This window comes from Pseudoalteromonas sp. PB2-1, from assembly GCF_045040605.1.
GTDB lineage: Bacteria > Pseudomonadota > Gammaproteobacteria > Enterobacterales > Alteromonadaceae > Pseudoalteromonas > Pseudoalteromonas arabiensis.
The window spans coordinates 3,554,078-3,611,748 of the sequence record NZ_CP090667.1; the positions used below are offsets into that span (position 1 = coordinate 3,554,078).

Consider the following 57,671-nt stretch of genomic DNA (forward strand, 5'->3'; position numbering starts at 1 on the left):
GTCAATTGCCCCTGCGATACCACGCTCAATTTGATCTGCCGAGCGCGTTTTATAAACAGTGACGCCTGATAAAAGGCTTGCTGGAATATCTTGTAGTGAAACATCACGACCCGCACCAGTAAAGATGGCACGACCATTTATAGTTGTATTAACATCGGTTAAGCCACGAATTGAAACTGCACTTACTTCACCAGCACCACGACCCGTTGTTTGTACCCCCGTTACACGCTGTAATGCTTCAACCACGTTATTATCAGGAAACTTACCAATATCTTCTGCAACAATGGCATCGACTATCTGAACGCTTGCACGCTTTTCATCTAATGCTTTGTTTAAGCTGCCGCGAATACCAGATACCTGAATCACTTCCATTTCATCAGCGCTATTCTCAGGAGTGGTTGGCGTTTCCTCTTGAGCAAAAGCAAATTGACAAGTAAATGCCATAACTACAGCACTGGCTATGTGTGTTCTTTTAAACATAAGCGGTGTTCTCCAAATTATAGTTATATCGGCCCGCTGAACTTTCCCCATTCAGTTACCGAAGCGAGACCACTGTATTGTGCATCGTATGTTGTCAAAACGGTGCGCAAGTGAATCTACATTTTTTATGTTAATACTTTGCTGCCTGAACTTTAATCATATTGTATGACTATTTAACAGTCAACTCAAAATTAATAAATTAAAATAAGTGTCGCTATGTTTACAAAAACACTTTGATTATAGCATGTTACAAACATATGAAAGGCTATTTTAAATATAAAAAACCATGAAAAGGCTATAATAATCATTAAGATAAAGATGAGTAACAGATCATCTAAACTCTCTTTTAATTTATAAGAAACAACAAGAAAGGACTAACAAGTTATTTACCTTGCACATTTTAATGCTACTATTAATATTGAAATACAATAATACAATATAAGTTTACTTTTAACTGCACTGACTAAATCGTTGCGATGTAAACAATCAGTTACCCAGTATAATTTAACGTACAGTGCTTATTACTTGGGCTGTTTAAGTTAGATCTAAGTGTGGACAAAGTAATAGCTCGAACAACAATTATTAGTCAAAGAGGACACTCATGAAGAAACTCAAAGCCTTAACACTGCCTTTACTCTTCTCAAGCAGTTTAGCCGTTGCACAAAATCCACTGTTTACCGATGTATTTACTGCTGACCCAGCTGCACTTGTACACAACGACACCGTATACCTTTATACAGGCCATGATGAAGCCCCTAATAATGATGTCTTCTTTGAAATGCATGATTGGCTGGCTTTTTCTTCTACCGATATGGTGAACTGGAAAAAACACGGCCCAATTATGAAAGCCACTGACTTTAAATGGGCTAAGGGCCAAGCGTGGGCTTCACACATGATTGAGCGTGATGGTACTTTCTATTTTTTTACCACAGTGCGCCACAATGACACAAAACCCGGTTTTGCAATTGGTGTTGCCACCTCTAAATCACCAACAGGTCCATTTAAAGATGCCATTGGTCATGCGCTTGTAACCGATGACATGACCAAACATACGCCAAATGATTGGGACGACATCGACCCTGCTATTTTCACTGAAGAAAACGGCGATACTTACATGTTCTTTGGTAACTTAATGCCTAAATATGTAAAGCTCAGCGACGACTTACTGTCTCTTGATGGTGAAATTAAAACGCTGGACTTGCCTAACTTTACCGAAGCGTTATGGGTTCACAAGAAAAACGACAACTACTATGTATCTTATGCCTGTGAGTTCCCAGAGAAGATCTGTTATGCCATGAGTAAAAGCATTCACGGGCCTTGGGAATATAAAGGCATCTTGAATGAAATAGCGGGTAACAGCGAAACCAACCACCAATCAATTATCGAATATAAAGGTAAAGACTACTTTATTTACCATACTGGTGCAGTGCCACCGATTGATGGCAAACCAAGTGGCGGGCGTTTTCGTCGTTCGGTCGCTATTGAGCCACTTTACTACAACGAAGATGGCACGCTTAAGCGCATTATTATGACCACTGAAGGCCTCAGTAAACAAGACAAATAATTTCAAGAAGGGCTCTTTAAGAGCCCTTTTTATTGCCTATATATAATACAAATAAACACTTTCCTCGCCTTCTTCTAGTCTAAAATTAAATTAAAAAGCTAAATATGGCTCAGCAAACATCAAAATCGGCCTCTCAAAAAAATTAAAAATACGCCTATACACATTGTAAAATATGAAACCTTGCGTTTACACCTTAATTACATTTGCAAAAGTATTTGCACATTTCAAATAGTACTATAAAATTACAATACTACGTTCTTATTAGTTTGATATAGGCACGCGGCAATTTTATTGACAACAATCGAATAAAAAAATGAATCCCAGTTTCAAGAGGACACATAAAATGAAATTAAATAAATTAGCCATGATCATAGCTTGCTCTTTGGCTGTTACAGGTTGTGGTAAAGAAGAGGGTACTAAGCTTGACTCATCACCTGCGGTTGCCGACCCGCAAAGTGCAAAACCAAGTGTAAGCAGCAGTGTTCAATACACTGAATCAGGTAGTGTCATGATGACTAATGTAAGCGTGCACGATCCTTCTGTGGTTAAAGTTGACGACACCTATTATATTTTTGGCTCTCATCTTGCTGCCGCTAAATCAACTGATCTCTTAAACTGGGAAATAATTTCGAGCCTCTCAGCTAACGCAGCTGTTAACGAAAGTCCACTATTTGACTACAACTACACAGCTGAAATTGCCGAAGGTATTGAGTGGACAGATGGCTTCACAGGAAACTGGGCAGCAGATGTAATCAAAGCGCCAAATGGCAAATTTTGGTTTTACTATAACCACTGCGCACAAGATAACCCAGATACCGCAGATGTGGTTGATGAAGTGTGCTGGAATCGCTCTTACCTTGGCTTAGCCGAAGCTGACAACATTGAAGGCCCTTATAAAAACAAAGGTATTTTCTTACGCAGCGGTTATCGCTCTGATGCTGAATTTTCAGCATACCCACTTGATAACGGTCAAACGACATGGAATGGTGCCGTTGATCCAAACGCCATTGATCCTGCAGCCTTCTATGATGCAAACGGCAAACTTTGGCTGGTTTACGGCTCCTATTCTGGCGGTATTTTCGTGCTAGCTATGAATGAAGAGACCGGTATGCCAGAAGCAGGTCAAGGCTATGGTAAAAAGCTGGTAGGCGGTGACTTTCGAGCAATGGAAGGTGCATTTGTGATGTACAGCCCCGAAAGTGAATACTACTACCTATTCTACTCAGTCGCTGGTTTTGCGCTAAACGATGGTTACAACATCCGTGTTGCTCGCTCAAAAACACCTGACGGCCCTTACCTAGATAACGCTGGTAACGACATTGCTGCAATGGGCGGACTTGAAGTGGGCGAAAAGTTAATGGGTGGTTTTGAGTACACGCAAGAACTTGGTGAAACAGCACCAGCATGGGGCTACCAATCACCAGGTCATAACTCTGCTTACTACGATGAAGCGACAGGTCGTCATATTTTAGTAACGCATACACGTTTCCCGCAAACATCGACTGAGTTCCCAACAACTTCAGAAGCGCACCAAGTGCGTGTTCACGAAATGTTTATCAACTCATTAGGCTGGCCAGTGGCTTCACCACAACGCTATGTGCCGCTTGAAGGCGACAACATGGTTGTGGCAGATGAACTTTACGGTTATTACAAGTTTATCAACCACGGTAATGAGGTAAACACCGACGCTATTCGTTCAATGCATATTGCTCTTAACGAAGATCATTCTGTTACCGGTGATGAGCAGGGTATCTGGTACATGGTTGATGACTCAAATATCAAACTAGAGCTTGATTCAGGGACTTATTACGGGGTCGCAAAATGGCAATGGGATGACAATAAACAAGATCTAGTCGTTACTTTTTCGGCCTCATCTTTAGATAATGCGACAGTATGGGGCACAAAAGTTGCGCAAATTAATGAGTCTGAGACAATTCTAGCAACAATACAAGATGCGTTAAATATAAAAACTGAGCTTACAATCGCTGACGATGGTTACTCACTTCCAACGAAAGGCAAAGCAGGTACAAAAATTACTTGGCAGTCTAGCAATGAGTATTATATTGATACAGATGGTTCTATTTTTATCCCAACGCCGGATCGAGGTGATCAAGCAGTCACTTTAACTGCAACGCTAGAGCTTAATGGTGAAGTTGCAACAAAAACATTCAATGTAAACCTAAAAGCACGACCTGAATTTAGAAATGCAATTGCCCATTATCAATTTGAAGATTCACTACGCGACGCCTTAGGTAATCTAGATGATGCTGGTGTAACTGACAACAATCTATTAAATGTAGGTGTAGGCACAACCGCTTTCACTGATGGTCAAACAGGTAAAGCCTTTAACTTTGACGGTGCAACGGGTGTTCGTTTACCTGATAATTTAATTACAACCTCAGAATTCACCGTTTCTTATTGGATTAATCCTGAGAAAATCACAGACTTTTCTCCAACTTTCTTTGCCGCAGCATCCGTTGATAACTGGATAAGTGTCGTACCAGCAAATTCTCCTTCATTCCTTTGGAGCCATTATTTTGATGAAAATAATAAAGATGTTTGGGGTGATGTAAACCAAACTACACCAGCCCCATTAGCTTGGTCGCATATTGCAATTACTTATGTAGACCAAACAGCTACTCTTTATAAAGATGGCAAAAGAATTGGTTCAATACAAAGACCCGACATGTTTAATACACAAACAGGTAACTTTGCATTAGGTGTAAACTATGGCTGGGATTTACCGTTCCAAGGCCAAATTGATGAGTTCATTGTGTATGACTACGCACTCAATAGCCTAGATATTAACGGTGCAGCGATTAACAACTTAACTGATCCAACTCAGTTTGAAGGCTTTATCACAAATGCCCTTGATTTAGGTGATATATCTGCAGTACGTGAGAACTTCGAATTACCTCGCGTTGGTCCATTTGTATCAGGGATCAGCTGGACATCCAACAACGAACAATATTTAAAACCCGTCAATGGCACAGCTATTGTCACTCAGCCAAGTGCGACAGCTGGCGACCAAGTCGTGACATTAACGGCTACTATTCGATACAAAGACTTCACAGATACCAAGTCATTCGATGTAACCTTAAAATCACTTGCCCCTGCTGAGTACAGCTTTGAAGGTGACTTAAGTGCTTTAAACGGTGCCTACGCAGCGGGTAAACCAACTGGCGGTTTAATTAATAATACTGGCGGCAATGTTACTTATGTAGATGGCATTATAGGCCAAGCCGTATTTCTTGACGGTTCGGGGGTTCGTTTACCGGATAACCTAATTACCACCAATGACTACTCTGTATCTATGTGGTTGAAACCCGAAAGCTTCACAGATTACACAACCGCATTCTTCGCGGGTGCGAGTGCGGACACTTGGTTAAGTTATGTTCCATCAATGTCTGGAACGGCGCTTACCCGCTTATGGGCAAATAACGGTGCATTCTTCGATAATGCTGAGCTAGATAGTCGTATTCCTCTCAAAGAGTGGACTCACCTTGCCTTTACGGTTGATGGCACCAACGGCGACACGATAAAAATGTACGTGAACGGTGAACTACAGCTAGAAACGGGCGATTTCCCTCGCGTATTCACAGTCCCTGGTGAAACCAACGAGTTTGCCCTAGGTGTTAACTACTGGGATACCCCCTACAACGGGGCTATTGATGAACTGAAAATTTTCAACGGTGCGATTAGTGCTGAAGAAATAAAAGCACTCTTTGACGCAGCTTCTGCACAAGAAGAGTAATAAGTAAGGTGAGCTGTCTCACCTTACTTATGTGTTGTCAGGAAAGGCCGAGTGAAAACTCGGCTTTTTTCTTACCTAAAACAAAATAATCATTCATTATTAAGCTGATCTGCCGATAAGTAGATTACCAATACATTGGCATTTTATGAGTTAATAACTAACTTATACACAATGCTACTATTTAAAGGGCGTACTATGAACTTTCGGAACTGGCCTATAGCAAAACAAATTGGTGCACTCGCATTTATATTATCCTTATGTGTATTCTCCATCGTTGGTGCCTCATCTTATTTCAGTGCTAAAACAATTTTAACTAATAAAAGTGAACATACGATCAAGGCTAACCTTAACCAAATATCATCTCTCCTCGAACTTCAATATAACAGCTTACTTGCCATTGCACGGCGAAATGCAAATGTATTTAGCGATATGTACTCTGGTTCAATTACGTTAAGTGAACAAAAAACACAAGTCGGTCAATATCAGGTTCCATCATTAGCGCATAACGGCGAGTTAATTAATAACAATATGAATATGGTCGATCGTTATGCAGATCTGACAAAAGGCAATGCAACAGTTTTTGTAAGAGATGGTGATGACTTTTTCCGTATTGCCACGTCATTAAAAAAAGACAATGGCGAACGAGCTGTAGGTACTTACCTAGGAAACAAGCACCCAGGTTACGAAAAGCTCATTGCGGGAGAAGAATATGAAGGGTACGCTAAACTCTTCGGAAATGAATACATGACTGTGTATAAGCCTATTAAAAATAGTACTAACCGGGTCATAGGTATACTTTATATTGGCTTTAATATAAACGACTCTCTTAATGCCCTCAGAGAGTCTGTTGCAAATCTAACAATAGAAGAATCAGGGAAGCTGTTACTATTCAATAATGCCAATAACACAATTATTGTAGGTCCGCATAGTCAATCAGGAGAACAGTTAACAAAGCAAACCTTGCAAGGATTGCCGATTGAGCAAACCGACTCAAACGAACATGTCTATTACACCGACCAACACAATGAAGCGATGTTTGCACTTGCAAAAAAAGTAAAAGGCTGGAATTGGACACTACTCGCCCGTGTAAAAGCACATGAGCTAAATGACGAAAGCTGGCAATTAATGCGTGTGAATGCACTGGCCTCTATCGCCGGCGTTATCATGATTAGCCTTTTACTGTTTTGGGGACTAGTAAGGACACTCGCACCACTTAAAAGACTGACCAAAACAGTTGATGCTCTAGGTAAAGGTGACTTATTGCAGCACATCGAAGCCACTAACCAGCCCAGTGACAACGAAGTAATAACGATTACAGCAAGTGTAAGTAAAATGTCTGTGGAGCTTAAAAAGCTAATACTGGCTTTACAAACATCAATAGTACAACTTGAAACACAAGCATCAGCGGCTCACCACTTAGCACAACAAAATGGCCAAGAAGCCCATGAAATGATGGCACAAACCGCGCAAATTGCAACGGCAATAGAGCAAATGTCGTGCTCGATAAAAGATGTTGCACATAATGCCACTGAAGGCGCGAACCAGACACTTCAAGTTGATAAAGATGCCCAATCAGGACAAAGCCAATTAACGCAAGTCATCAATGATTTAATGCTGCTTAGTCAGCAACTTAATAATAGCCATGATGCGGTAGAAAAGGTGAATGATGCTAGCAATGAAATAAGTAAAGTGACTGAGGTTATTAATGCCATTGCTGAGCAAACCAATTTATTAGCCCTAAATGCAGCAATTGAAGCGGCCAGAGCAGGTGAACAAGGACGAGGCTTCGCAGTTGTTGCCGATGAGGTCAGAACTTTAGCTCAGCGCACACAAAAATCGATTGTCGAAATAAGCCAAACTATCGAGCAACTACAAAGCCAAGTTACCATGGCGGCAGAAAAGATGAAACAAAGCCAGCAGCTAGGGCTTAAGTCTTCAGAAGAAGGCAAAAAAACAGGAGAGCAATTAGAGTCTATTACCATCAGTATTGGGGAATTAACCCGCTCCTCAAGTAACATTGCTGAAGCGACCGATCAGCAGAGCACAGTCGCACAAGAAATAACACAAAACCTTCATCAAATAAGTCAACTTGCAAAAGACAGTGAAGCGCGCACCCAAGGCACAATAAGCTCTGCTGACGACTTAAAAACCCTTGCCGAAGGGCTCAAACGGCAAATTAGTTTCTTTAAAGCAGATTAATCAAAACCTCGATACCAGTTTGTCGGTATCGAGGTAACAGCTCCAGTGCCACATTAAATAAAAGCTAAAGAAATAGTCCCCATTGCCGATACTAACTTATTCTTCACTTATACTTAACCGCGATGAATATTAACTCGTTAGCGCATGCCCTGAACATAGATAACCAAAAATCGACGGCAAAAGACGATACTACATCCGACTATCGTTTCTCTATTGCTGAGAGAGCAACACTTTCTGGACAACAAACAGCAGAAACAAAAGCGCAAGAAAAAAAGAGTGAACTGCCAGCTGCAATTCAAAAAATGCTCGCCCAGTTAGAACTTTTAAAAGAACAACTTGAGCAAGCAAAAGAGCAACTTGCAAAACTACAAGCCTCAGAAAACCAACAAGATGATGCAGTTAAAACACAAATCGAAATACAACTTGAAATAGTCATGGGGTTACAAAACCAAGTTATGTCACTAAGCCAAGCTATCGCAGATGCAATGAAAGAGGCCGGTATCAGCGATCCAGGGGTATTAATTAGTGCGCTGGTATGAAAATGAGCGCAAAAAAGCCACTCATAAATGAAGTGGCTTTGGTTGAGTCGATTTTTTACTTATAACTTAATTTGGTTCACGCAGATGGAACACTTGGCACTTGTTACCTAAATCAGGTTGTTGTGCGAAGTTAGTGTTTTCAGCTAAACCACAGTTACTTAAACCAAGCGCTTGTTTTGTGTAGCGGTTGATCAGCATAACACCACCGCCTTCTACCGGAGCAATACGCCACTGTGCTGTTTTCGCTGCACAAGAAGCCATCTCGACGTTGGCACCTGGTACTAAGGCATTATCAGCTACCGCAGCACAGAACTCGCTATCAGCACTTTGTTTAAGGCTTACATAGCCTGTATCTGTTGGTGTGAAGAACCATTGCTGTGCATCTTTATGCGTAAAAGCCTGTTGCTCAACATTGGTACCCGCTTTAACCGTACCAGCCACGCTAAGTGCTTTACCACTTTGTTGGCTTAATACGACAACACTGCCCATAGGGCGTAATTGCCAGTCGCCACACGCTGTTGCGTCGCTTTGCTGTAAAACCGCTTGGTTTTGTGCGGCAGAACAACCAGCAACCGCTAATGGCTTGCCTGTGTAACGGTTAGTAATAGAGACATTACCATCTGTACTTGGTGCTACTTTCCATTGCTGGCAGAAATTATTGCGCCATGCTGCAGATTGTACTTTAGCGTTATCGGCATCATTACAGTTTTCAAGCTCTAAGAACTTACTGTCTTCACGGTTAGCTAAACGAACAAAACCATCTGTTGTCGCATCAATAACCCATTGACCATTGGTGCTTGCACACTGACGTTGCACAGCACGTGCATCTTGTGGATCAGCTGCGATGTCTAAACATAAGCCGCTTGTTGCATTCACTAATTGGTAACGTTGACCTTGCACTCGCGTTACCAGTGGACCGTATTCACCTGATGGCGGTGCGACTTCAACGCCTGGTGTTAATGGTTTACCAAAGCTTGGCGTGCCATCGTCATTCCAAGTAAATTTTTGTGCGCGTAATGAGCGAGTCGCACTACAACCGTGCTCTACCGAATCATTACCGTGATAAACTAACCAATCTTCTGTGCCGTCTGGCGACGTGAAAAAGCCGTTATGACCAGGGCCAAACACTTCTTCTGTACGCTCAAATACTGGCTTGTCGTATTTTTTCCAGCTGCTCGCTTTAAGCGGATCGTCACCAACAAGCTCAAGCATACCTAGTTTGTAATCTGGCGTATTACAGAAGCTCGCTGAGTACGTCATAAACGTACGGCCATTGTGCTGTAATATTTCAGCACCTTCAGTGACTTTACGGCCACTGATTTCCCAATCTAGCTCAGGGCGCGTGATCACCGTATGCGGTGAGTTCTCTTTCAGTGTCCACGGGTTTTCCATTTCAGCAATAATATTTAATTGCTGATCGCCCTGCCATTGAGAGTAAATCACATACAGCTTGTCTTTGTATGTTAGGTAGTTACCGTCGATGTTCCATACGTTAGGCATTAATGCGCCCTTATATTCGTATGGACCCATAGGATCATTACCGGCACTTTCTAATACATTTAAGTGTTGGTTATCTAAAGTGCCATCAGTACCAGCTGTGTACATCATGTACCAACGGTAGCCGTTTGGCCCTTTTAGACGATGGAATTCAAACGCCCAGAAGTTACAACAACGTTCAGGGTTTGAATCAGACCAAACATTGATAGGTGTTGCATCAGCAAGGCCCGCTAATGTTGGTGATTTACGCATCACTAACTCAGATGTCCATGTTGTTGTGGTTAGGTAATAGTTACCATCCCAATACTCAAGCCATGGATCGGCACCATTAGGAAAAAGTGGGTTGGTAAAAATACCATCATCTTGAATTGGCGCTTTTGCTGTGGCTGCGACATCTGCTTTGGCTGTGTTGTCTTCAGCCGTAGTCTGACAGCCCGTCAGAGCGCTAAACGACAAGGCAAATAGGCTAGCTAAACCAGCCTTTTGCATTGCGTTTTTAAGCTTTGTTGTTTTCACGTTTGTGTTCCTTTATTTTGTACCAAATTCGTACACAATGCGTGTTGAATACACGTCACCCGGCAGTAAAGTTGTGCTTGGGAACGTTGGCTGGTTGGGTGCATCAGGGAAATGCTGTGGCTCTAAACAAAAACCACTTCTAAAATTATGCACTAAGCCAGACGCTTGCTTGGTACTACCGTCTAAGAAGTTACCTGAATAAAACTGTACCGCAGGCTCTTCTGTGTAAACTGTTAACGTACGGCCAGAGTTTGCTTCGTAAACCGTCGCTGCTTCAATAAGCTCATTGCTTGGCGTGTCTTTAAGCACAAAGTTATGGTCATACCCTTTGCCAAGTTTGAGCTGTTCGTTGCTTGCTTTGATATCTTGACCAATTGCTTTAGCTGTACGGAAGTCAAACGGTGTGCCTGCCACATCCATCAACTCACCCGTTGGGATCAAGCCGCCATCGACAGGGGTAATTGCTTTTGCGTTAATTTGCATTTGGTGATCAAGAATGTCGCCTTTACCCGCTAGGTTAAAGTAGCTGTGTTGCGTCATATTGATAATGGTAGGCTTGCTTGTTGTGGCAATAAACTGCATATCTAGCGTGTTGTTGTTCGTTAGCGTGTAAGTCACTTCAGTGGTTACTTCACCTGGATAACCTTGGTCACCATCTGGGCTCACTAAGCTTAAGGTAACACCTGCGCTATTTTGTGTCGTGAACGGTGTCATGTTCCACACTTTTTTATCGAAACCTTGCACACCACCATGTAAATGGTTGTCACCATCGTTGGTTGCTAATTGGTATTCAGTGCCATTTAACGTGAATTTACCGTTTGCGATACGGTTACCAAAGCGACCGATGATGGCACCGTAGTAAGTCGTTGCTTTTGTGTACGCTTCTAGGTTATCTAAACCCAGTACAATATTACCCATTTCGCCTTTTGCATCAGGTGTTTCAATACGCGTGATAATACCGCCGTAGTTGATCACATCAACGCTAATACCATTGCTGTTAGTCAGCGTTACTTGATTAACTGGCGTTTGATCAGCAAGTACGCCATAAGCCGTCATTGATGCTGAAGGGGAAGTCGTCATGTTATCTCCTTGATGAGCACACGCTGGTGTAAGGGCAATCCCGCATGTCACCAACAATGCATAAAGCCCGCGCGACTTTTTCGTGTTCGAACTGGCTGTTTGATGAGTTGTTTTTAAACCTTGGAAAACACATTGCAATGACATATGAATAACCTTTTTGTAATTGTATTTATAGTTTTATAATACAAATAAGGGTGTCATTGCAACTTTAATCGCTAAAGTTGGATTTTTCCGTCTTTCACCATGATGCAATCCATTCCCGCACTTTTCGCGGCTTGATAGCCAATTTGCGTGTCTTCAAAGACCACACAGGCTTGGCTTAACACCTAATTGCTCTGCCACTTTTAAGAATGTTTCTGGGTTTGGCTTGCCTTTACTTACATCACTGGCAGTCACTAAGGCACCAATTTTATTTATTAAATTGGTATCAGTTAGGTGATCAATTGCATGTTCGCGATCAGCACCTGTACCAACCCCAATCGGTAATACACCATGGTACTTTTCAAGTACTGCGACGGTTTCGTCAATCACTAGCGGTTGGTGCTGTAAATCGACCCAAAACTGATGTTTATCTTTTGCCACAACTAGAGGGTCATGATCTAAGCCAAATTTTTCATTAAGCATTTCAATTGTTTTAACGGTCGGAATGCCGCCCAAGCTGTACATGTAGTCGTAATCGAATGGATACCCATAGGCTTCGCAAGCTTTCTGCCATGCCTGTAAGTGACTGCCCATTGAGTCAATTAAGGTGCCATCCATATCAAAAATAATGCCTTGGTAGGCGCTTAAATCGATCATATCTACTCCTAAAAAGTTTCGCTTCACAATAGCATAAGCCAGCGAAGAGCATGGCTCATCACTGGCTTAATCGACAACAAAATTTGGGGGGAACGTGCTCACACAGCACGTTCTAGTACATAAAGTACTAATTCTTACAGGCCACGTTTAAGCATGTAGTAAGCTGCGTTATGACGAAGCTCTGTTTTGAAACCACGGATCGTCGTATCGTTATCGATGATCATCGTTTCAACGCCAGCCATTTCAGCAAAATCGATAATCATATCGGTTGTTACTGCTTGGCTGTATGCAGTGTGGTGTGCACCACCGGCGTGGATCCATGCAGCTGATGCTACAGATAGATTTGGTTTTGGTTCCCAAAGCGCTGAAGCAACAGGTAAGTGAGGTAAATCAGCTGGCGGAGCCACTGTGTCTACTTCGTTGATTAAGATACGGAAACGGTTACCCATATCAATTGGTGATACGTTGATTGCAGCACCCGGTTTTGCAGTAAACAATAAACGACCTACATCACATTTCACACCGATCGTGTGTTGGTGAACTTCAAGACGTGGTTTTTGTGCTGCAATTGAAGGACACACTTCTAACATGTGCGCGCCAAGTACTTGGTCAGTCTCACCCATGTTGTAAGTGTAATCTTCCATGAATGAACAACCACCGTCACGGCCTTCACCCATTACTTTCATAATGCGAACCATAGCAGCTGTTTTCCAGTCACCCTCACCACCGTAACCATAGCCTTTCGACATTAGGCGTTGTGTAGCAAGACCTGGAAGACCAGAAAGACCTGATAAGTCTTCAAAACAGTTTGTGAATGCTTTAAAGCCGCCTTTCTCTAAGAAACGCTCCATACCAAGCTCTAAGCGTGCTTCGTTGCGTAGCATTTTCACTGCGTAATCGTCTTGTAGCGTTTCGTCAGCAATTACGTAGTCTTGCTTATAAAGCTCTAATTGCGCATCAACTTCTTCTTCAGTGATAGTATCAACCACTTTTACAAGCTCAGCGACACCAAACGCATGTACTTCATAACCAAAGGTAATTTGTGCTGAAACTTTGTTACCTTCAGTCACCGCAACTTGACGCATGTTGTCGCCAAAACGCGCAACTTTAAGTGTTTGGCTTTCTGCCCAACCTTTCGCCGCACGACACCAGTCATCTAACTGCTGTTGTACATCAGCACGTTGCCAGTGACCCGCAACAACTTTACGCTCTTTACGCATGACAGTACCGATGAAACCGAACTCACGGTCACCGTGTGCACTTTGGTGCGTATTCATGTAATTCATGTTGATGTCAAACCAAGGAAGGGCTGCATTGAACTGAGTATGAAGGTGTAACCAAGGCTTACGTAATTCGCTTAGGCCAGCAATCCACATTTTCGCAGGAGAGAAAGTGTGCATCCATAATACTAAACCAACACAGTTAGGATCCGTATTTGCCGCTTGGCAAACAGCGTGAATTTCTTCAGGTGACTTAACGGTAGGCTTACATACCAAGTTTACTGGTAGGTTCGCTTCGCTGTTTAAGCCCGCTACAATTGCTTCGCTGTCTTTGGCAACCGTTTCTAACACCTTAGGACCATAAAGATGTTGTGAGCCGGTAACAAACCAGACTTCTTTCGTCATCGTCGTCATGTTAATAATCCTCTAAATTCTTGCTATTTGCTCTGACCGTAATACGCGTTTTTACCGTGCTTACGTAGATAATGTTTATCCATCACTGCTTTTTTAAGTTCAGCTGCGTGTGGATCTAAAGTGCGTGTTAAATACGCCATGCGTGCAATCTCTTCGAGTAGTGCGGCATGGTATACAGACTGAGCGGCATCTTTACCCCACGTGAAAGGCGCATGACCCGCAACAATCACCATAGGTGCAGCTTTCGGATCGCGGTCTTGATACGCATCAGTAATTTGAATACCGGTTTCTAATTCATAATCGCCATTCACTTGCTCATCGGTTAGCTCACGCGTACAGGTGATGTCACCGTGTACATAGTCAGCGTGAGTTGTGCCAAGGCAAGGAATGCTTTGTTTTGCTTGCGCCCATGCAGTTGCATAGGTCGAATGCGTGTGTGTTACACCACCAATTGCATCGAAGTGGCGATATAAATGAACATGCGTTTTAGTGTCAGAAGACGGACGCATAGACCCTTCAACAATGTTGTTTTCAAGGTCGACGATTACCATGTCATCGGCTTTCATTTGGTCGTACGATACACCACTTGGTTTAATCGCAATCACGCCTTTGTCGCGGTCGATTTGCGATACGTTACCAAAGGTATAAATCACTAAGCCACGACGCTGAAGCTCCATGTTCGCTTCATAAACTTCACGTTTTAGTTCTGTAAAACTCATGCTTTGTCTCCGTTTACATAGCTTGCAAGTGCTTGGTAGTTGGCATAAAGCTCGTCATACACAGCAACGCGCTCAGGGTTTGGTAAGTACTGATGACATACAGACGACGCCATCACTTTTTGAGCATCTGCCACTGTTGCGTGCTCACCCGCAGCAACCGCAGCCATAATTGCCGCACCCAATGCACAGCTTTGCTCACTTTCTAAAACGTCGATTGGACAGTTCCAAACATCAGCACAGGTTTGCATTACGTAGTCTGATTTTTTAGAAATACCGCCGATAACAACCACTGACTCGATTGGTACACCTTCGCTACGAAAGCGCTCAGTGATAGCACGTGCGCCAAAGGCAGTTGCTTCAACAAGCGCTTTGAAGAACTTAGGTGCATCAGTGCCCATCTTTAAGCCTGTTAATGCCATGGCAACGCTTTGGTCAGCATCTGGCGTACGACGACCATTTACCCAATCAAGCGCAGTTACGTCGCTGCTTGATACAGGCAGTGCTGCCGCAGCTTTTGATAAATCAACTAAGATTGAGTCTTCTAGCTTGTTAACGAACGCTTGCTCAGCGTCAGATAGATTTGTAAGTTGGCGAGTTGGCCAAAGTACTAAGTTCTTGAACCATGCGTATAAATCACCAAATGCAGATTGACCCGCTTCTAAGCCAATTAACCCAGGGATCACTGAGCCATCAACTTGACCACAAATACCCTTAACGCAAGTATCACCTAGCTGCTCTTGAGACGTTACTGTGATGTCACACGTTGAGGTACCCATTACTTTGGTTAGCATACCAGGGCGAACATTGGCTGCTACTGCCCCCATGTGACAATCAAATGCACCGTAACCAACAACAATGCCTTGTGGTAAACCAAGCTTCTCGGCCCACTCAGCAGTTAAGTTGCCCGCAACTTGGTCGCTTGGCTCTGTGGTTGCATTTAGCGTATCAACAACACCATCTAATAGTGGATCGATATTGCTGAAAAAGCTGTTTGGTGGGAAACCGCCCCACTGCTCGTTCCACATTTGTTTGTGGCCCGTTGCACAACGCCCTAGCTTTAATGCTTCAGGGTGTGTTGTGCCGCACATGAGCGCGGTCATCCAATCGCAATGCTCAACCCATGAATAAGTGGCTGCTTTAACACTGCTATCAACGCGGAAAATATGTAATGCTTTGGCCCAGTACCACTCAGAAGAGTAGATACCGCCCATGTGTGACAGGTAGTTCACATCGTTGTTAGTTGCAGCGCACGTGATTTCATTTGCTTCTTTAATAGACGTATGGTCTTTCCACAGAATGAACATTGCATTTGGGTTTTCTGCAAATTCTTCAGTCAATGCCAGTGGTGTACCTTGACTATTAATCGCCACAGGCGTTGAGCCTGTCGTATCAAAGCTCATACCCACTACGTTGTCTGCGGTACCTGCTGGAACTTGTGACCAAAGACCATTCACTACTTCTATAAGGCTATCAATATAGTCTTGTGGATGCTGACGAAACTGATCCTTACTTGGGTCACAATATAAACCTTGTGCCCAGCGCGGGTAGTTTACTAAATGGCTGGCAAGTTCTTCACCAGTCGCAACATCAACGAGTAATGCTCTTACCGAGTCTGACCCGTAGTCTAATCCCAACGTATAACGAGACATAATTACCTTTCACTAATTGCTTACTAACATTGTTAGTCATTATCTTCATTTGTATGATAATATCAACAATACCAGATTGTAAAGGTATTATAAAAATATTATTAACAGGATTATTTGCTGCTGGCGGGCGATTTATTGCGCAGTTTTTCTGGAAGATTAGATTGTTTTTTCAGCACAAATAATAGGTTAAAGCCATAACATTAACTTTTGTATGATAAGAATGGGATAATTATGTCTAACCAACTAGAACAACTTAAAGCAGTGACAACCGTTGTTGCTGACACGGGTGATTTTGAAGCCATCAACGAATATAAACCGCAAGATGCAACAACAAACCCATCACTCATCTTAAATGCGATTCAAATTGAGAAATATCGCCCACTTGCTGTAGAAGCCGTATCATGGGCAAAAGCACAAAGCAGTGACGCAGCTGAAGTTGTAACAAAAGCAGCTGACAAACTAGCGGTATTAATTGGCTCTAAATTAATGGAGCAAGTACCAGGTTTAGTGTCTACTGAAGTTGATGCGCGTTTATCATTTGATACCCAAGCAACCATTGATAAAGCACTTGATCTTGTTGCTTTATATAAAGAGCAAGGCATCGACACATCGCGCGTATTAATTAAAATTGCTTCAACATGGGAAGGTATTCAAGCGGCTAAAGTACTTGAAGCACAAGGTATTCGTTGTAACCTAACACTGGTATTTGCATTTGCTCAAGCACGTGCTTGTGCCGAAGTGGGTGCCTACCTTATCTCACCATTCGTTGGCCGTATTCTTGATTGGTACAAAGCACAAGATGCAAGCGCTGATTTCGACGGTGCTAACGATCCGGGCGTTAAGTCAGTCACGCATATCTACAACTACTTCAAAAAGCACGGCTACGACACGATTGTAATGGGCGCGAGCTTCCGTAACATCGGTGAAATCCAAGAATTAGCAGGGTGTGACCGCTTAACTATCAGCCCGAAGCTACTTGCTGAACTCGCTGCAACTGACGCACCATTAACTCAAAAACTATTACCAGCAACAGAAAAAGCAGACGCGCCAGCAGCAATGACTGAGCAGGCTTTCCGCTGGGAAATGAATGAAGATGCCATGGCAACTGAAAAACTAAGCCAAGGTATTCGTCAGTTCGCCATTGACCAAGAGAAACTAGAGTCAATCTTAAGCGAATTAGTTTAAACCAATTGTTTAAGCAGCAAAAAGCCCGCAAACTTTGGTTTGCGGGCTTTTTTATTGCCTACCTTTTAGTAAAAGCAGGCTTATCGTGTTGCGATTACGATAATTTTTTGCACCTTACATTATTCAGCAAGTAATGCGTTTGCTTTTGCAACTAGGTTTGCCACTGTGAAACCAAAGTGCTCAAGCAATACTGCGCCTGGCGCTGATTCACCAAATGTCTCCATACCGAGTACATCACCATCTTGGCCAACATACTTGAACCAGAAGTCACGGTGTGCAGCTTCAACAGCAATCTTTGGTGTACCCGTTGGTAGCACGCTTTGACGATATGCTTTGTCTTGGCTATCAAACTGATTCGTTGATGGCATAGATACCACGCGAACTTGCTTGCCTTGTGCTGCTAATTCAGCAGCGGCATTCACTGCGAGCTCAACCTCAGAACCCGTTGCAATTAGAATAAGCTCTGCAGCTTGTTCGCTATCAACAAGTACATAACCCCCTTTTGCAATGTCAGCAACTTGCTGTGCATCGCGCGCCATCGCTTTCGTGCCTTGGCGGCTGAAAATGAGTGAGCTTGGGCCTGTTTCTTTTAATAACGCTTGACGCCAAGCTACCGCTGTTTCGGTTTCATCACACGGACGCCATGCAGTCATATTCGGTGTCATACGAAGGTTAGCAATTTGCTCGATTGGTTGGTGAGTTGGACCATCTTCACCTTGACCGATTGAGTCATGGGTATACACAAAGATGCTTTGCGCTTTCATTAATGCGGCCATACGTACTGCATTACGTGCGTATTCCATAAACATCAAGAAGGTTGCGCCAAATGGAATAAAGCCACCATGTAATGCAATACCATTCATGATTGCGCTCATACCAAACTCACGTACGCCATAAAATACGTAGTTACCATCAGCAGCATCTTGTAAACCTTTTGCTTCTGGCCATAAGGTTAAGTTAGAACCGGCAAGGTCGGCAGAGCCACCCATTAGTTCAGGGAGCTGCTTTGCAAAGAAAGTGATCGCATTTTGAGATGCTTTACGCGTCGCAATGTTTTGCATGTCAGCTTGGCATTTAGCAATGTACTCATCAGCTAATTCTGCGAAGTTAGCTGGTAATGCTTTTTCAAGAACACGGCGTGTATATTCTTTTGCAAGTTCAGGGTGTGCTTTGCTATAAGCGGCAAACGTTTGCTGCCATGCACCTTCAAGCTCTTGCCCTTTCGCTTGGGTATTCCACTCATTATAAACCTCTTGTGGAACTTCAAATGCTGGGTGTGGCCAGTTTAGCTGCTCACGTACTGCGGCAATTTCGTCGTGACCCAGTGGTGCGCCGTGACAGTCGTGGCTACCTGATTTATTTGGCGAACCAAAACCAATCACTGTTTTACAGCAGATGAGTGTTGGTTGCGTAGTGTTGCCTTGTGCTGCTTCGATTGCACCTGCAATTGCATTCATATCGTGACCATCAACATCACGGATAACTTGCCAACCGTAAGATTCAAAACGTGCAGGTGTATCGTCGGTGAACCAACCTTCTACTTCACCATCGATCGAGATGCCATTGTCATCCCAAAATACGATTAGCTTGCCTAGGCCTAACGTACCTGCCAGCGAACATGCTTCGTGCGAGATACCTTCCATTAAGCAGCCGTCACCCATAAAGCAGTAAGTGAAGTGATCAACAATATCAAACTTTGGCTTATTGAATTGCGCTGCTAAAGTTTTTTCAGCGATGGCCATACCTACTGCGTTAGCAATCCCCGAACCTAGTGGGCCTGTCGTTGTTTCAACACCCGGTGTGTAACCATATTCTGGGTGACCTGGTGTTTTAGAGTGAAGCTGACGGAATTGCTTAATATCTTCGATGCTTACGTCGTAACCACTTAGGTGTAACAATGCATATTGAAGCATTGAACCATGGCCATTTGATAACACAAAGCGATCACGGTTAGACCAGTCTGGGTTTAATGGGTTATGGCGGTGAAAGTTTTGCCACAATACCGCTGCAATATCAGCCATACCCATAGGCGCACCTGGATGGCCAGAGTTGGCTTGTTGAACGGCATCGACAGCAAGTATGCGAATAGCATTTGCAGATTGAGAACTAGGCAGAGTCATCTTTTAGCTTCCTGTTAATATTATATTATAAATAATATCGCAAAAAGTGACTGATAAGGCAACTTAATAAACGCTTTATTGTATAAGTGAATACTAAATAGGCTGGTACAAACCAGCCTATTGAATCGATCAGTAAGCTTTAAGTTTTAACGACCATCTTCAAAAGAAGCTGTCGCTGACACTTTGCTCCAACGGCCATCTGCATACAGAATTGTCGCTTCCGCTTTGCTTGGTCGAAACGCTCGGATTTGGTATGAACAAGACGTACCTGATGTTCCACACGATGATGCACCATTAGACCAAATTACACTATCAATCGCTGAACCATCTCCTACTACACGAAACACTGCTGTTGCATATGTTTGACCATACACGAGTGCAAAACAACGATTTGGTGTGTATTGATCATATGCTTGCGTATCGACATAACATTCCATTGTATCTGCGCTTGCATGAACTGAAAAAACACTAGCGGCGAGTAATCCTATTGATGTTAATACTTTTTTCATTTTACTATCCTTATTTTTCTACCAAAAGTGGTACAAATAACATACAGTAGTGAAGAAGTATTAAAAATACGAATTTAATATTAATTTAACTATAATTTTACCTTAAAGCAACCTTTTGGCAACCTTTACCTTGAACAGTTTTAATCGGCGGTTCCTAAAAAATGCCGACACGCATAGGCAGTCGGCATTTCTAAAGCTTATAAATACTTAAGCCAAGGTTTGTTAGCCTTACGCTTATATTCACTAAACTTCTTAGTTGGCCAATAAAGCCCAACGGCTAATACGATAGTGATCAACCAAATACCTGAAATATCACTGACACCTAAATACTGCCCTTGGTTTGCCCCCCACACCTGCATGCCTAATTGGTACATCACTAGTAATACATAGAGGTGTAAAATATAAAAGAACATGGGTACAGAACCATACACACGTAGCGCATTAGTAAAGCGATTAAGCGGTCTTTCAAATAACCATAAACCAACAAACATGCCAGCTAAAGTGATAAGCAAAAAGCTCAGTGATGGAGGGTATTTAGTGACATTAAATACCGACATCATAGTTTCTGTTGTCGTGCTAAAGGCTTGCCAAGGTAAGGTTTCACCATAAATATTCAAACCACGCAACACAGCAAATAAGCCTACACATAATAGTGCTAACAGCAGCAGTGCTCGTTTACGCGACTGCGCTGTTTGCGTACGTGCATATAGTGGCCCTGCGCAATAACCCAGTAAAATCACACCAATCCACGGCAATACAGGGTAGCTAATTTTTACGTCGATTAAACCACCTTGTGATAGATAGCCCCGGTCATGCAAAATCGTCCACAGCGAGTAGCCAAACTCATCAGGTGTAAAACTGATTGGGGTGAGTAAGTTATGACCAAACACAATAGCCAAACCAAGTACTAACAATACATTGCGCGGCAGTTTTATCAATAACGCTAAAACCAACATGCATAAACCAATGGCCCACATCACTTGCAACCAAATAGTGTGGTAGTAACCCATCCACGAAAAACAAATGAGAGTCACTTCTAGGGCGATTAAAAACAACCCTCGCTTAACCAAAAAGCTTTGCGCTGAGCGGGCTACACCACTTGCAGGGTGACTGTAAAGCCACGCCGACAAACCGGTTAAAAAGATAAAGGTTGGCGCACAAAAATGTGCGGCAAAGCGGCTCCAAAAGAGCCCTGGCGAAGTGGTATCAACCACCATAGGATCGGTCACCTGCATATGCAAGAAAAACCGCTCTCGCACATGATCAAGTAACATCAGCAGAATAACGACGCCACGCATGATGTCGATACTATGAATACGGCTTTTAATTTGCTCAGAAGTCATAGCTCACAGCCAATTTAAATTGCGTCGGTGCACCAGGATATGCCCACAATGCATTGTATGAGCTTGCAATATATTCTTCATCAAACACGTTATCAACATTCAGTGATACCGTAGTACGTTCAGTCGCTCGCCATTTAGCGAATAACCCAACAGTTTGATAACTCGGCAAACGGAAGGTTAAATCAGCAGGGTCGCCTAAACGGTCAGACACATATTGATAATGACCACCAATCTTTATTGCTTGTGCAAATACGTTTAAGTCATGATTTAAACCAATCGAAAGATTATTCTTTGGTACGTTCACAAGTGGGCTGCCTTTAGGAATTGGCACGAGCCAATCAACATTTAGGCTGTCTGTTGCAGTCTCGGCATCAACATACGCATAAGATAGGTTGTACTCAGTGTTATCGCCCAGTGAGCCTGTTAGGTCTAACTCAAAACCTGTGCTATTTGCTTTACCAACAGGCGTTGAATAACCTACATTGACAGGGTCCGCCACCAGCATGTTGCTCTTACTTGCATCAAAGTAAGCAAGGGTACCGCTGATATTGGCATAACTAAACTTAACACCTACTTCAAACGAGTCACTTTCTTCAAAACCAAATGGCTTACCTTCGGCGTCAGTACCGCTTAGTGGTAAGAACCCTTCGGAGTAGCTTGAGTAAACATTAATATCGTCATTAATTGTATATACAACCCCAAAGCGAGGACTAATGCGGTTCTCTTTACTGTTTGATGCAACACCTGACTTAGTTTCAAAAATATCTTGCTCAATTTCATCAAAACGCAGGCCTAACATCACTTTCAAGTAATCGGTTAGATCAAGTTGATCTTGCACATAGATACCATACGCATTTTGCTTTTCGTTATTCTCGTATTGCATACTCATTTCAGGACCTTCACCTGTGCTGTAATCAGGTTCATGAATATCAATCGTGTAAGTGCCATAGCCACCACGGTAACGATATAACCCCGTACGTAGCTCATAATCATACGCATCAGCACCTATGAGTACGTGATTAGTAATACCTGCAATATCAAAGTGACCGCTTAATTCAAAACGTACAGAGATATCTTCAGACTCATAATCACGGTAACGATGTTGACGAGTTAAGGTTCTGCCATCATCAAACAATGACTGACGAGATGGTGATAGTTCCGCATCTGAAGACTGCCCTGTTAGCGTTGCAGCACGATAGTTAGCCCCTGCCAGCAATGACCACTGACGATTAAAATCGTAGTTATAGTTAATTTGATGACCTCGAGAGTGTACCTTTGTAGGTGCATCATTAGGATTTCCTAAGAATCGCGACTCTGGCACGGTATCAAAGTCATCATTTAACACCACAATACCACGGTCATACATTTGCTGCTGATCAACATATTCAAATTCATACGTCAGCGATGACTTGTCATTAATTTGATAATAAAGCGAAGGTGTAATCACGAGTTTGTCGTGATGCACATGATCTCTAAAGCTATCGCTGTCTTGCCAAGCACCATTGATGCGAAACGCTAAATCATCAGTCAGGCCATTGGTGTAATCACCTTGAATACGTTTGTGGTCATCACTACCCAACTCTGCTTGAATTTGACCTTGTTGATAAAACTGTGGCTTCTTAGTAATAATGTTTACTGTACCACCGGGCTCTGAGCGACCATACAACGCAGAGCCAGGCCCTTTTAATACTTCAATATATTCAATGTTTGATACATCACGAGGGCCAGCAAATCCTTTACCACCACTAAAGCCATTGATTAAGTAGCCTGATGGCATATTCTCATTACCCGACAAACCACGGATTGAATAGCTATCCCACAGCGCCCCACCATTATTTTTACGGCTAATACTGGCAGAAAAATCCAGTGCATCACGAAATTTAGTGATGCCGTTATCAATCATCATATCTTTGCTTAAAGTAGTGATTGACTGTGGTAAATCTTTCGTTGGAATGTCGCCACGAAAAGCTTGCTTGTGCTCAATCGTGATTGTTTCGATATCGCTATTAGTAGCATGTGTATTCGCAGCAAACGCCGCTGCTAAGGCAAGAAAAAGAGTTGAGTACTTCATAAATTGATTGGCTGAAAATATTGATTAAAATGATTTGTTATAAAATAACACAATATGCATGTTTGATATAGTATAACAAATCATTAAATTTCTATTTTATGGCTACTTATTTTAGTGTAGCTACCGCAAAAGTATTGAGTTTTGAAAGAATGCTGCGAATTAAAATACACTCAATAACAACACTATCGTAGGTTCAAACCTCAGCACAAAACAAATTTGCACTGTTCTTACTTGAGCCCATGCTTGGTATTGCCTACAATGGCGCACAATTTATTCAATACAGTATTGCAATCATGACAGATACAAATAAACCTGAGTTACCAAATCAATTATCGATTAACCCTCGTAGCAAGTTCTACGTAGAAGAAGTATTCGAGCATGAAATTGGTGTAAAACTTAACGGCAAAGAGCGTTTTGACGTTGAAGAATATAATATCAGCGAAGGTTGGATCAAAATCGCTTCTCCAAAAGCGCTTGATCGCCGCGGCCAACCTTTACTATTAAAAGTAAAAGGGACTGTAGAAGTTTTCTACAAATAAGCGAAACCAATACCGGTCAAAAGACATGTGGCCGGTATCACCTCTTACTCAAACAGTCTGCTGGCATGATTGATGTTTACCGTCTATTGTTTTGCATGAACGAAAGTTAAGCCAGTGACCTAAAATAATAAAACTTGATCCTAATATTGTTAAAGCCGTTTCACCAACTTCTCCTAGTCTTCCTGCACCAAAATAAACGGCTATCACGAGCAGTAAGAGCCCAACCACACCAAACATAAAAAACCGATACTTTTTATGCTTTTTGCAACCCAGAACTAATGCAAGTAAGCTACTAGGAAGTACCGCGACAAGCATCCAAAAATGAAATTGTTCGTTACCTAAACCAAGCACAGCAGTGCTCGGTAATAACACGAGTAACACAGGCACAGCTAAGCAGTGAATAGCACACATAGCTGATAACCCGATAGCAAACTTATCCGTCATTAATTGTAATTTCACTGAATAATTCCTACAAAATAGAACACATGAATAATAAAAACGTATCAAGCAATTTTTGCTTGGCACTCATTGCATACTCCCAGCATTTCAAATTGCGTTGTTTGTGAGGTAAAACCCACCTCAGCAAAATGAGGGAATAGCGTTGCAACATCGCTCTGTGAAACAGCAAGTGTTTGAACCTTTTGGCAATGGCGACAAATTAAAAACAAAGAAAGATCATCTTTGCAACGCTCACTGCTAACATCGTAAGCGATGTATTTATTAGCACTATTAAGCCTGCGAACAAGGTTTACCGATTCTAAAAAGCGCAAGATGCGATAAACAGACATAACAGAGACACTCGAGCTTGTGCGCAGCTTGTAGCAACTGACCAGTTCATAGGCTGATAGCGGCACGTCAGTGGTTAGCAATATTTGCAGTATCTGCTTGCGTTGAATGGTGAATTTTCTGCCATGTTCAAGACATACCTGCTTTGCTTTATTAAGTGTGCTGGTTAATCGCTGCTTATTCATAGCAGCCACTCAATATAAGGTTTAGTTGCCGTCAGCTCTTCAATTCCTTGTGCTTGTTTTGTGATCCACTGTGCTTCAATAACAGATATCGTTTTGGCCCAGCCAAATAAAGTGACTGTGACTTTAGAGACCGGTTTATCACAGCTAAACGAGTACTCAACTTCAAGATCGTTATGTGAATGATGTGTGCGTTGTGCAAATGGGTTTTCAAAATTTGCATGAATAAGCTTACATTCGCCGTTAAATGTCACTAACTGCTCTGAATTTGCTAACTGGGCTAATGTTTGTTTGATAATTTGCTTTTGCTCAGCGGTTTCGGGCTGATGCTCAAAGCCAAAAATATCTCCAGCCGGCAAAATGAACTTAACTTGCCACTTACCTTGGTCATGAACCACAAAAAGCACTCCCTCACCATGTGAATGATGATGGTGTTGATGCCCTTGAGCTGAAAAAATACATCCAACCATCAAGCATATCACTGCTAATTTTGCTGCTTTGATCACCCCAACCACTTCATTACCTCGCTATCAACATACTGTTACAAAAAAGAATAAAACTCATTCGTCGATTCATACTTGATACATTATAACAATTAAAGCACAATTGATACATTATAACATACCAAAGAGTGATGCATAATGAATAACATCTCAAGAGTCGCTGTCGTCATAGCAGCGTTATTACCAGCCAGTGTCTTGGCGCAATCAATCAAAGGCGTTGTGTTAAATAGCCAAGGTAAAGCGGTTGCTAATGCCACTGTTGACCTTGAAGGGTCTGATCAAAAAGTAACAACTAACGACAAAGGCGAGTTTGAAATCAGCGGGTTAAATAACGGCTTAAAAGAGCTACATATTTCAGCCCCAGGTTACGCTCACTTGCACCGAGATATCACACTTGCCAATGACCAAGACCACAGCGCAACGTTTAATCTAAAACGTTCACCCATTGAAGTTATTGATATTGAAGCAACACCGATTCATATGTCGGCAATGGAATCTGCTTCACCAGTTAGTGTGTTATCTGGCGAGCAATTAAGACGCCAACAAGCATCAACGCTTGGTGATAGCCTTGAAAAACTACCCGGCGTTAACACAAACTTCCATGCCAAAGTTGCCAGTACCCCTGTGATCCGTGGTTTAAGCGGCCCACGTGTTTTAATCACACAAAATGGCCTAGATGTAAGTGATGTATCACGCGTCGGTCCTGATCACTCAGTTGCATCTGAAGCATCAACGGCGCAGCAAATTGAAGTATTACGTGGTCCTGCCACGCTTTTTTATGGCAGCGGCGCAATTGGTGGTGTGGTCAACGTGGTTGATAGCAGAGTGCCAACTGACAGCACAACCCGTGGTGAATGGAATTTAGAACACAACTCAATTGATGAACAAAAAACAGCTTCATTTAATGCCACTACTGGTACTGACTCATTTGCCTTTTATGCTGATGCTTTTTGGCGAGAGTCTGATGACTACCGTGTACCTGTCGCTGCAAATATTGAAGATATTGAGCACAATGATGATGATATCGTAGCTAACAGTAACGAAGACTCTGACGGCTTCACGCTTGGTACCAGCTACTTATTCGAACAAGGCTACATTGGCGTTGCGGTTGAGCAATTTAACCGCCAATACGGTATTCCAGGCCATACTCATGGTGAAGAAGAGCATGACCACGAAGAGGAACACAGCGAAGAAGAAGCCGTATTTGCTGATCTTGACCAAACCAAAGTGCAATTACTTGGCGAATACAATATCGACAGTGAATGGCTAAGCAAAATTAACTTACGTGCAGGCCACACAGACTACGAACACGCTGAAATCGAACACGGTGCAGTCGGTACAACCTTCAAAAACGAAACCAATGAGCTGCGCGTTGACATTCTGCATAGTCAATTTGATGAGTGGAATGGTGGCATCAGCTTTCATTATAAAAAAAGTGATGTAGAAGCACAGGGCTCTGAAGCCTTCACCCCTCCTTCTGTTACTGAAAGTATTGCTTTTGCAATGATGGAAGAAAAGCACTTTGGTGATTTTTTAGTGCAATTAGGTGGCCGTGTTGAACGAGTCACTATTGATGCTAACAATGTGCTTTTACCAGAAATCGACGCCCATGCTCATGATGAAGACGGCGATGAGCACGAGCACGGCCATGACCACGAAGAATCAAACTACACACGTGTATTTGATGTCGCCCAAGAGTTTACACCGGTCAGCTTATCAACAGGTGTAGTATGGGATTTTACCCCGGGTTATAACCTTGGTTTATCGGTATCGCGTTCTGAGCGTGCTCCCTCTGCTTCTGAGCTTTTATCTTTCGGTCCACACATAGGTACAGAAACCTATGAAGTTGGCGCACTATTCGATACTCATGATGGTCATTTTGAACTTTCAAACAAAGCTATCGATTTAGAAACTGCAAATAATATCGACCTTACATTTCGTAAAACCGAGGGCGATATTGGCTTTATCTTCAATGCTTTCTATAACCAAGTAGATAACTATTATTACCAGATCAACACAGGCCTATACGCTGAAAGCGGTCATGATCACGACCATGGTGACGAACACAACCACGAAGATGAGCACGATCATTCATCTGAACTACCTGTTTATTTATTTAAAACAGACGACGTGGTTTTACATGGTTTTGAAGCGCAAGTTGCTTGGCAGCTAACCGACGAATTTAAAGTCGATTTATTCTCAGATTATGTACGCGCGCGTCTAAAAGACGGCGGAGATTTACCGCGCACTCCTCCACTGCGTCTTGGTACTGAGTTTAGCTATCAAACCGAAAACCTAACAGCAAATATTCACGTAACTCGCTACCAAGAACAAGACCGCATAGCGCAACAAGAAACCACAACCGATGGCTACACCCTCGTTGATGCCAGCATTTCTTATGACTTATCGGTACTGAACCAAGACCTATCGCTTTATTTAAAAGGCACAAATTTAACGGACACAGAAGCACGCGTACACAGCTCGTTCTTAAAGAATATCGCGCCACGTCCGGGGCGCAGTTTTGCAGTGGGTATTCGCGGCTATTTCTAAACAAAATTACAATTAAGGAAAATCAATATGACACACTTATTTAGACTAAAACTACTCGCTCTTGCAATTAGTAGCACCTTGATCACCGCGTGTGGTGATGCAGAAACAAACATTGTTGAAAAAGATCCAATTGAAACACCTGACGACGGTCATGATCATGGCGATGATCACGATCACGGTGATGACCATGCTATTGATTCTATGGGTCGCTTGGCGGTGTTAGCTGCCAACAGTAACGAAGCAAATATTTTCGACTTAGATGATAACTCGCTACTCGAGTCGTTTACACTGACTCATGATTCAAGTTCATTAAATGTATCACCTAGCTATCGCTATGCGGTAATTGCAAATCGCAATCAAGACTACTTGGGCTTTATTGATAGTGGCTTATGGCGTGAAGATCATGGCGATCACCTACACGACTATAAACAAAGCCCAGCTTTTAGTGACTACGAATTAACAACCGGTAGCCGCCCAACTCACATCGTTAAGCACGACGGCCAAATGGCTGTATTTTATGATGGCAATGCCGATGCAGGTACGGCTGCTTCTGTTGAAGTGTTAACCGATAACGACATTGCAAACAAAACCGCCACACTTGCTGGCATTCAGTACGACATTAATATGCATGGTGTTGCAGAACCACGTGGCGAGCACCTAATTGCAACCTTGCGTCGCGATGATAGCGAGAGCACTTCAAATGCTAAAGTTTTGCCTGATCAAGTTGGCGTTTACCATCTTCATGATGGTGAATATGAGCTTGAGCAAACATTTGAACTAACCTGCCCCGATTTACACGGTGCAGCACAAAACCATGATTATGTAGCATTTGGTTGTGGCGACGGTGTGTTAATTGCCCACCAGCATGACGATGAATATCATGCAGAAAAAATCGTCAATATTGATGCTTTAGGTGATACACGCATTGGTACACTATACGGCCATGAAGGCAACGAAAGCTTTATTGCAATTGCTTCTGGTGTGCTTGTTAGTATCAATCCAAGCGAAGCTGAAATGGAAGTGCTTGAGTGGCAACTTGATGAAGGCGCAAGTGCTGTATCTTACTCATTCTCTGCAAGCGGAGAGCACTTTTTAGTACTTGATAACTTAGGCTTTTTAAACGTGCTTGAAGCCCATGAGCACGACGGCCACATGCATTGGGAGCTTGCAGGTAAAGTAGATATTACTGAAGAAGATGTAACAACTATGCCAGAAGGCATGAGCTTCAGCATGACTGTGTCACAAAATAGTGAATTTGCTTACGTTGCTGACCCTATCGCCCAGCACGTACTAAAAGTGCATATTGAAGATCTCGAAATTGAAGGTGATTTAGAATTAACCTTCGCACCAAGCGCAATTACGTGGCTAGGTATTGCAGAGCAAAGTGACGAGCATAATCATGAACATTAAGTTTTAACGTTCAACGCATAGTGGTTAAAGGTTGGCATTTATTGCCAACCTTTTTTATTCATATTTTGTAACAGTGCTTTCATCGCATCTGCATCGCTATTTTTAAGCGAATTGTTATGCTGTTACAGTTCCCATAATAGGATGTAATCCCATGAAAAAACTAACAACGTTGGCACTGGCCATGGCTGCGACACTGGCACCTTGGGCATCAGCTTACGAAACTAAAGACACGCGTTTACTGCGTTTTCCTGATATTCATAATCAACATGTTACCTTTGTGTACGGTGGCGATATTTACATTGCTAATACACAAACAGGCGAGAGCAAACGCTTAACCGACCATATTGGCTTTGAAACCTTCCCTAAGTTTTCACCTGACGGTAAACGCATTGCGTTTGCAGCCGAGTACAATGGCAGCCGCCAAATTTATGTAATTAACAGCGATGGTTCTGGCTTAAAACAACTCACTTACTACAACGATGTTGGCCCAATGCCACCACGCGGCGGTTTTGATTATCGTGTTCTCGATTGGACACCTGATGGCAAAAATGTGGTATTTCGTGCTAACCGCACACCGTGGGGTAAACGTATGGGTCGTCCATATAGGGTGCCTGCTGATGGTGGCCTTGAGCAGCCTCTTGCTATTCCTGAAACCGGCGGTGGTATGCTTTCGCCAGATGGTAGCAAATATGTTTACACGCCGATTGACCGTGAATTTCGTACTTGGAAACGCACCCGAGGCGGTCGCGCACAAGATGTTTGGGTTTACGATCTAAAAAACAATACCTCAGAACAACTAACCAGTAACCGTGCTACCGATCAGCAACCAACCTGGGTTGGCGACAACATTTACTTTGTATCTGACCGTGATTACACCCTTAATCTGTATCAATACCAAAAAGGTGCTGAGCCGAAAAAGCTAACCAACCATCAAGACTTTGACGTACTGTGGCCATCAGCTGGCCCAAATGCCGTTGTTTATGAAAACGGTGGTTACCTTTATCGCTTTGATCCAAAAACTCAAAAAAGCAGCAAGCTGAGCATTAATATTGCCGGTGTGCGTCAATATGCCATGCCGTACACAAAAAATGTGAGTGACTTTATCGACTCAATGTCGATTTCTCATGATGGTAAGCGTGCACTCTTTACTGCCCGCGGTGAGCTATTTAGCGTACCGGTTAAACAAGGCCCAACACGTAACTTATCTTACACAGCAAAAGGCCGCGAAATTGATGCAAGTTGGTCGCCAAATGGCCGTTACATTGCTTACATGAGCGATGAAAGTGGCGAATATGAAATTTACTTAAAAGATCGCAGCGACAACAATGCCACTAAACAGCTAACCAACAATGGCACTATTTGGCGTTTTACGCCGATTTGGTCACCAGATAGCTCAAAACTATTATTTGCAGATAAGAACCACACACTCTGGTGGATAGATGCAAAATCGGGTAAACAACACAAAATTGATACCAGCATCTACGATGAAGAAGGCATTCGCCAATATACTTGGTCGCCAAATAGCGAAGACATTGTTTATGTGAAAAACAATGAAAACCGCTATGCCTCACTGTGGCACTACAATATTGATAAAAAGAAAGTGACTCGCTTAACGGATGAAATGACCAATGAGCAAAACCCAACGTTTTCTCCTGATGGTCAATATTTGTATTTTAGCTCTGAGCGCGACTTTAACTTAGCCTTCAGCAGCTACGAGTTTGACTACATGTTTAATCGTGCGACGCGTATTTATGCCGCTGCCGTAAATGACAGTATTAAACCGCTTATCGCACTACAAAGTGATGAAACAGCAATCGTCAGCGATAAACAAAAAGATGACGACAAGAAAGCGAAAAATACCCTGCAAAGCAGCGATTTTATGCAACGTGTAACCGCTCTTAATGCACCAGCTGGGGATTATCGTGGCTTAACCGCAGTCAAAGATGGCGTGCTAACACTGGCTAATGGCGGTTTGCAACTGATTGGCACAGCTCACGATAGTGAGCTTGAAACCGTGGCTGAAGGAGTCAGTAATTACACAATTTCGAGTAATGGTGAACACCTACTTGTTCATGCAGGCAAGGATTACAGCTTAATTGAGCCAAAAGCAAAACAAGACCTAGCAGCGAACAAACTCGATCTCAGTAAAATGACCTTAAAAATTGAGCCACAAATTGAATGGCAGCAAATGTATGTTGAAGGCTGGCGTACATTACGTGATTGGTTCTACGATGAAAACCATCACGGCCAAGATTGGGACGCAATTTTAGCTAAGTATCAACCTATGGCTGATGCTATCTCACACCGTAGTGACCTAGATTACATTCTCAGTGAAATCGCAGGTGAAATAAACTCAGGCCACATTTATGTGCAGTCGGGTGATATGCCTAAAGCAGAGCGTAAAAAGCACGGCTTATTGGGTGCAAAATTTGCCAGCGATCCATCAGGATACGTAAAAATTGAGCAAATCTTCCAAGGTGAAAACTGGCATGAAGACTTCCGCTCACCACTTGGCACAACAGGGGTAAAAGCGCATAACGGCGACTTCATCATTGCCGTAAATGGCCGCTCAGTAAAAGACGTAGCTAACTTCTACGAATTACTAGAGAACACCCAAGGTGAGCAAGTAGAGCTTATACTTAACAGTAAACCGCGCAGCAAAGGTGCATGGCAAGTAACCGTTAAGCCTGTAGCCAGCGAGCAAGGTTTGCGTTATTTAGACTGGGTTAACTCTCGTGCAGCCTACGTTGATAAGCTTTCAAATGGTCGTATTGGTTATGTTCACTTACCCAATACAGCGTTTGAGGGTAACCGCGCCATGTTCAAAAACTACATGCCGCAAACCACCAAAGACGCCATGATTATTGATGACCGATACAATGGCGGCGGCTTTATTCCTGAGCACATGATCACCTGGCTTGCCCGTAAACCGCTTAACTATTGGAAGCGCCGCGGTGTTGAGCCAACAAAAACACCACAATTTGCTCATGATGGTCCAAAAGCCATGCTGATCAATGGTTACTCAAGTTCTGGCGGTGACGCTATTCCTTACTACTTCCGCCAAGCGCGGTTAGGTAAGCTTATTGGTACTCGTACTTGGGGTGGATTAATTGGTATTTCGGGTAACCCAAGCCTTGTAGATGGCGGCCAAGTTATCGCGGCAACATTCCGCATTTTAGATAACGATGGCAACTGGATCATCGAAAACGAAGGTGTCACCCCAGATATCAAAGTTGTTGACCGCCCAGAGCTTATCTATCAAGGTAAAGATCCATCGATTGAACGTGCCGTAGAAGAGCTGTTAAAAGAGCTAAAAGACAACCCGAAAAAGCCACTCACCGTGCCACCCGCACCGACTGACTTTTAATTTTTAACTTTTTGTAAAAAAGCAAAAAGCCCCGCAGCAATGCGGGGTTTATTTTAAGGCTATTAAGGTTTCTTCCAGCCACTCCAGACATCGTCTTGTTGGTTAGCTTTATTTTTTTTCTTACCTGTTCCCGCAGGTTTAGCTACGGGCTTGTCGTTTTTAAGTGCTTGTGCGGCATCAAGGTTCGCTTTATTTAAGGTATAATCAGGCACTTCTTCACGCTCTAAACGAAATTTATTTTTCTTTTCGATGATTTTAAAATGATGAAAGTCTTCATAATCAATCAATGATAACGCTAACCCTACTTCACCGGCGCGACCACTTCGGCCAATACGGTGCATGTAATCGGCAGGACTGCGCGGTAAATTGAAATTAATCACTACAGGCAATTTAGCAATATCTAAACCTCGGGCTGCAATATCAGTGGCAATTAATACCTCGATTTCGCCATTTTTAAACTTTTCGATTACGCGAGTACGCTCACTTTGGCCTTTATCACCGTGAAATACTTGTGCATTGATGCCACGCTTTTCAAGCTTATTTGCTAAATGCTCACAATCTTTTTTTGCATTCACAAAAATCAGCGTTTGGCGCCATTTATGGGTTTTTATCAAGTGCGCTAAAACCGTGGTCTTCTCACCTTTATTTACCATAAATACGCGCTGTACTAGGGTGCTTTCATCTTTACTTTGAACTTGTATTTCAACAGGCTCATTTAACAATTTTTGGGTTAATAGTGTAACTTGCTCTGGGAACGTTGCAGAAAACAGCATAGTTTGTTTTTTAGCGGGCATAAGCGCTAATAGCTCAGCAAGCTCTTCGGTAAAACCTAGGCTCAGCATGCGGTCTGCTTCATCAAGCACTAAGGTGTTTACTTTATCAAGCTTAATGGCATTGCTTGAAATCAAATCAAGTAAACGACCAGGAGTTGCAACGATAATATCTGCACCGCCTCGCAATGCTTGCATTTGCGTATTAACCGACACACCACCAAATACAGCAACGGTTTTAATCGCACCATTAAAGTTTGCAGAATATGATTTAACGCTATCAGCTACTTGTACAGCTAGCTCTCGCGTTGGCACTAAAATAAGCCCTGAAACAAAGTTACCTTTGCCTTGTGTTTTTTTAACTGCCTTACCTAAAAAACACTTTTGCAACATAGGCAAAGCAAATGTCGCTGTTTTACCTGAACCGGTATTCGCTCCTGCAATTAAGTCACTGCCCGCCAAAATACTCGGAATTGCTTTTGCCTGAATGTGTGTCGGTTGCGTGTATTCAAGATCAGATAATCGAGCAAGTAGCTCAGGAATAAGACCAAGCTCGTTGAAATTGCTAGGGTTTACGGTTGAGGTCATAAAAGGTGTGGGCTCATAACTAAAATAGCCTGCGATTTTAGCGCATTTATTGCCCGGTAAGTAGGAATTAGTGAGTTAAATACCTTTTAGATAACAGTCACTGGTTTATGATATTTGCTCAATATTAAAGGGGCGCTTAAAAAGCCAACTGCTAAGTTGGCCATATTATTAACTCTTACTCAGCTGTGCTTGTAGCCTCGTTTTTGTCTCTTTTAAGTAATTAAGGTAAGGGTAAGCGTCATCGGCAACGGCTATTGCAGCCTCAATTTTGACTAATGCTTGACGAGTATTACCTTGCATTTCATAGCCATAAGACAAAGCTGACAGGGCGTACGCTGATTTAGGATAGTTTTTGATATTGTACTTAAACACCTCAATCGCGCGCTCAAATTGCTGGTTATCCGTTAAGCTGTAACCAAGTAATCTAACAGCACGGTCTGGTGGTGCTATTTGCTCGCCCCATTGCTGTGATAAGCGTTGATAATAAGCATCAATTGATGAAACATCATCGCCCAATGCACTCAAAGGCATCTGTTTAGATAAAAATAAACCATGATACGCATTAAATGCCCCTGCGGCTGAGGTTAGGTTATGCGAAACGCCTGCAAAGGCGTCGCTCTTAAAGCGCAGATTTTGCACCTTACTATTTTGCATCGTTTGCTGCATATCATCGTATCTTTCGCGCATAATGCCAGCTTCTTCGCCGATATTCATATATACATAGCTGTTAATACTTTTGGCTTTAGTAACAAAGGTATTTAGACTCTTAGCCGGGGCGCCATAGTTCCACCATACCGCAGGGCTATAAGCAATGTGCGCTTGAAATAACTCAGGGTCAGCTTGCATTGCGTAAAGAGCAAATACACCCGCAGCTGAGGCGCCTGCAATAACTCTATAATCATGAGTACGATACTGTTTATTAACCAAAGGCATCAGTTCTTGCTCTACGAAAGCTAAAAACTTTGCTGCGCCACCGCCTTCGCCAACAGGCCCTTGTGGTTCTTTGTTCACTGTAGGATAAAAATCTCTAAGTCGATTGGTGCTTTCAATTGCAACTACAATCACCTCTGGCGCTTGATCATTTTGTTGTAAGCGCTCAAGCACAGCATTAATTAAGGGTAAATTGCCGGCCCCATCTAAACGGTAAATAACGGGATATCTTTTGTTTGGATGTGTTTGATAGCTTTTTGGTAATTGCACAACGACAGTGCGTTGCTCATTAAGATTACTTGATTCGATAGTATGCGTATGGTGGCTGTAATTTGTAACCGCCTCATCTGCGGCTGGTTGAGCCATTACATAACTAGTACAAAGTAAAAAACCACTAATGCAGAGTAACTTAAATAGTCGCACGACTTATCCTTAAGAGATGTTGGTAATTTTTTAAGCTAACAGAATTACAAGTACAAAAAAAGGCGCATATTGCGCCTTAATGTCGCCCAGCAATATAGTTTCATACTGAGCGGGGCTGAATGGCCTGTGTTTTGGCTTGGAAATTTAAGGCTGGTAAAATAGAGTTTCATACTGGCGCAGGTTAAACCTTCACAACTATCCAAATACTGAATAATAAAGTTTCATTCTCTCAGAAGGTTAATTTCACAGCAGAGTTAAGCATCTGGGGGAGTTTTAATTACTGGAGGGTCTATAGGTATGGCTTGAGCCATAGCCCTAAGCATTAGTGGAGCTGACAAACCTACATTTACAGCAAGAATAGGACTCAGCAAAGTATTTGATGAAACATATACAAAAGCTAACCCCCCACCAAGGAGAGGTAAAATGAAAAATGGTAGCCAATACAACAAGTCTTTAAAATCTGGACGCTCTTCTGTTGGTACTTTGTGTAATTCAGCAAGCTCCAACAGCTTAATGGCAAGAGCCCCACTCATAGCAAACCAAACTGAAGATTGAATTGAGTTTAAAAACTCCATATTTAAGCACCTCGATTTCGAAAAATTGAAGAGATACGAGAGCCTACACTTGCATTTTCGCGATACAGGTTCCTTAAAGTATATAATGACTCCCCTCCTTCATTTCGGGAGGACGATTTGACTATATCTGAACCGTGAATTTTAATGTATTGTCTTACATCGTCCTGAGTTGCTTTAGCCTCAGTTGCAATCCCTCTAATAGTCCTCCACTCATATTTCTTATTTGCGAAAGCTTTTGTAATTTGTTCTTCAACTTTTTTATCCATATCGCCTCTATATTTTATACTTCAGTGGAGTAAAATTAACTCCAATCATTACACTCTAATCTGTTGTGGAATCGTTACTCTAGGCTTTATTTCTGTTAAAACATTATTGTAAGCCTTAAGAATGTCATTAAAAATATCTTTATGTTTCGGAGCATTTAGAGTAATTACGAAGGCGTACTTTATTGTTGGAGCCTTCGTACCGCTAATCGTACCGCCGCCATCTCTAGCCATGTAATGGAGCTCAAAATAAGGTTTATATAGGCCTCTACCGGTCTTATTTAGGTTAGCGTGCAATGCAGTTTCCCATTTTGCGGCATCACGTCTCAGCTCAGCTTCAGTAGCCCTTTTTTGTTGCTTAAAGAAAGACTCTTTCGACTTACCTTCTTTGGGGCACCAGCTAATCTCCACACCAGCCTTTGTGTACATTGAAGAGTCTTGTGGATCAACTTGAGTAGAAAAGCAACAAGTCGCTCTAATATTTACCTTACCGATAATACCTGTATCTGGCATTGGTAAAGGTACTTTCAAGTATTTACCTGGTAACAACTCTCCTTGGTATAGAATTCTCGCAACCCCCTCAGGCGACTCAACTAAGGACTCAATATTATCTGGTACTTTCCCCCAACCTACCTCAGTTTCCGTATAGTTCTTAGCTTGGGCTGCATTTATTAATAAAGCTTTAATCGCCATCGCAGAAACACTGTGACCCATCAAAGCTCTTATTCCAGAGGCCTTTCTCAAAAGATACGGCGAGGCAAAACTCGTACCTTGAACAGGAATAACATCAGTGTTACCTGAATTATCGAACACATGGAAATACTCATTATGTGAACCTCCAAATGCAAGGATATCCGGTTTAACCCTCCCAGGAGCTCTACCAGGACCAACGGCGCTATATGAAGCTCTTCCCCAAGTATCTCTCGTTGAACAAGCTGAACCTACTGCAATAGCATTAACACTATCGGAAGGGACCTGAACTCTATTAAGCTGAAACTCACTACTAGCATCGCCGTTATTGCCGACAGCAACCGCCATGAAAGTCTCTCCATCTGCTAAGTATTCATCAATCAAAGATGTCCACGAATGGATTTCATCATCATCAATAGGCAGGCTGGGACCTAAACTAAGATTAATAAATTCATACTGCCTCGAAAGCAAAATATCTTCGATATGCCCTAATACCCTGTAAAGTTCATATGGATCATCACTTTCAATTGAAGAGTCTATCACTCGGTGGTGATCAACAAACGAGAATGGTGTTGCAGCCTGCATCCCAGGAGTTAAAGGCCCAAATAAGAAAGCCGACGTAACACTTTGCCCATGCTCAACCCCAGTTACATAGTCATTTGAATTTGGATCCGATTTTATGTATCTGTGTACCCATGGATTAAGTATTGAATTTTCAGGTAACCCCCCATCTAATATTGCTACTCGAACATCATTCGCTACAGGAGGGTCGGCAGGGAGCTCTGCTGTGGCTGTGATCCCTGATGATCTCACCGATGGAACATAAGTTCTTAACCTTGGAATTGGTCTTAGGACTCTAACAAAAGAATGCTTTGCAAGATGTACTAAATTTTCTCTTTCGCCTGAAATAGGCAAAAACCATATATTTGAAACTGTTACAGCTAAATCTCTTGCTACGATGAACCCTAGTTTACTCGCGTATTGTAAGAATGAAGTCTTTATAAAATCAGATGAAGTTCCAGGTATCAGCTGTAAACCTACTTCAAAATGACCTTCAAGCTCAGTACCTGTTCCAGGTTTAATTTTTTCACTTGGTTCTACAATTTCAAAACTCCAAATTCTGGACAGATCGTCAGCTCCCAGAGTGCTATGCTTGTAATGCTCTACTTCGCTCGCAAAATCCTCTAATTGTGCTCTTTTCCCTGCAACAAAAATGCTGGTAGTTGGAGATTCTTCAGGCTCTCCCTTGCGTGTCCATCTATCGGGTTTAACCGTTGTAGCTTTACTTCCAATTGATCGACCCCCCATTTCCCTAAGCAGTTTTTTAGGAAAATGTCCTTTAGAAATATATGAAGGATGTAATGTAACCTTGGTTACAGCATAATCACGGGGACAAGCTTCATCTGAAAGGTTGTTTACATGGCTAACGGCCTGCTTTATTTGAGGAGCAAGTCGCTTAATTACCTCATCTATCGAGTATAATCCACTAGGGTCTGGCTTCATTTTTGGAGGAGGCGTTAACTCAGTCAAAACCTCAGCTTTCCCTATCAAATAGTTTTTATTGTTAGCCATAAACTTAACCTCTTAAATTAATTTTTCCTTTAATTTCTTTCTAATCGTGTCCCTACTTACCCCTGTAAGCTCAGACGACTTAACTTGAGATACATTAAAATCTGACACCAGTTTTACAGCTAGTTCAATACGCTCAGGCCTTGTCATGTCTTCCAAATTGCAAAAGAGGGCCTGCATTAACGACTTCTCAAAAAACTCTGGGGTCAATACCCTAGTTTTTCTTAATTTCTCAATCGTCTTTTTGATATTGCTATAAGAAGTACCTTTTAAAGCTTGAACACACAAAGGCAGCCACTTTTGAAAGTATTTCAGATCTTTATCCAAGAAACTTCTAATTGCTGATTCCGTTTGCGCTTCAGAAGGATTGTTAAAATTAATTACAAAATCAAACCTCCTCCACAACGCAGGATCCACAAGCTCAGGGTGGTTTGTTGCCGCTACTAACAAACCCGCACTAGGCCAATCTTCAAGTTCTTGAAGCATTACCGTTACCAGTCTCTTCAATTCGCCTACATCCGCTTCATCGCTTCTCTTTTTCGCTATGGCGTCAATTTCATCGAGTAACAAAACACAAGGGTGTGATTTCGCAAAATCGATCACTGATCTGAGATTGCTACCGGTCTTACCCAAATAACTGCTCATAACGGCCGTAAGGTCCAACGTATAGAATGGAAGTTTCAACATTGAAGCTAACCAGCTTGCTGTTAGAGTTTTCCCTACACCTGGAGGACCCTGAAATATCAAAGAGCTACAGGGTCTTAGCCCAAATCGAGATAACTTCTCAGAATTGCGCCTCTCATTAAGAACCTGTTTAAGCGAATCCTCAATTGACTGTTCAAATATTGGCTCATCAACTTGAGATTCATACATTTTTTGAGATTTCAATAAAGGTATTGCACTATCCATTGACGGTTCTAAAACTCTGTCAGCGTCACTTTCTGGCATAGATTTACGTAATACATCTCTAGATCGAGTTGGGTTATCCTTTAATAACTCTTCTATTTTTTTACTTGTTTCAAGGTCTGTTGCTCTTAATTTCTTAACAGCTTTTGCCAAATAAAGCCTAATATCAGCCTCTTTCCCAGAAAGAGCTAATTTCGACAAAGCAACAATATCTATTTCACCAACCATAATGACTAAAAATTACCAAAAATACATAACTAGTCAATATACACCACAATCCACCATACATAAAGGACATTCGTGATGACTAGAAACCAAAAAAAACCTAACAACCTTCAATTTCACATATTATTATTAAGCTCATAGCGATATTTATGCATTCTACTCATAAGTTCAAAAAGTTAATTTCTAGGACAATCCGGCAGCTTACAATTACGAACCTCTTATTACTTCTTCCAGAATAAAGTTTGGGCCACAATAACTATCCTTACTAGCATAGATGCCCTAATAGAAATGGCTTTGAAGTTTTCGATACTTAACGAATAGAGTTAGTTTAATGGAAAACTCTTTAACCTAGCTCCCCAACCAATCGCTCAGCCCATCTTTCGATCTTTTCCTCAGTCAGCTTCCCTTTGTCTTTTGAAGGCTGATGCGACACACTCTTGTGACTGCCTTCACCAACCAGCACATCAAAGTATGTCTTTGGCCAGCTAAATTGGTTACTAAGCAAACCTTGATCTATCTCCGATATAAAATCTCGCAATTGGCCTTTTAATGCTAATGCTCGAGCTGAAATGACTTTAGTGGCAATGGAAGCTCTGCCATCAGAGGTATCCACCTCTAATAAGTAATAACCTTCGTTTTGATATTCTATTCTTACAATTGCCATACATCTAGGTGACCTGTCAGCCATTAAATGGCTTCTACTACGACCAACGGCTGGCAGTTTACGAATAATTGCCTTACTTTGTTTAATAGCATGCTCTTTTTCTAGTATTTCTAACATTTTGAAAAAACTATCAAATTTATTGATATATAAGTGAGCGTTGTCAGTTAAGTCATCTAAACCATCGATGGCTGCCCTAGGTGTATCACCTCGAGAGCTTGGGTCATCGGTGCTTACGTCAGATGGCAAGGTGCTAGATTTGTCTTCGTCTTCTTTACCACCTGGGTTTTTTCTAGGTTTAGCAAAGACTTTACGGGTGCGAGGGACTCGGTTGTATATGCGCTGTGTCACATCACAGAATATCAACGCGGACTCGTTATCTTCGCTGCCATCACTTTCTTCGCTTATTTCCCGCTGTGTAGGTAACTGTGGGTAGGTACCGCTTTTCCCTTTACCCGAGCCTGACTTGTTTTCCGTTGAGCTTGGGTGTGAATAGCCTATATCCGCAATATCAGGGAAGAACAAACCATCCAATAATTCTATGCGATTGATAAACCATGTGTTTTCATCGGGTGACTTCCAACCTCTTGCAGCTACTTTTACGCTCTCAAGCTGAGGAGGATCGAATCGAAAAGTCCACCGCTGTAAATTAGGTGCTGAAATTAGCTCTTGAGCAAAGTGCTGATAAATACTGTTAAACGAGTTTTTAATATCACTATTTAACAATATCCAAGCTATTTGATGTTTGAACCCTTCATTATCAAACAATACTTTTGGACATAATGTTGTTGGTAATGCGTTGATTACTAAATCAAGAGGGAAATCTTTATCATCGTTAATGGGCTTGCTGTCAACGTAAAATTCATAGTCGAGTGCATTATTAACTAATGCAGCATTTGCAAGATAGTTGTTCGTAAAGAATAAAGCTCTGGCCAATTCAAGCTGAGGTAGGTATATCGTTTTGCCCGCACTTTCAAATACAAAGCATTTTTGAAATTGCTCATCACTAGCTTTAAATTTAACTAAACCGCAGTCTTTTATCGTAGTTGTTTGCCAAAATGCACGATCGGGTAAGCTAAATTCAATTGGAAAGCCCAGAGGTATTGCGGCAGCCGTTTGGTTTAGTACGACTTGTCGACTTAAATAGGGGAGTTGACTAAACTTAAGCGATTTGCGAGTGGAGTTTTCAATCCGAACACCAATATCCCACGTTTTTCTGTCGTTATATTTAAACAGATTACCCAACGCCTGTATTCTGGCGTTATCTGGTAGCGTTTTAAATCGATCAACTTGGTTCATACTTTGCTGCAAATCCTAGCAATTGCGACGCGAGTGGTCGGGTCCTTTTCTCGTTTAGCCCTGCCATGCGTTCAATTCGCCAAGTTCTGAGTATTTGATGTTTTGCAATACAACGAATACATGCCACAGCGATACGACGGCATTGGTATTCCTCTATAGTTTCACAATATTTATTAAAAAACAATTTACATAAAGGTAACTTTTCCAAGTGTTTGATCTGAGACAAAGGAATATTTGCGTGAACACAAAACCACGATATAGTATTACGTTCAACATTTAGCTGCATTTCAAGCTTGTTCCTGAGAAATATTAATTGCCTAGCATACCGTTTATCTCTTATTGACCAATCAGCTTTATTAATTTTAACAACTTTTGCCTTTGCTAAGTTTTGGTTAAATTGCATTAGCCAAGTATTATCGTGCCGATATAACCACGTGTATAAACCCGCAAAGCCTTTATCCCTAGCCCCTTGAACGCCAAATTTAGCCACTGCACATTGCCACTTTCTGTGACGAGTTAGGTCAACAACCACGGGCTCTATACACATGGGTACATAACCGAAAGGCGTAAGAGGTAATGCTGAAGCAGTACTGAGTATACTCGCTATATCCAACTGTTGTTCAAAACACGCTTGCCATACCAATAGGTGCTGAAGGTAGCTAAATGATTTTCTGTGTTTTCTAAACAAACACGTCAACCAATTAGTATCTTCCTTGCTTACAGCGATCCCAAAGCTGCTTAGGGTATGGCTCCCCCAATATCCTAACACCAAGTTTGTAATCAACTCATGTAATACGTGTTTACCCCTAACAAACCCTAGCTGATACGCCAAATCTTGATAAAAATAGCTCCATTGCGCTGGATGTATTAGGCATTCAGCCAAGTTAAGTAACTGCTGAGCATACGCCGTTATCATCGTGATTTTACTGTTTGTTAAATTTGGAGTTGAATGTAAAAGTACATTTGGGCTAAGTGCAGTAAACTGGTGCCTATGCGCTTCGCTGATCAAAATAGGACTGTTTATCAGCTGCGCGCCATGCTCTGCACATACTGATAAGCTAGGCAGTTGCCAACGCCGTGTCCAAAAAGGTTCTCCATATTGCTCAATTTGCGCTGTAACACAGAAAGGGCAGTAACGCAGGTAGTGGGGGCTTTTAACTTTGGATGCTGCTTTACCTAGCTGCACTTCTGCCGAGTGCCTGCAATCAGTGAGTAGCTCATGTTTAGCTTGAGCTGTAATATTGGGATGCACAAAAGGTGAGTACAACGGAAAAAGTGTATGCCCCTGTAACAGCTTGTATGGTGTTAAATCAGCGTTACCTTGATAATGAGCGGAGATCTGCGATAAATGCCCTTGAAAGGCCACAGAGGCAATTATCTTACGATTTTGGAATACCTCATCAAGCAGTTGTTTAGGTGAGGTTATACCTGCATACACGCCATACCTTGCGATTACGCTATACAGCAGCTCATCAGGGTAAGGTACGGGTAAACAGGCCATGTTACACGCTTTGTTTAAGCCAAGCGGTCATATCAAAAATCTTTCCTTGTTGTTTGTAGTATTGGTAAAGCTCATTCGATTGCTTTTTATGTTGAGAATAGCCAAAACGTAAATCGTCATTAGGCAATGTATGCCAGTCCTTGAGTTTGATGAGTACCGGCTTTTCTTTTGGTTCCTCCACTTCGTCTGGCATTTGCTCATACCACTCAAGAACGAGTGGAATAAGCCCTCTTACCTGTAGGTTTGGATGATCTTTAATGGCTTTTTGCACTAATGGTACCAATAACTCTGATTCACACCCCATGCCTAGCAAAAGGTTATAAAGCCTCATGGCTTCTGAGTCGCTCGCAAAAGGGAATGTGTCTGACTTAGCAGCGGCAACTTCAGAGATCTGCTGGCTGAGCTCCAACAACCGCTTATCAATCTCTTTGTATTGTAAGTCTGAATATTTGGCGATGCTCCGTGCTTTACCAGACTTGAGCGCTTCAATCATGGGATGAATCGGCTGCAATTCAGACTCATATACCTTTACAAATAGTTTTGAAGATAGTCGTTCAACGCCAGTAATAATAGCGCGTAGTTGTGCAAGCACAAATAGCTTAACCACAATATCTAACACACCTTGAGACAGCTCGAACCAAGTATTGCGGATCTCTTCGGTGAGCGGTTCATCGCGGTGAATAAGCCACTGGTACTGCCAAAGCTTGCCAGTCAACAATCGCCATTCTGTGGACTTTGGCTTACCCGTTACTTTGTCTATTCTATTTTTGTGTTGTGGCAGGGGCTCCCACACCATAGAGCCTATGCCAGTACTGCGCCTTGCTGATTGCAATTCAAGCTCAAATATCGGCCTTGCTTTAGGGGTACCAACCAAAATCACCGGCACACCAATAATATTCACCAAAGCCACAAAGAACTCGAGCATACGCTCTTGCCCTTCTTTTTGTTTGCGGCCTAAACGTTGTATTTCATCAATCACTAACACGCCAATAGCGTATTGGTTGGCGACTTGCCCCATGAATGAAAGTAGCACCTCAGTACTATGACGTTTGCGCCCATACCTTTCAGTGAGATCAGTATTAAGATGTTTATCTACCTCTTGAAAGAAGTTTAAACATAAGCTTTTTAATGACCCATCCACTGGGCACTCGATACGTAAATAAGTGAGCTGGTAAGTATTATATTTTTCGTGATAAATAGCTTGTGGATAGGTGGCCAATATTCGCAGCACACTGGAGCTTTTACCGCATCCAGAGCAACCGATAAGTGATAAGCAACGTGCCGTAGAAGGAGCTTCAGCAAAACGAAAGCTACTTATATTTCCCGTCATCAAACGTTCGTACCCGTTTTGTAAGTGTTGCTGTAGCTGACCAGTTGCAATGTTTCTGGCAACATAGCCGCCGCGGATCATCAGCGCTATTTTTTCCTCAAGAGCCACATGCATCGACAAAGGTTGAAAGAAGTCGTCAAGCAAACCACATAACTCATGAGCACGTTCTCTGGCGTCTAAATATCCTGCCGCGGGGTTGTATTTTACTTTGCCCTCCAGCTTAGTTTTCAGCTCTTCTACTTTACTCACCCTGGGCAGCGCTTCAATAAACGGATTGCCTTTATAACGCTCGATCTCAGATTCCTGATATACCGCACGGAAGATGTTAAAGGGTAAAGTCATGCGTCGTCATCCTCCTTAAACAACTGATCTGAAAAGTCAGGAAAGTCCAAATCGTCATCGGGCTCAGAAAGATAATGCACTTGGGCTGATTTACTGGTGTTGATCTCCACAGGTTTATAGGCTCGTTCTTTACGCTCTTTGCCTTTTTCTTCTGCTCGGTTGTCACGAATATTGCGAATACGTGCTGCATCCGACAAACCAATGTGTTTTGGTGCGGCCTTCTCTGCTTGCTTTACCACCTCTATCACTTGTCGCTCCAAGGCTCGCTTTTGCTCATCAGCAACCAATTTTGCATCAGCATGCGTCTGTTTTAACTCATCATTTTGCTGCCACACATCCCAAAAGCTTGCGCCTGAAAACTGTCGTGAACGTGTGGCTAACTGACACACAAAATAGTCATTGCTGTTAGGGCCGTGATATATGTAGATGTAGTCTGCTGTTGCTAAGTCATAGGCAACTTCTACACTTTTAGGGCGCTTCACTTCCTTACCTCGATGCATCCAGCCCAACTTTAAAAGCTCTGAGCTGGTGTAATACACTCCAAATATGCAAGCCCCCGAATCAGATATCGTCGCCCGAGTTCTTGGCATCAATGCCACACGAAGATGCTCAGCTGCAGGCTTTTTCAACCGACCAGTGCGATGCTGCAAACCCCAATTCCATATCGCTAACGGGTTGTTTGGTAAATCTGTTGGCATATCAGCGGCTTTATCGTAATCTTTAATCACGTGATATTGGTTATGATAAAGTACTGAAGCTAATATGATTTCTGTAAACTCTTGGATCGTAAGCTTGGCATCTAAGCGATAATCCCTGTCGCCTTGCTTTTTGATTTTAGTACCAGTGACCACACCAGGCGCAAACGGTTTAAATGCTTGTTGGAATGTGCGAAAGGCTCGTTCGACAACCCCTTTTGCTTCGCTTCTAAACGGAGGGGTATTTTCAACGCGCACACCAAAGCCCTTTTCAAGACATTCTATTTGATGACCCATTAACTCACCTCTGTCAGCCAACAATGCTGAAGGTAAACCAATACTCGGCCACTGTTCTGGGGTTACGTCAAAACCAAACTGACGGCAGTACTCTGATTTATCAGCAGTAGCCATATGTATTGCTTGAATGGCCGCAGCATAAGAAGGGTTTTCAAAACCAATATAGAACCCAGCTACCATACGACTAAATACATCAATAACCATATAAATCACTGGGCGACCAACAATATTGCTTCTTTGGGAGCCAGAGACTAAATAAATATCTGCAATTGTGGCGTCAATTTCATAACGCATACCTGGGCCCAAAACATCTGCGGCGGCTGTACTTATTAGTGGTCGAATATCTTTCTTTCGTTTTATCTCACCAGCCTGCGCTTCAATTTTGTCTACTTGGCGATATTCTCGCTTGTAGAAATACTCCATTTGCCTGAGTGTTGGCAGCTCCTCTTCTGGTAAGTCAGGGAAATACTGTACGTAAATATCTTTAAGGCGGTTATGCGCGTATCTGAATGATTTGCCTTTATCAGTCAGTACATATCGCTCAATAGCAATACGAAATAGTTTTTCAGTTAAGTCATCAATTAAAGCGCCTGTGCCTGGCGTATACTTGCGAGGCCGCCCTAACTTTGTTGTAGCTTGACGCTTTTGGCCCTTGGCTCCTGAGTTTTTATAATCAGGTAATAGCGCATTGGGGATCTGGCCACGCTGCCAGTATCTACGAGCAAAACGATAAATAGACTGTTTGGTTTTACCTGTATCAGCCACTATTTGGTTAACCGCTTTACCACGCGCTTTCGGTACGTAGCAATCTTCAAGATCTATCAATGGTTTGATTGCAGCATAGTTTTCATCACGTTTTAACTGAGCGTTAGAACCCGCTTCTGGTATGACGGTAGCAATGTCACTATATGGGTCGGCGGCACGTTTGAGCACTTCATCTTGAAAACCTTGCTCTAACTCAGTTATTCCAACAAGTTCAGGAAAGGCTTTGTCGTCGTGCACTTTTATCCAAAGCACGTAATAGTCAAGTACCATTAAAATTCGATACAAGGTTTGTTCATATTGCAATACTTCATTTATTTGAAACACGAAACACCTCCTGAATTTGTTCAACATCACCTAACTTAAGATGGCCAACTTGCAGCTTTTGAACAGGCGTAAAAATATCAAATGTGAAATAGCGGTCAGCCAGCAAAGCTCTTATTTCAAACAGCGACTCTCCTAAGTCTAGTCCATAGGCGGTATCTATCTCTTTGCAAGCGTTAATAAGGGTTTTAGTAGGGTGTTTTACAAAGTAATCAGCATAGAATCTGGCTTGCTCAATAGCAGGTTCAGATACTGCTTTATGCTCACCTTGCATTGGATAAATCCATTCAACATTCGCTTTAACCACTTTTGGTATCTCTTGCTCTGTGACTATTTGCCAAGGGATCTGCTTTGTCTGCCAAAAACGCTTCTCAAGCTCAAGTATTTCTATCTTTCGCTGCTCTTCAAATGAACTGACATATTTTGCTTGTAGTGCGAAGTAGGGTAGATCTCGCGAAGTAGTTTCTACAAGAAAGTCACTTGAAAGATATTGGTCTACACCCCGAACACTTGGATGTTTGATACCTGCTGATTCGGCAAGTTCTAACGTTATTTCACGTTCAAGCGGAAACTGCTCTTTAACTTGCAGCACATCCAGCCTCCACTCGAGCAAATAGAACAAGGATAGTTCAAGATCAGATAATAAATGATGGGTTCGCTTAGACTTATAACCAAAAACTCGATGTACACGACCGTCGGATGGCGCATCGTAAACCGTCAACCAAGGCTTGTAATCCTGTTGCTCGCCTGTACCGCGTCCTTCTTTAATCCACTTACGATACTGCACCTCAGTATGGCCAACCTTCCTAGACATAATATACCGCTATAACTGATTAGAATTTCAGCATAGCTAGAGTCTAAGTGTGTTGCAATACTATTAGCTCTATCTCATTTTCTATACAGAGACCAAGATCTGAAATAACAACTTAGTAACCTAGCTATAGACTTTGTGTAAAGTTGTATTTATTAAAAAGGAAAATAATGAATCACTGAGATTATGTAAGTTTTAGTGAAGATGACAAGATAGGCAAGTTCTATTACTTTGTGTACTGAATCAAGCTTAACTCGTTTTTGGACAAAAACGTTTTAGAGTATTTATTTGGTAACGCCTTACTAAGAGGCGAAAAATGCTTGGCTAAAATTAGCGACGAAGGAGCGCAAGCCAAGCGTTTTGCGTCCTTTTGAGTAACTTGTTATACGTTTTTATTCCACTTTAATGATTTAATTACTATTAACGCTTCATTACTAACTTTTAAATGTTTAAATGACTCTTCGTTTTCTTGAGCGTTGCCAACCATTTTGAAGCGTTCATTTAGCAGATATACAAGTTCCTCTGACATTTTTTTGATATTTTCATCTGAGGAATCTTCAATATTTAGCTTATTTTGTTGAATCAAAGCTTCTAGGAAAACGCTACAAGTTGCTCTTTTATTTTGAAACGAAGCTTTCTGCCACGCCATAGCATTTGCTGATTGCAAGTTGCCACCAACTTGCCAGTATCCAGAATCAAATTTAACAGATTTCTCATGAGAGATTTCTACAGCTAATTTTTCAAACTCGGGAGTTGCTTCAGAGCAACCTGTAATTAATAGGGTAAGTATCAATATCCTTAAATTCATAGTCATTCCTTGATAAACGTATAACAATTTTATAGTGCGCTCGTCGCGCATCTTTCTGCCGATGTTACGCGCATGTATTAATAAATCTATTTTTAACAAATAACGTAATGCAATGCCAACTATAATATTTTTATTGACACTAAAGGTATTCAGAAAAAGAAAATACGCTCATCGCTCATTTTCTTGAATATATGCGCGAGATACACTGTTTGGCAATCAATTAGCTCTAATCCTAAGCCAGCCTCAATGCTTGGTTATCGTTCAAAACCGATCTTTAGAGTATTTGCGTTAACACGAAATGGGGCAAAAGCGTTTTAGGAAAAGCAGACCAGCGAGGAGATCGAGACTATCTTATTTTAATATTCAGTACACACAAATAAAGCACTCTGCGGCATTTACTATGAATGATTAAAGAACATAGCTACACTGCCGATATGGTATAGTACAAATAACGCACAAGGAACTAGTATGAAAGTTAATTCACATGATACTAATAGTATGCAACATGCTTTATCGAACAACTCTAAAGCGCATGAGATAAAGCGAGTACATGGAGAAGATAAGCTTAATAATGAGCTCAAAAAGCTAGCTAATGACGTTTATCATAAGGAAGCTTCCGAGACGACGAGTCCAACCTACCCAAAACCTCTAGTGATGGAATCTAGAGAAATAGATTTATCTAAAAGCGTTGATGAAGCAATGTATGAGCTTGCTGTTGCGACGGGTGAACTATACATGCCAGGTGGAAGTGTACCAAAAGCAGTTGAAAAAATGCTGTCTCCTTATGATTCAATGATGTCTGATATTATAAAAGAGCAACCTTCCTTGGAGCATCAAAATTGGGGGATTGCTATTAATCGCTCTGGTGAGCTAGAAGCAATTGGCTCTATTAGTGACGATGAAAAGGCGTTTCTTGACGAGAAGCTAAACAATAATAAAGAATTGGTCGCTGCGGTTAATGAGTTTAAGTCCAGTTATTTAGAGTTCATTGGTGCTGAGTATCGTGGTTATGGCCAATATGAAGTCGATGAAAGTAATTTCTCTGAGGTTTTTGATTTTAGACAAATGCTTGAAAGCTCAAGAAGCGACGAAGCATTTAAGAAAACGTGGAATTACGAGACAAACTGGCTCAAGTTAAATGACAACCTGTTATCGCAGTTAGAAAGCAATGCTCCCAAACATAAAGACTAACGATTAAAAGGCCTCGATATCGAGGCCTTATGGTTAGTTATGACGGGTCGCTAGAAATTAAGTCTTGGTCACAAATATGACCAAAATAGACATATGGGACGTTATCACCGCCTATCCCAATAGTATCAAGCTCCCCCTGTTCATCGAATCCTTTGTTTGTCGGTATTTCTATACGCCATAGACCTACTTCAACATCAGACTCCCAAGTATTCTTGTAGCCTAAACTATATTCAGTATGCCTAATGCCTGTTACATTCGGTGTACAGCTCGGTAAGTTGATTTGCTCACTAATCTGACCATTCACATCAGATGTTCCTTTGTATACAGTCAAAGTCTCAGTAAGGTTATTAACGTCCTTATGGAATGAGAAATACGCATCAGCACCTTCAATTGGAGCACCAGAGGAATCTAACAGTACAAGCGACCAATATAAATTATTGTAAGCTTGTGTTGTAAGATAAGGCCCCGTGTAATTGAGAGTCGTGTATGGGATACGTGTTACACCATTTTCTCCCTTAATAACATGGTTTGAAAATGAACTAACAATGGATGAAATATTTAGCTTATAACTATTGTTCGGGTTTGCAGGCAATGCAGTATTAGCGCGAACTCTCATACTTAACTTTTGGTTTTCTTGGAGATTAGAAAACAAATAATTGTTATTGGCCGCTAATGGCGTCCATCCATTGTTGTTAATCTCAAAAATAAACTCATCACTTAATGTTTCATCTAACAAACTAATTGATAAATCCTGCCCTCTAACGACAGTAAAGTCGTAATAGTCGATATCATTCACACTATCCATGTTACCAACAATAGCATTTTGTTTATCTGGTAACACCGTTGCCAATGCTGGAGTATCGTTGAACTCGTAGTCATCTAGATTAGCAGCGACAGCTGCACCGAAGTTAAAAGGAGTCCCATCGGATTCAATGACTTCCATAAACCAGTAATAGTGGCCTGGCTCAGTTAATGCCAAAACAACTTCATCTAGGTTTCCTGCATTTGCTGAAGTGCCTATCGCAGTAAAGGTATCATCTTCATTGTGCTTTAAAACACTTAAGTTAACGTTCGTTTCTGTAGATTGACCAACAAGTAAAGCAGTCGTTTTACTGCGCTGTGTAATCTCAAAGTGATAACAGATACTCTCACCTGGTTGTGAGTTACTCAATGTATACAAGCTTCCTGTAGAAAGTGTTGGGCAAATAGGTGTTATCGCATTCTCTACTTGAGGCTCAGTTGTAGCATTAGATACAGATAAGCTCTTCTTTTTGGCTGACAAGCCAGAAGACAACTTATCTGTCGTAATGTATTTATCAACTTCACCAGCAGAGTTGAGGTTATGCTCCGTAGCATTAACTTGAGCTGTAATTAGTAATGATAAAATTGAAAGTGGAATTGTTATTTTATTCACATTTACGTCCTTGTTTGGTTAACATTTAACCCACAACGTAACTATAAAATATTACAATTACAACATTTAATAATAAAAAAGAATCTAAAAACGTCATTTATATAAAATCGTACCTTGTCACAGCAAGATAAATGTAGCCCAAGTTATGTACAATAATTTCTTATTTGCTGTATTTTTTAAGCACTCCCATGTTAAACACGACTTAGCATTGGCTATAAACAAATACATAACATACCTGTTAAAAATAAAGAGAGTTTAATTATTAATTTACTTCACGAATCTCACAGCAAGGGAAAAAATAATAAGACTAATTAAAAAGCAGTCCTTAAGTATCATTTTGTACCCAATGTGTAGTAATTCATCTTTCGCCATGTTAATTTTCAGTTTCTCATTTGTAGTATTATATGGATAAAAAATGAAAAAAGTAATTTTCGCATCTTTCTTAACCTTTCTTTCCCTTTCATCTCAGGCATCTCAACAGCCACTAAAAACTGAGTGCTCAACTTGTTTTGGTTACGAACAATTTGAACTTAAAGCAAAGTCTAAAGCCTTAGTCAATAAAACGCGTGATGTTTATGTTATGAACCTTGAAACTGATACTATTGAAAAATTTAAAGTATCTAAAAAAATAACCGGTTATAGCACATTACCAGGTACAGGTGGTGAGCCTGATGGCAATGGCGGTCATACACCTGGCCGACAAATTCCAATTTACTCTACTGAAGTATCTCACTATGGTGTTGAACAAAGCGTTCTAAATAATTTTTACACGTTATCTAGCGCTAAAAGGAAGCTGGTCGAATCTCAAAAAGAGATTGTGGCAGAAGAAGTTCCTGCTGATATAGCGGGGAGCGTTTGGGACTTAGTTGGCTCAAGCTCAACTCAAAATAAAGTGGCGGCTCACTATAGCAAGTATTCAGACTTTAACCGTGACGCATCTAATTTCGCTACTGCTGCCGGTAAAATGTCTGGACTTCTTGAAATTGATAAGGTCGTAATGACAGTTAACTTTAGCGATGGCAGTAGTGCAATTTACTCCCTATTCGGTATTATAAACGGTAAGCTTGTATGGGACTTTGAGCGAGGTACCGATGTTGATCTTAATAAGGTAGAACCTAATTTTGATACAACTAAAGCTGAGTCTTATGATTTTGCAAAAGGCGGCGCAGATGTGTTTTTAGACTTTTACAATGCAGCTCAAAGAGCTGGAGTATCATTTTATAGCACTTCTGGCTCTGGCGTTTCGACAGGTCGAGTAACTTGTGTGACCAAAGGAATTGGTAAATACATTTGCACGTATGTTTTCTAAGCCAACCAACTTTAAGTTCAATAAAGCCTGCAGATGATGCAGGCTTTATTGCATTGCAAACATATTCCTAAGAGTCCGCCATCTCGTGCGATTTTTGTAATATAGACTAAGACGATTTCGATAAAATTTTATAATTTAAAAGGATGCTTATATGAGTATTAGTGCCAACACGTGGTATTACCTTCTGATATTTACGGCTATTTTACCCGCTATATTAGCTATAAGGTTGGCAAAAAAACAAAACCGCTCAAAATTGATAAGTGGGCTTATCACCTTTGTCTTTGGCTTATCATTAATTGGTGGTTGGATCTATTTAGCAATAATGAACTTACTACCACCAAAGGAAAAACCAAATAGCAATTAATAAAATAATTGTTCCTCCTCTGAACAACTTTCACTTTAAAGGCTAATGATGGTGATATTATTAGCTTTTCAATGTACAAAAATCACTCAACCAATTAATTTTTCGGCCGATATAGAAACTAAATATAGATTATTTTTCACGATAGATGGAATTAAGCATGAAAATAACTCACGATATTTTAACCAATACTGTGGCTGCGCAATTAAAAAAAACGGTTCCTGCTAATGAAAGAAGAACTCCTGATAGCACAAGTGAAGAGTTTAATAAGCAGCAAAAACAAAGTTTTGCTGCTGATATTTATCACAAAGATGAACATATCCCAAAAAACCAGAGCACCTATGATAGGCCTCTGAGTATAACTGCCCATAAATCTGAATCAGAACTTTTAGATAAAATGACTAATACTATAAGCTTTGGTGAATTACCCAAAAAATTAAGTCAGCTTAGACCTAAATACGAAAATTTCTTAAATGAACTAGAGGTATCATCTCCATCACTAGTTCAAAAAAATTGGGGGTTCTCTATTAATAGCGATGATAAATTAGTAGTTTTTGGTGATATTACTGAAGATGAAAAATTTTATCTTGAGGGCAAACTAAATGCAGATAAAGATATTGTAAGTTTAGTTAAAGAGTTACCCAACACTTTAATTAAAGGCCAAGAGTATGACCGTGGTTATGATGGGAAGGGGAAATATTGGGGAAAATATGATGTTACCCAAGATAACTTTAAAGACATTATTGATGTAAAGGCTCTCTTGGATAGTTCATACGGACCAAATGCAAAAGCATTTGATAATGGTTTTGATATATTTTCATACCAAGATAATTTGCGCAGCCAATTAGTAAGTAAAGCAGAAGTTAAATATGCTTATTTATATTAGTGTGATTTCCAAGGGATACTAAAGTCAATACTAGGTTTTGGGGTGGTGCAGAAACCAAAGTCACTTTCATTCTTCTTATTGAATGAGTTCCGTATAGTTCAGAATCGAGTCCGAACTGTTCAACCCAACACCTTATGAACTAATTTGAGTTCATAATCTTAGTTCTTCATTTTGAAAACTGGATAAACGACATGTATTTGTGGTGATATAGTAATACCATTGTGATTTAATTCGTTTTACTCTGTGCAAAAAGTTTTTTTGTCAACTCTAAGGATTTCTAATGATACGCGATGTAAGTATTGGTAAAAGGGCAAGCTTTGCTTTCGGCTCAATAGGCGCAGTGATTTTGCTCTTAGCTAGTTTCTCCATTTTTGAATTAAGTAAGCTTGGTGATGAGTTCGAAGTGGTCGCATCACACAGAGTACCTGCACTAGACACTTCAACAAGCATGCTGGCTTCATTTTTAAATAAGCGTCTACAAACTGCGAATGTGCTTATGGCTAAAACGGAACGACAACGTGAAGACTACTTAGTAAACCTTCGTGAAGCAAAAGATAACTTTGATAAATCTCTTGATAAGATGGTTTTGCTAGCTAAAGCAGAGGAAGCGAAAGGTCTGTTAAACAATATTAGAAAGCATATGGACACTTACGACACATCCTTAACGAAGCAATTAGATTTAGTTGCTAACGAGCGGTTTCAAGAAGCTGAAACACTGCAAAATGGTGAAATGAAAAACTTACGTGAGCTGATAACCTCAGATATTCGTAATTTGGTAGAGTTCCAAAAAAAACGTATCACTGATAGTAATCATGACATCCAGGGTGCTAAAAGTAATTCACTCACAATTCTCGTTATTACTTCCATAGTATCACTGATTATCGTAATTACTTTTTCAATACTTTTTACCCGTAGTTTAACCTTGCCTATGCGAGTTGCTGTTGATACCGCTAAGAAAATTGCCTCAGGAGATTTAACTTCTACCATTAATGATAATGGCAAAGATGAAACTGCGGACATGCTGTCAGCACTAAAAGAGATGCAAGGTATCTTGCGTAAAACAATTAATGAAATTCAACTTTCATCATCTCAATTAGCAGCGACCTCCGAAGAACTAAGTGCTGTTACTGAGCAGTCAACGCGTGGCATACATACTCAAACAGAGCAGTTAGAGCAGGCAGTATCGGCAGTCACTGAGTTATCAGTTGCTGTGGATGAGGTTGCTCGTAATGCTGAAGCGACCTCAAATGAATCAGAAAATGCCAATCAACGTGCAAATATAGGCAAAGCTCGTGTCTTAGATACAGTCAATACAGTCGACACGCTCTTACTTGATTTGAATACAACGACTAAAGACGTAAATAGTTTAGCTGAGCAAGTTGCCAATATTGGCTCAGTGCTTGATGTGATACGTACAATTGCCGAACAAACCAACTTGCTTGCACTTAATGCTGCAATTGAGGCCGCAAGAGCGGGTGAGTCTGGTAGAGGGTTTGCTGTGGTGGCTGACGAAGTTCGTTCATTGGCGTCTAGAACACAAGAGTCAACAACAGAAATAGAAGCAATGATACAGGCAGTAAAATCAAATACTGATAATACAGTGAATGCAATTAGAAATAGCCATGAAAGAGCAAAAGCTGTACTTGAGGTGGCTAACCAAGCCGGTGATGCATTGCATGAAATTACCAGTTTAATATCGATTATAAGCGAACAAAATCTTAGTATTGCTAGTTCCACTGAACAGCAAGCAATCGTCGCAAGAGATGTGGATAAGAACCTAGTAACAATTCGTGATATTTCTAGCGAAACGGCTGCCGGAGCAAATGAAACAGCAGCTTCAAATCAAGAGCTTGCGAGGCTTGCACAAACTTTGAATGAGTTGACATCAAGGTTTGTTGTTTGAAATAAATAACAATTGGTTTGTGGTAAATATTTTAACCAGCGAGTGAACTCCAAACGTTTTCTGCTCTTTCAGCAAATAGTAAAAAGCATATGTTGGAACAAGGCTCATTAAATTTTTTATAGTTCATGACTGTTTGCTCAAGTGAAGGGAGTCAATTGAGCAAAACGTGTTAAATATAAAGTAAATTAGAAGTAGACTCTAGCTCATTTACTCTGAATGATTTTGGGACATAATGGGCCAGCAGATAACTCGCCAATGAACAATTAACCGAAGAGCGCTAATTGTAGAAGATATCACCCACACCAGTAGCATAGTGGTAGCAAAGCTGCCTTAAGCGAACAAACACACTTGTGATGTACGAAATAAAGCCAACTGCACGCCTACCGAAGCCTTGGCGTTTCATATTTTCGATTCTATACTTAAACCTGAAGTTATTATACTTTAGCGCTAAAACGAACACTTGTATTTTCTACTATATCTAGTGCATTTAAATGGACTTCCTTCCTGAACATTGCTCTTTCATCATAAGGTTTCATAATAATATTTTCTTCAATAATTCTAACTCTTTCAGCTGACCTTTTTTCAGCCTGTTCGATAACCTCTCTAACATGAATTCGACCAACAACATCTTCTTTCGTGTATTTTGTATTATTCTTTGATGTCGAACTTTTGGAGTCAGCTACAGCAGTATTTAAAAAATCAGTGGCTTCAACTAGTTTATCGCTCGCGTTGAACTTAGCTTTTAAGTAATTGTATTCTCTCTTTGTTAGATCATGATCAATAATGTCTATTTCATCGCCCGTGTTGGTGAAGTCGAATTTTTTATTTAGTAGATTAGGTTGTTCTTTCGCCACTTCAGCTAAGATGCGCTGAGTTTCAGAGACCATATCATTAGCAGAGCTTTCCTTTTTTTTAGCAAAATCAGAAAGCCATTTAAGACTCTTACGTAGGGCTACAGTTTCATCAGCAGAGAGCTGATTTGTCACTATTTTAATTGTGGTTGTATTTTGTTGTGAGGATGCTGCTATCGTGTCGTTTGAGATAGTAGTGGCATGCTGTTTTTTCGCAGAGCTTACTTCCATACTATTAATTTTTTCCGCTTGTGAAGGTGAGTTCATTGAAGCATGTATTGAAGTTGATGTTGACGTAATAAGTTTCATGTTCACTTCCTTATAAACGTAATCTATAAACTTGATATAACAGGTTATCGGATGCCTTTCTATTAACTTGAGCTATTTGCTTTAAATGAAGAAGAAAGTGAGCCTCAAGGTGCTCACTTAAAAAAGTAAAATGTTAGCGTCGAATAGTTTCTATAGATGTTTCATCGCAAATATGGATATACTTCAAGGCTCTGATGTCATTGTCATCACGTTTAGAAAGTGGATATATTTTGATGTCTTGAGGTGGTTTATATTCAATTTCCCAAACATCCCTAGGTGTCCCAAGGTTAGATTCAGATGTAGTGATGCTATTACCACTGCATCTTTTAGTAAGCCATAATTTTGAGCTATGTGAGCAAAGCAGTAAAACGATTAAGAGTGTAAGTCTATTTATAAAAAAGTGGATTGCTACTCATTGTTTAGAAACAGCTCATCAATTTTTCTATTGAGTGCTTCTCTCTCAGCTTCAGAAATACACGTGCTACACGTATCTTCATCTTTAAAGATAGAATCCTGCAGAATACTTGTATCACGCCAAACGTCTCCAGTACTTGATATTATGTCTATCTTCAGATTTAAAAGTTTAAGGTATTGGATGAAATATTTAATCCCTCCATCAAAAACTCCATTTTCCATTTGAGATATCTGCCTTCTACCTAAACCTATAATTTCTGACGCTTGCTC

42 protein-coding genes and 1 pseudogene (2 of these 43 running past the window's edge) are annotated in these 57,671 nt (G+C 41.4%); 14 read left to right on the plus strand and 29 right to left on the minus strand.

The window, feature by feature from the left end:
- On the minus strand, positions 1-480 hold the 5' portion of the coding sequence (locus tag L0Z67_RS16620) for a TonB-dependent receptor (protein ID WP_405128279.1). 2,352 nt of this gene lie to the left of the window's left edge; only the first 480 of its 2,832 coding nucleotides appear in the window; its start codon is at positions 478-480; the stop codon falls past the left edge of the window.
- A 601-nt stretch (positions 481-1,081) separates the two neighbouring features.
- On the opposite strand from L0Z67_RS16620, the gene L0Z67_RS16625 reads away from it, so the two are divergent.
- From L0Z67_RS16625 to L0Z67_RS16640, 4 genes are all read left to right on the plus strand, one after another.
- Complete coding sequence (locus L0Z67_RS16625; protein ID WP_062567464.1) at positions 1,082-2,044, plus strand: glycoside hydrolase family 43 protein; 963 nt, start codon at positions 1,082-1,084, stop codon at positions 2,042-2,044.
- Between the two features lie 343 nt (positions 2,045-2,387).
- Positions 2,388-5,798, plus strand: coding sequence for a LamG-like jellyroll fold domain-containing protein (locus tag L0Z67_RS16630; RefSeq protein WP_405128280.1), 3,411 nt, complete (start codon positions 2,388-2,390; stop codon positions 5,796-5,798).
- A gap of 195 nt (positions 5,799-5,993) precedes the next feature.
- Positions 5,994-7,997, plus strand: coding sequence for a methyl-accepting chemotaxis protein (locus L0Z67_RS16635; RefSeq protein WP_237128220.1), 2,004 nt, complete (start codon positions 5,994-5,996; stop codon positions 7,995-7,997).
- Positions 7,998-8,119: 122 nt separating this feature from the next.
- Positions 8,120-8,536, plus strand: coding sequence for a hypothetical protein (locus L0Z67_RS16640; RefSeq protein WP_062567461.1), 417 nt, complete (start codon positions 8,120-8,122; stop codon positions 8,534-8,536).
- Positions 8,537-8,602: 66 nt separating this feature from the next.
- Here L0Z67_RS16640 and L0Z67_RS16645 read toward each other — a convergent pair whose 3' ends face one another.
- From L0Z67_RS16645 to L0Z67_RS16670, 6 genes and pseudogenes are all read right to left on the minus strand, one after another.
- Positions 8,603-10,549 (minus strand): RICIN domain-containing protein, encoded by a 1,947-nt coding sequence (locus L0Z67_RS16645; protein WP_405128281.1) that lies wholly within the window; start codon positions 10,547-10,549, stop codon positions 8,603-8,605.
- A gap of 12 nt (positions 10,550-10,561) precedes the next feature.
- Complete coding sequence (locus tag L0Z67_RS16650) at positions 10,562-11,773, minus strand: aldose epimerase family protein (RefSeq protein ID WP_237128222.1); 1,212 nt, start codon at positions 11,771-11,773, stop codon at positions 10,562-10,564.
- A gap of 71 nt (positions 11,774-11,844) precedes the next feature.
- Positions 11,845-12,427 (minus strand): annotated as a pseudogene (locus L0Z67_RS16655) (HAD family hydrolase).
- 134 nt (positions 12,428-12,561) lie between these two features.
- Positions 12,562-14,061 carry an L-arabinose isomerase gene (gene araA / locus L0Z67_RS16660; RefSeq protein WP_405128282.1) on the minus strand — a complete coding sequence of 500 codons (1,500 nt, stop codon included), beginning with the start codon at positions 14,059-14,061 and terminating at the stop codon, positions 12,562-12,564.
- A 23-nt stretch (positions 14,062-14,084) separates the two neighbouring features.
- Positions 14,085-14,780: an L-ribulose-5-phosphate 4-epimerase gene (locus tag L0Z67_RS16665; RefSeq protein ID WP_054552270.1), complete on the minus strand. Its 696-nt coding sequence runs from the start codon at positions 14,778-14,780 to the stop codon at positions 14,085-14,087.
- Positions 14,777-16,429, minus strand: a complete 1,653-nt coding sequence (locus tag L0Z67_RS16670; protein ID WP_405128283.1) for a ribulokinase — start codon at positions 16,427-16,429, stop codon at positions 14,777-14,779. The genes L0Z67_RS16665 and L0Z67_RS16670 overlap by 4 nt, the downstream gene beginning before the upstream one ends.
- Positions 16,430-16,660: 231 nt before the next feature.
- On the opposite strand from L0Z67_RS16670, the gene tal reads away from it, so the two are divergent.
- Positions 16,661-17,614, plus strand: coding sequence for a transaldolase (gene tal, locus L0Z67_RS16675; RefSeq protein ID WP_062567456.1), 954 nt, complete (start codon positions 16,661-16,663; stop codon positions 17,612-17,614).
- Positions 17,615-17,733: 119 nt separating this feature from the next.
- Here tal and tkt read toward each other — a convergent pair whose 3' ends face one another.
- The 4 genes from tkt to L0Z67_RS16695 form a co-directional block, all read right to left on the minus strand.
- Positions 17,734-19,734: a transketolase gene (tkt, locus tag L0Z67_RS16680; RefSeq protein ID WP_062567455.1), complete on the minus strand. Its 2,001-nt coding sequence runs from the start codon at positions 19,732-19,734 to the stop codon at positions 17,734-17,736.
- A gap of 146 nt (positions 19,735-19,880) precedes the next feature.
- Positions 19,881-20,243, minus strand: a complete 363-nt coding sequence (locus L0Z67_RS16685; protein WP_062567454.1) for a hypothetical protein — start codon at positions 20,241-20,243, stop codon at positions 19,881-19,883.
- Positions 20,244-20,440: 197 nt separating this feature from the next.
- Positions 20,441-21,586: a DUF1624 domain-containing protein gene (locus L0Z67_RS16690; protein WP_405128284.1), complete on the minus strand. Its 1,146-nt coding sequence runs from the start codon at positions 21,584-21,586 to the stop codon at positions 20,441-20,443.
- Positions 21,576-23,657 carry a TonB-dependent siderophore receptor gene (locus tag L0Z67_RS16695; protein ID WP_405128285.1) on the minus strand — a complete coding sequence of 694 codons (2,082 nt, stop codon included), beginning with the start codon at positions 23,655-23,657 and terminating at the stop codon, positions 21,576-21,578. Before L0Z67_RS16695 ends, L0Z67_RS16690 begins: the two co-directional genes overlap by 11 nt.
- A gap of 293 nt (positions 23,658-23,950) precedes the next feature.
- Between L0Z67_RS16695 and L0Z67_RS16700 the strand changes: the two genes are divergently transcribed.
- Positions 23,951-24,196 carry a DUF3297 family protein gene (locus L0Z67_RS16700; RefSeq protein WP_130150987.1) on the plus strand — a complete coding sequence of 82 codons (246 nt, stop codon included), beginning with the start codon at positions 23,951-23,953 and terminating at the stop codon, positions 24,194-24,196.
- A gap of 48 nt (positions 24,197-24,244) precedes the next feature.
- On the opposite strand, the gene L0Z67_RS16705 is transcribed toward L0Z67_RS16700, so the two are convergent.
- The 3 genes from L0Z67_RS16705 to L0Z67_RS16715 are packed head-to-tail and all read right to left on the minus strand — an operon-like array spanning position 24,245 to position 25,670.
- Complete coding sequence (locus L0Z67_RS16705; protein ID WP_405128286.1) at positions 24,245-24,655, minus strand: MerC domain-containing protein; 411 nt, start codon at positions 24,653-24,655, stop codon at positions 24,245-24,247.
- A 44-nt stretch (positions 24,656-24,699) separates the two neighbouring features.
- Positions 24,700-25,167: a Fur family transcriptional regulator gene (locus tag L0Z67_RS16710; protein ID WP_405128287.1), complete on the minus strand. Its 468-nt coding sequence runs from the start codon at positions 25,165-25,167 to the stop codon at positions 24,700-24,702.
- Positions 25,164-25,670 (minus strand): DUF2796 domain-containing protein, encoded by a 507-nt coding sequence (locus L0Z67_RS16715; RefSeq protein ID WP_405128288.1) that lies wholly within the window; start codon positions 25,668-25,670, stop codon positions 25,164-25,166. Before L0Z67_RS16715 ends, L0Z67_RS16710 begins: the two co-directional genes overlap by 4 nt.
- Positions 25,671-25,805: 135 nt before the next feature.
- Between L0Z67_RS16715 and L0Z67_RS16720 the strand changes: the two genes are divergently transcribed.
- The 3 genes from L0Z67_RS16720 (at position 25,806) to L0Z67_RS16730 (ending at position 32,994) form a co-directional block, all read left to right on the plus strand.
- Entirely contained in the window at positions 25,806-28,217 is a 2,412-nt protein-coding gene (locus tag L0Z67_RS16720) for a TonB-dependent receptor (RefSeq protein ID WP_405128289.1), read from the plus strand.
- 27 nt (positions 28,218-28,244) lie between these two features.
- Positions 28,245-29,627: a 5-methyltetrahydrofolate--homocysteine methyltransferase gene (locus L0Z67_RS16725; protein WP_237114623.1), complete on the plus strand. Its 1,383-nt coding sequence runs from the start codon at positions 28,245-28,247 to the stop codon at positions 29,625-29,627.
- 151 nt (positions 29,628-29,778) lie between these two features.
- Positions 29,779-32,994: a S41 family peptidase gene (locus tag L0Z67_RS16730; RefSeq protein ID WP_405128290.1), complete on the plus strand. Its 3,216-nt coding sequence runs from the start codon at positions 29,779-29,781 to the stop codon at positions 32,992-32,994.
- A 62-nt stretch (positions 32,995-33,056) separates the two neighbouring features.
- Here the strand turns inward: L0Z67_RS16730 and L0Z67_RS16735 are convergent, their stop codons facing one another.
- The 12 genes from L0Z67_RS16735 to L0Z67_RS16790 form a co-directional block, all read right to left on the minus strand.
- Complete coding sequence (locus L0Z67_RS16735; protein ID WP_405128291.1) at positions 33,057-34,352, minus strand: DEAD/DEAH box helicase; 1,296 nt, start codon at positions 34,350-34,352, stop codon at positions 33,057-33,059.
- A 168-nt stretch (positions 34,353-34,520) separates the two neighbouring features.
- The gene (locus L0Z67_RS16740; protein WP_405128740.1) at positions 34,521-35,648 is read right to left on the minus strand and encodes an alpha/beta hydrolase-fold protein; all 1,128 of its coding nucleotides are present in this window, start codon (positions 35,646-35,648) and stop codon (positions 34,521-34,523) included.
- A 311-nt stretch (positions 35,649-35,959) separates the two neighbouring features.
- A complete protein-coding gene (locus L0Z67_RS16745) occupies positions 35,960-36,280 on the minus strand; it encodes a hypothetical protein (RefSeq protein WP_405128292.1) in 321 nt (106 codons plus the stop codon).
- A gap of 2 nt (positions 36,281-36,282) precedes the next feature.
- Positions 36,283-36,546 carry a hypothetical protein gene (locus L0Z67_RS16750; protein ID WP_405128293.1) on the minus strand — a complete coding sequence of 88 codons (264 nt, stop codon included), beginning with the start codon at positions 36,544-36,546 and terminating at the stop codon, positions 36,283-36,285.
- 48 nt (positions 36,547-36,594) lie between these two features.
- Positions 36,595-38,805, minus strand: coding sequence for a S8 family peptidase (locus tag L0Z67_RS16755; RefSeq protein ID WP_405128294.1), 2,211 nt, complete (start codon positions 38,803-38,805; stop codon positions 36,595-36,597).
- Between the two features lie 12 nt (positions 38,806-38,817).
- Positions 38,818-39,936 carry an AAA family ATPase gene (locus L0Z67_RS16760; RefSeq protein WP_405128295.1) on the minus strand — a complete coding sequence of 373 codons (1,119 nt, stop codon included), beginning with the start codon at positions 39,934-39,936 and terminating at the stop codon, positions 38,818-38,820.
- Positions 39,937-40,276: 340 nt separating this feature from the next.
- Positions 40,277-41,893, minus strand: a complete 1,617-nt coding sequence (locus L0Z67_RS16765) for a Tn7-like element transposition protein TnsE (protein WP_405128296.1) — start codon at positions 41,891-41,893, stop codon at positions 40,277-40,279.
- A complete protein-coding gene (locus L0Z67_RS16770) occupies positions 41,880-43,394 on the minus strand; it encodes a TnsD family Tn7-like transposition protein (protein ID WP_405128297.1) in 1,515 nt (504 codons plus the stop codon). The genes L0Z67_RS16765 and L0Z67_RS16770 overlap by 14 nt, the downstream gene beginning before the upstream one ends.
- A 1-nt stretch (position 43,395) precedes the next feature.
- Positions 43,396-45,066: an AAA family ATPase gene (locus L0Z67_RS16775; RefSeq protein WP_405128298.1), complete on the minus strand. Its 1,671-nt coding sequence runs from the start codon at positions 45,064-45,066 to the stop codon at positions 43,396-43,398.
- On the minus strand, positions 45,063-47,147 hold the full coding sequence (locus L0Z67_RS16780; RefSeq protein WP_405128299.1) for a Mu transposase C-terminal domain-containing protein: 2,085 nt from the start codon (positions 47,145-47,147) through the stop codon (positions 45,063-45,065). Before L0Z67_RS16780 ends, L0Z67_RS16775 begins: the two co-directional genes overlap by 4 nt.
- Positions 47,131-47,958, minus strand: coding sequence for a TnsA endonuclease C-terminal domain-containing protein (locus L0Z67_RS16785; RefSeq protein ID WP_405128300.1), 828 nt, complete (start codon positions 47,956-47,958; stop codon positions 47,131-47,133). Before L0Z67_RS16785 ends, L0Z67_RS16780 begins: the two co-directional genes overlap by 17 nt.
- A 379-nt stretch (positions 47,959-48,337) precedes the next feature.
- Positions 48,338-48,763: a hypothetical protein gene (locus tag L0Z67_RS16790; RefSeq protein ID WP_405128301.1), complete on the minus strand. Its 426-nt coding sequence runs from the start codon at positions 48,761-48,763 to the stop codon at positions 48,338-48,340.
- 468 nt (positions 48,764-49,231) lie between these two features.
- On the opposite strand from L0Z67_RS16790, the gene L0Z67_RS16795 reads away from it, so the two are divergent.
- On the plus strand, positions 49,232-49,954 hold the full coding sequence (locus L0Z67_RS16795; protein ID WP_405128302.1) for a hypothetical protein: 723 nt from the start codon (positions 49,232-49,234) through the stop codon (positions 49,952-49,954).
- A gap of 37 nt (positions 49,955-49,991) precedes the next feature.
- Here the strand turns inward: L0Z67_RS16795 and L0Z67_RS16800 are convergent, their stop codons facing one another.
- Complete coding sequence (locus L0Z67_RS16800) at positions 49,992-51,368, minus strand: hypothetical protein (RefSeq protein WP_405128303.1); 1,377 nt, start codon at positions 51,366-51,368, stop codon at positions 49,992-49,994.
- 415 nt (positions 51,369-51,783) lie between these two features.
- On the opposite strand from L0Z67_RS16800, the gene L0Z67_RS16805 reads away from it, so the two are divergent.
- The 4 genes from L0Z67_RS16805 (at position 51,784) to L0Z67_RS16820 (ending at position 55,827) form a co-directional block, all read left to right on the plus strand.
- Positions 51,784-52,677 (plus strand): hypothetical protein, encoded by an 894-nt coding sequence (locus L0Z67_RS16805; protein ID WP_405128304.1) that lies wholly within the window; start codon positions 51,784-51,786, stop codon positions 52,675-52,677.
- Between the two features lie 151 nt (positions 52,678-52,828).
- Positions 52,829-53,041, plus strand: a complete 213-nt coding sequence (locus L0Z67_RS16810; protein WP_405128305.1) for a hypothetical protein — start codon at positions 52,829-52,831, stop codon at positions 53,039-53,041.
- 157 nt (positions 53,042-53,198) lie between these two features.
- Positions 53,199-53,924 carry a hypothetical protein gene (locus L0Z67_RS16815; protein ID WP_405128306.1) on the plus strand — a complete coding sequence of 242 codons (726 nt, stop codon included), beginning with the start codon at positions 53,199-53,201 and terminating at the stop codon, positions 53,922-53,924.
- A 280-nt stretch (positions 53,925-54,204) separates the two neighbouring features.
- A complete protein-coding gene (locus tag L0Z67_RS16820; protein ID WP_405128307.1) occupies positions 54,205-55,827 on the plus strand; it encodes a methyl-accepting chemotaxis protein in 1,623 nt (540 codons plus the stop codon).
- Between the two features lie 434 nt (positions 55,828-56,261).
- Here L0Z67_RS16820 and L0Z67_RS16825 read toward each other — a convergent pair whose 3' ends face one another.
- The gene (locus tag L0Z67_RS16825) at positions 56,262-56,987 is read right to left on the minus strand and encodes a hypothetical protein (protein WP_405128308.1); all 726 of its coding nucleotides are present in this window, start codon (positions 56,985-56,987) and stop codon (positions 56,262-56,264) included.
- A gap of 408 nt (positions 56,988-57,395) precedes the next feature.
- Positions 57,396-57,671, minus strand: partial view of a helix-turn-helix domain-containing protein gene (locus L0Z67_RS16830; protein WP_405128309.1) — the 3' portion only. 60 nt of this gene lie beyond the right edge of the window; 276 of the gene's 336 nt are visible here — the last part of the coding sequence; the start codon falls outside the window, past its right edge; it ends in the stop codon at positions 57,396-57,398.

What these genes read in the sequence shown, in the direction of transcription:
- L0Z67_RS16630 (WP_405128280.1), top strand. Translation starts at nt 2,388, where the DNA reads ATGAAATTAAATAAATTAGCCATGATCATAGCTTGCTCTTTGGCTGTT.
- L0Z67_RS16670 (WP_405128283.1), bottom strand. Translation starts at nt 16,429, where the DNA reads ATGTCTCGTTATACGTTGGGATTAGACTACGGGTCAGACTCGGTAAGA.
- L0Z67_RS16750 (WP_405128293.1), bottom strand. Translation starts at nt 36,546, where the DNA reads ATGGATAAAAAAGTTGAAGAACAAATTACAAAAGCTTTCGCAAATAAG.
- L0Z67_RS16700 (WP_130150987.1), top strand. Translation starts at nt 23,951, where the DNA reads ATGACAGATACAAATAAACCTGAGTTACCAAATCAATTATCGATTAAC.
- L0Z67_RS16665 (WP_054552270.1), bottom strand. Translation starts at nt 14,780, where the DNA reads ATGAGTTTTACAGAACTAAAACGTGAAGTTTATGAAGCGAACATGGAG.
- L0Z67_RS16725 (WP_237114623.1), top strand. Translation starts at nt 28,245, where the DNA reads ATGACACACTTATTTAGACTAAAACTACTCGCTCTTGCAATTAGTAGC.
- L0Z67_RS16760 (WP_405128295.1), bottom strand. Translation starts at nt 39,936, where the DNA reads ATGGTTGGTGAAATAGATATTGTTGCTTTGTCGAAATTAGCTCTTTCT.
- L0Z67_RS16685 (WP_062567454.1), bottom strand. Translation starts at nt 20,243, where the DNA reads ATGAAAAAAGTATTAACATCAATAGGATTACTCGCCGCTAGTGTTTTT.
- L0Z67_RS16825 (WP_405128308.1), bottom strand. Translation starts at nt 56,987, where the DNA reads ATGAAACTTATTACGTCAACATCAACTTCAATACATGCTTCAATGAAC.
- tal (WP_062567456.1), top strand. Translation starts at nt 16,661, where the DNA reads ATGTCTAACCAACTAGAACAACTTAAAGCAGTGACAACCGTTGTTGCT.
- L0Z67_RS16775 (WP_405128298.1), bottom strand. Translation starts at nt 45,066, where the DNA reads ATGACTTTACCCTTTAACATCTTCCGTGCGGTATATCAGGAATCTGAG.
- L0Z67_RS16650 (WP_237128222.1), bottom strand. Translation starts at nt 11,773, where the DNA reads ATGTCATTGCAATGTGTTTTCCAAGGTTTAAAAACAACTCATCAAACA.
- L0Z67_RS16740 (WP_405128740.1), bottom strand. Translation starts at nt 35,648, where the DNA reads ATGGCTCAACCAGCCGCAGATGAGGCGGTTACAAATTACAGCCACCAT.
- L0Z67_RS16785 (WP_405128300.1), bottom strand. Translation starts at nt 47,958, where the DNA reads ATGTCTAGGAAGGTTGGCCATACTGAGGTGCAGTATCGTAAGTGGATT.
- L0Z67_RS16810 (WP_405128305.1), top strand. Translation starts at nt 52,829, where the DNA reads ATGAGTATTAGTGCCAACACGTGGTATTACCTTCTGATATTTACGGCT.
- L0Z67_RS16730 (WP_405128290.1), top strand. Translation starts at nt 29,779, where the DNA reads ATGAAAAAACTAACAACGTTGGCACTGGCCATGGCTGCGACACTGGCA.
- L0Z67_RS16720 (WP_405128289.1), top strand. Translation starts at nt 25,806, where the DNA reads ATGAATAACATCTCAAGAGTCGCTGTCGTCATAGCAGCGTTATTACCA.
- L0Z67_RS16815 (WP_405128306.1), top strand. Translation starts at nt 53,199, where the DNA reads ATGAAAATAACTCACGATATTTTAACCAATACTGTGGCTGCGCAATTA.
- L0Z67_RS16805 (WP_405128304.1), top strand. Translation starts at nt 51,784, where the DNA reads ATGAAAAAAGTAATTTTCGCATCTTTCTTAACCTTTCTTTCCCTTTCA.
- L0Z67_RS16690 (WP_405128284.1), bottom strand. Translation starts at nt 21,586, where the DNA reads ATGACTTCTGAGCAAATTAAAAGCCGTATTCATAGTATCGACATCATG.
- L0Z67_RS16640 (WP_062567461.1), top strand. Translation starts at nt 8,120, where the DNA reads ATGAATATTAACTCGTTAGCGCATGCCCTGAACATAGATAACCAAAAA.
- L0Z67_RS16770 (WP_405128297.1), bottom strand. Translation starts at nt 43,394, where the DNA reads ATGGCCTGTTTACCCGTACCTTACCCTGATGAGCTGCTGTATAGCGTA.
- L0Z67_RS16735 (WP_405128291.1), bottom strand. Translation starts at nt 34,352, where the DNA reads ATGACCTCAACCGTAAACCCTAGCAATTTCAACGAGCTTGGTCTTATT.
- L0Z67_RS16695 (WP_405128285.1), bottom strand. Translation starts at nt 23,657, where the DNA reads ATGAAGTACTCAACTCTTTTTCTTGCCTTAGCAGCGGCGTTTGCTGCG.
- tkt (WP_062567455.1), bottom strand. Translation starts at nt 19,734, where the DNA reads ATGACTCTGCCTAGTTCTCAATCTGCAAATGCTATTCGCATACTTGCT.
- L0Z67_RS16790 (WP_405128301.1), bottom strand. Translation starts at nt 48,763, where the DNA reads ATGAATTTAAGGATATTGATACTTACCCTATTAATTACAGGTTGCTCT.
- L0Z67_RS16795 (WP_405128302.1), top strand. Translation starts at nt 49,232, where the DNA reads ATGAAAGTTAATTCACATGATACTAATAGTATGCAACATGCTTTATCG.
- L0Z67_RS16820 (WP_405128307.1), top strand. Translation starts at nt 54,205, where the DNA reads ATGATACGCGATGTAAGTATTGGTAAAAGGGCAAGCTTTGCTTTCGGC.
- L0Z67_RS16745 (WP_405128292.1), bottom strand. Translation starts at nt 36,280, where the DNA reads ATGGAGTTTTTAAACTCAATTCAATCTTCAGTTTGGTTTGCTATGAGT.
- araA (WP_405128282.1), bottom strand. Translation starts at nt 14,061, where the DNA reads ATGACGACGATGACGAAAGAAGTCTGGTTTGTTACCGGCTCACAACAT.
- L0Z67_RS16710 (WP_405128287.1), bottom strand. Translation starts at nt 25,167, where the DNA reads ATGAATAAGCAGCGATTAACCAGCACACTTAATAAAGCAAAGCAGGTA.
- L0Z67_RS16635 (WP_237128220.1), top strand. Translation starts at nt 5,994, where the DNA reads ATGAACTTTCGGAACTGGCCTATAGCAAAACAAATTGGTGCACTCGCA.
- L0Z67_RS16755 (WP_405128294.1), bottom strand. Translation starts at nt 38,805, where the DNA reads ATGGCTAACAATAAAAACTATTTGATAGGGAAAGCTGAGGTTTTGACT.
- L0Z67_RS16625 (WP_062567464.1), top strand. Translation starts at nt 1,082, where the DNA reads ATGAAGAAACTCAAAGCCTTAACACTGCCTTTACTCTTCTCAAGCAGT.
- L0Z67_RS16765 (WP_405128296.1), bottom strand. Translation starts at nt 41,893, where the DNA reads ATGAACCAAGTTGATCGATTTAAAACGCTACCAGATAACGCCAGAATA.